The 56,809-nt window shown below is 64.9% G+C and carries 51 protein-coding genes (1 of these 51 cut by a window edge); 23 read left to right on the top strand and 28 right to left on the bottom strand.

The window, feature by feature from the left end; translation table 11 throughout:
• The 11 genes from bchB to CKO23_RS05245 all read left to right on the top strand — a co-directional run.
• Window positions 1-349, top strand: the 3' end of a protein-coding gene (bchB, locus tag CKO23_RS05295) for a ferredoxin:protochlorophyllide reductase (ATP-dependent) subunit B (RefSeq protein WP_200328802.1). The gene continues 1,229 nt to the left of window position 1, outside the view; 349 of the gene's 1,578 nt are visible here — the last part of the coding sequence; the start codon falls outside the window, past its left edge; the stop codon is at window positions 347-349.
• Window positions 324-4,055 carry a magnesium chelatase subunit H gene (locus CKO23_RS05290; protein ID WP_200328800.1) on the top strand — a complete coding sequence of 1,244 codons (3,732 nt, stop codon included), beginning with the start codon at window positions 324-326 and terminating at the stop codon, window positions 4,053-4,055. Before bchB ends, CKO23_RS05290 begins: the two co-directional genes overlap by 26 nt.
• Window positions 4,056-4,078: 23 nt before the next feature.
• Window positions 4,079-4,963, top strand: a complete 885-nt coding sequence (gene bchL, locus CKO23_RS05285) for a ferredoxin:protochlorophyllide reductase (ATP-dependent) iron-sulfur ATP-binding protein (protein WP_200328927.1) — start codon at window positions 4,079-4,081, stop codon at window positions 4,961-4,963.
• Window positions 4,963-5,664 (top strand): magnesium protoporphyrin IX methyltransferase, encoded by a 702-nt coding sequence (gene bchM, locus CKO23_RS05280; RefSeq protein ID WP_200328798.1) that lies wholly within the window; start codon window positions 4,963-4,965, stop codon window positions 5,662-5,664. Before bchL ends, bchM begins: the two co-directional genes overlap by 1 nt.
• A gap of 341 nt (window positions 5,665-6,005) precedes the next feature.
• Window positions 6,006-6,785, top strand: coding sequence for a photosynthetic reaction center subunit H (gene puhA / locus CKO23_RS05275; RefSeq protein ID WP_200328796.1), 780 nt, complete (start codon window positions 6,006-6,008; stop codon window positions 6,783-6,785).
• On the top strand, window positions 6,782-7,450 hold the full coding sequence (puhB, locus tag CKO23_RS05270; protein ID WP_200328794.1) for a photosynthetic complex putative assembly protein PuhB: 669 nt from the start codon (window positions 6,782-6,784) through the stop codon (window positions 7,448-7,450). Before puhA ends, puhB begins: the two co-directional genes overlap by 4 nt.
• Before the next feature lie 13 nt (window positions 7,451-7,463).
• On the top strand, window positions 7,464-7,922 hold the full coding sequence (gene puhC / locus CKO23_RS05265) for a photosynthetic complex assembly protein PuhC (protein ID WP_200328792.1): 459 nt from the start codon (window positions 7,464-7,466) through the stop codon (window positions 7,920-7,922).
• A gap of 144 nt (window positions 7,923-8,066) precedes the next feature.
• Window positions 8,067-8,984 (top strand): putative photosynthetic complex assembly protein PuhE, encoded by a 918-nt coding sequence (gene puhE / locus CKO23_RS05260; RefSeq protein ID WP_200328790.1) that lies wholly within the window; start codon window positions 8,067-8,069, stop codon window positions 8,982-8,984.
• Between the two features lie 457 nt (window positions 8,985-9,441).
• Window positions 9,442-10,803, top strand: a complete 1,362-nt coding sequence (gene hemN, locus CKO23_RS05255; protein WP_200328788.1) for an oxygen-independent coproporphyrinogen III oxidase — start codon at window positions 9,442-9,444, stop codon at window positions 10,801-10,803.
• Window positions 10,800-11,396: a bacteriochlorophyll 4-vinyl reductase gene (gene bchJ, locus CKO23_RS05250; RefSeq protein ID WP_200328786.1), complete on the top strand. Its 597-nt coding sequence runs from the start codon at window positions 10,800-10,802 to the stop codon at window positions 11,394-11,396. Before hemN ends, bchJ begins: the two co-directional genes overlap by 4 nt.
• A 66-nt stretch (window positions 11,397-11,462) precedes the next feature.
• Window positions 11,463-12,854, top strand: coding sequence for an AMP-binding protein (locus CKO23_RS05245; RefSeq protein ID WP_200328784.1), 1,392 nt, complete (start codon window positions 11,463-11,465; stop codon window positions 12,852-12,854).
• A 140-nt stretch (window positions 12,855-12,994) separates the two neighbouring features.
• On the opposite strand, the gene CKO23_RS05240 is transcribed toward CKO23_RS05245, so the two are convergent.
• The 6 genes from CKO23_RS05240 to CKO23_RS05215 all read right to left on the bottom strand — a co-directional run bounded on the left by CKO23_RS05240 (window position 12,995) and on the right by CKO23_RS05215 (window position 19,316).
• Entirely contained in the window at window positions 12,995-13,789 is a 795-nt protein-coding gene (locus tag CKO23_RS05240) for a DUF4412 domain-containing protein (protein ID WP_200328782.1), read from the bottom strand.
• 88 nt (window positions 13,790-13,877) lie between these two features.
• Entirely contained in the window at window positions 13,878-15,230 is a 1,353-nt protein-coding gene (locus CKO23_RS05235; protein ID WP_200328781.1) for a phenylacetate--CoA ligase family protein, read from the bottom strand.
• A 16-nt stretch (window positions 15,231-15,246) separates the two neighbouring features.
• Complete coding sequence (locus CKO23_RS05230; protein ID WP_200328779.1) at window positions 15,247-15,684, bottom strand: ACT domain-containing protein; 438 nt, start codon at window positions 15,682-15,684, stop codon at window positions 15,247-15,249.
• Between the two features lie 143 nt (window positions 15,685-15,827).
• Entirely contained in the window at window positions 15,828-17,162 is a 1,335-nt protein-coding gene (locus CKO23_RS05225) for a phenylacetate--CoA ligase family protein (RefSeq protein WP_200328777.1), read from the bottom strand.
• A 14-nt stretch (window positions 17,163-17,176) separates the two neighbouring features.
• Complete coding sequence (locus tag CKO23_RS05220; protein WP_200328775.1) at window positions 17,177-17,674, bottom strand: indolepyruvate oxidoreductase subunit beta; 498 nt, start codon at window positions 17,672-17,674, stop codon at window positions 17,177-17,179.
• A gap of 13 nt (window positions 17,675-17,687) precedes the next feature.
• Window positions 17,688-19,316, bottom strand: coding sequence for a thiamine pyrophosphate-dependent enzyme (locus CKO23_RS05215; RefSeq protein WP_200328773.1), 1,629 nt, complete (start codon window positions 19,314-19,316; stop codon window positions 17,688-17,690).
• Window positions 19,317-20,275: 959 nt separating this feature from the next.
• Between CKO23_RS05215 and CKO23_RS05210 the strand changes: the two genes are divergently transcribed.
• A complete protein-coding gene (locus CKO23_RS05210) occupies window positions 20,276-20,752 on the top strand; it encodes a DUF29 domain-containing protein (RefSeq protein ID WP_200328772.1) in 477 nt (158 codons plus the stop codon).
• Window positions 20,753-20,954: 202 nt separating this feature from the next.
• On the opposite strand, the gene CKO23_RS05205 is transcribed toward CKO23_RS05210, so the two are convergent.
• The 16 genes from CKO23_RS05205 to tal all read right to left on the bottom strand — a co-directional run bounded on the left by CKO23_RS05205 (window position 20,955) and on the right by tal (window position 36,249).
• Window positions 20,955-21,365, bottom strand: a complete 411-nt coding sequence (locus tag CKO23_RS05205; RefSeq protein WP_242482234.1) for a response regulator transcription factor — start codon at window positions 21,363-21,365, stop codon at window positions 20,955-20,957.
• 51 nt (window positions 21,366-21,416) lie between these two features.
• Window positions 21,417-23,726: a glycogen debranching protein GlgX gene (gene glgX / locus CKO23_RS05200; RefSeq protein WP_200328770.1), complete on the bottom strand. Its 2,310-nt coding sequence runs from the start codon at window positions 23,724-23,726 to the stop codon at window positions 21,417-21,419.
• Between the two features lie 184 nt (window positions 23,727-23,910).
• Complete coding sequence (locus CKO23_RS05195; RefSeq protein ID WP_200328768.1) at window positions 23,911-24,780, bottom strand: HpcH/HpaI aldolase/citrate lyase family protein; 870 nt, start codon at window positions 24,778-24,780, stop codon at window positions 23,911-23,913.
• Window positions 24,773-25,894 (bottom strand): cysteine protease StiP family protein, encoded by a 1,122-nt coding sequence (locus CKO23_RS05190; protein ID WP_200328766.1) that lies wholly within the window; start codon window positions 25,892-25,894, stop codon window positions 24,773-24,775. Before CKO23_RS05190 ends, CKO23_RS05195 begins: the two co-directional genes overlap by 8 nt.
• 132 nt (window positions 25,895-26,026) lie before the next feature.
• The gene (locus CKO23_RS05185; RefSeq protein WP_200328764.1) at window positions 26,027-26,785 is read right to left on the bottom strand and encodes a haloacid dehalogenase; all 759 of its coding nucleotides are present in this window, start codon (window positions 26,783-26,785) and stop codon (window positions 26,027-26,029) included.
• 1 nt (window position 26,786) lies between these two features.
• A complete protein-coding gene (locus CKO23_RS05180) occupies window positions 26,787-27,242 on the bottom strand; it encodes a tellurite resistance TerB family protein (protein ID WP_200328762.1) in 456 nt (151 codons plus the stop codon).
• 154 nt (window positions 27,243-27,396) lie between these two features.
• Window positions 27,397-28,587: a TerD family protein gene (locus CKO23_RS05175; RefSeq protein WP_200328760.1), complete on the bottom strand. Its 1,191-nt coding sequence runs from the start codon at window positions 28,585-28,587 to the stop codon at window positions 27,397-27,399.
• Window positions 28,588-28,591: 4 nt separating this feature from the next.
• Entirely contained in the window at window positions 28,592-29,170 is a 579-nt protein-coding gene (locus CKO23_RS05170; protein ID WP_200328758.1) for a TerD family protein, read from the bottom strand.
• The gene (locus CKO23_RS05165) at window positions 29,151-30,368 is read right to left on the bottom strand and encodes a phosphoribosyltransferase domain-containing protein (protein ID WP_200328756.1); all 1,218 of its coding nucleotides are present in this window, start codon (window positions 30,366-30,368) and stop codon (window positions 29,151-29,153) included. The genes CKO23_RS05170 and CKO23_RS05165 overlap by 20 nt, the downstream gene beginning before the upstream one ends.
• Complete coding sequence (locus CKO23_RS05160; protein WP_200328754.1) at window positions 30,365-31,411, bottom strand: ATP-grasp domain-containing protein; 1,047 nt, start codon at window positions 31,409-31,411, stop codon at window positions 30,365-30,367. Before CKO23_RS05160 ends, CKO23_RS05165 begins: the two co-directional genes overlap by 4 nt.
• Before the next feature lie 40 nt (window positions 31,412-31,451).
• A complete protein-coding gene (locus tag CKO23_RS05155; protein WP_200328752.1) occupies window positions 31,452-32,042 on the bottom strand; it encodes a TerD family protein in 591 nt (196 codons plus the stop codon).
• 50 nt (window positions 32,043-32,092) lie between these two features.
• On the bottom strand, window positions 32,093-32,776 hold the full coding sequence (locus tag CKO23_RS05150; protein ID WP_200328750.1) for a TIGR00266 family protein: 684 nt from the start codon (window positions 32,774-32,776) through the stop codon (window positions 32,093-32,095).
• A 58-nt stretch (window positions 32,777-32,834) separates the two neighbouring features.
• Entirely contained in the window at window positions 32,835-33,413 is a 579-nt protein-coding gene (locus CKO23_RS05145; protein ID WP_200328748.1) for a TerD family protein, read from the bottom strand.
• An 82-nt stretch (window positions 33,414-33,495) separates the two neighbouring features.
• On the bottom strand, window positions 33,496-33,984 hold the full coding sequence (locus CKO23_RS05140) for a phosphatidylglycerophosphatase A family protein (RefSeq protein ID WP_200328746.1): 489 nt from the start codon (window positions 33,982-33,984) through the stop codon (window positions 33,496-33,498).
• 12 nt (window positions 33,985-33,996) lie between these two features.
• Window positions 33,997-35,046 carry a DUF475 domain-containing protein gene (locus CKO23_RS05135; protein WP_200328744.1) on the bottom strand — a complete coding sequence of 350 codons (1,050 nt, stop codon included), beginning with the start codon at window positions 35,044-35,046 and terminating at the stop codon, window positions 33,997-33,999.
• A 231-nt stretch (window positions 35,047-35,277) separates the two neighbouring features.
• On the bottom strand, window positions 35,278-36,249 hold the full coding sequence (gene tal / locus CKO23_RS05130) for a transaldolase (protein WP_200328742.1): 972 nt from the start codon (window positions 36,247-36,249) through the stop codon (window positions 35,278-35,280).
• A gap of 130 nt (window positions 36,250-36,379) precedes the next feature.
• Between tal and CKO23_RS05125 the strand changes: the two genes are divergently transcribed.
• Window positions 36,380-36,928 carry an HD domain-containing protein gene (locus tag CKO23_RS05125; RefSeq protein WP_200328740.1) on the top strand — a complete coding sequence of 183 codons (549 nt, stop codon included), beginning with the start codon at window positions 36,380-36,382 and terminating at the stop codon, window positions 36,926-36,928.
• 93 nt (window positions 36,929-37,021) lie between these two features.
• On the opposite strand, the gene CKO23_RS05120 is transcribed toward CKO23_RS05125, so the two are convergent.
• Together CKO23_RS05120 and cysG are read right to left on the bottom strand one after the other, a co-directional pair.
• On the bottom strand, window positions 37,022-38,068 hold the full coding sequence (locus CKO23_RS05120) for a radical SAM protein (RefSeq protein ID WP_200328738.1): 1,047 nt from the start codon (window positions 38,066-38,068) through the stop codon (window positions 37,022-37,024).
• Window positions 38,040-39,500: a siroheme synthase CysG gene (cysG, locus tag CKO23_RS05115; protein ID WP_200328736.1), complete on the bottom strand. Its 1,461-nt coding sequence runs from the start codon at window positions 39,498-39,500 to the stop codon at window positions 38,040-38,042. The genes CKO23_RS05120 and cysG overlap by 29 nt, the downstream gene beginning before the upstream one ends.
• Window positions 39,501-39,596: 96 nt before the next feature.
• Here cysG and CKO23_RS05110 point away from each other — a divergent pair, with 96 nt between their 5' ends.
• From CKO23_RS05110 to dsrE2, 3 genes are all read left to right on the top strand, one after another.
• Complete coding sequence (locus CKO23_RS05110; RefSeq protein WP_200328734.1) at window positions 39,597-39,920, top strand: rhd_2599 family sulfurtransferase; 324 nt, start codon at window positions 39,597-39,599, stop codon at window positions 39,918-39,920.
• Window positions 39,921-40,048: 128 nt separating this feature from the next.
• Entirely contained in the window at window positions 40,049-40,279 is a 231-nt protein-coding gene (locus CKO23_RS05105) for a sulfurtransferase TusA family protein (RefSeq protein WP_200328732.1), read from the top strand.
• Window positions 40,280-40,377: 98 nt separating this feature from the next.
• Complete coding sequence (dsrE2, locus tag CKO23_RS05100; RefSeq protein WP_200328731.1) at window positions 40,378-40,857, top strand: sulfur carrier protein DsrE2; 480 nt, start codon at window positions 40,378-40,380, stop codon at window positions 40,855-40,857.
• A gap of 70 nt (window positions 40,858-40,927) precedes the next feature.
• Here the strand turns inward: dsrE2 and CKO23_RS05095 are convergent, their stop codons facing one another.
• A complete protein-coding gene (locus tag CKO23_RS05095) occupies window positions 40,928-41,476 on the bottom strand; it encodes a hypothetical protein (protein ID WP_200328730.1) in 549 nt (182 codons plus the stop codon).
• A 69-nt stretch (window positions 41,477-41,545) separates the two neighbouring features.
• Here CKO23_RS05095 and ilvB point away from each other — a divergent pair, with 69 nt between their 5' ends.
• From ilvB to CKO23_RS05055, 7 genes are all read left to right on the top strand, one after another.
• Window positions 41,546-43,279: a biosynthetic-type acetolactate synthase large subunit gene (gene ilvB, locus CKO23_RS05090; RefSeq protein ID WP_200328729.1), complete on the top strand. Its 1,734-nt coding sequence runs from the start codon at window positions 41,546-41,548 to the stop codon at window positions 43,277-43,279.
• 295 nt (window positions 43,280-43,574) lie between these two features.
• Entirely contained in the window at window positions 43,575-45,059 is a 1,485-nt protein-coding gene (locus CKO23_RS05085) for a sensor histidine kinase (RefSeq protein ID WP_200328728.1), read from the top strand.
• Window positions 45,037-45,528 (top strand): response regulator, encoded by a 492-nt coding sequence (locus CKO23_RS05080; protein WP_200328727.1) that lies wholly within the window; start codon window positions 45,037-45,039, stop codon window positions 45,526-45,528. The genes CKO23_RS05085 and CKO23_RS05080 overlap by 23 nt, the downstream gene beginning before the upstream one ends.
• The gene (locus tag CKO23_RS05070; RefSeq protein WP_242482233.1) at window positions 45,525-50,267 is read left to right on the top strand and encodes a PAS domain S-box protein; all 4,743 of its coding nucleotides are present in this window, start codon (window positions 45,525-45,527) and stop codon (window positions 50,265-50,267) included. The genes CKO23_RS05080 and CKO23_RS05070 overlap by 4 nt, the downstream gene beginning before the upstream one ends.
• 309 nt (window positions 50,268-50,576) lie before the next feature.
• Window positions 50,577-52,751, top strand: a complete 2,175-nt coding sequence (locus CKO23_RS05065) for a malate synthase G (protein WP_200328726.1) — start codon at window positions 50,577-50,579, stop codon at window positions 52,749-52,751.
• 246 nt (window positions 52,752-52,997) lie between these two features.
• Window positions 52,998-53,339, top strand: coding sequence for a TusE/DsrC/DsvC family sulfur relay protein (locus tag CKO23_RS05060; protein ID WP_200328724.1), 342 nt, complete (start codon window positions 52,998-53,000; stop codon window positions 53,337-53,339).
• Between the two features lie 182 nt (window positions 53,340-53,521).
• Entirely contained in the window at window positions 53,522-53,779 is a 258-nt protein-coding gene (locus tag CKO23_RS05055) for a zinc ribbon domain-containing protein (protein WP_200328722.1), read from the top strand.
• Window positions 53,780-53,897: 118 nt separating this feature from the next.
• Here CKO23_RS05055 and CKO23_RS05050 read toward each other — a convergent pair whose 3' ends face one another.
• From CKO23_RS05050 to CKO23_RS05040, 3 genes are all read right to left on the bottom strand, one after another.
• On the bottom strand, window positions 53,898-54,968 hold the full coding sequence (locus CKO23_RS05050; protein ID WP_200328720.1) for an AI-2E family transporter: 1,071 nt from the start codon (window positions 54,966-54,968) through the stop codon (window positions 53,898-53,900).
• Between the two features lie 11 nt (window positions 54,969-54,979).
• Window positions 54,980-55,351 (bottom strand): hypothetical protein, encoded by a 372-nt coding sequence (locus CKO23_RS05045; RefSeq protein WP_242482232.1) that lies wholly within the window; start codon window positions 55,349-55,351, stop codon window positions 54,980-54,982.
• A 182-nt stretch (window positions 55,352-55,533) separates the two neighbouring features.
• On the bottom strand, window positions 55,534-56,445 hold the full coding sequence (locus tag CKO23_RS05040) for a LysR family transcriptional regulator (protein ID WP_200328718.1): 912 nt from the start codon (window positions 56,443-56,445) through the stop codon (window positions 55,534-55,536).
• Between the last annotated feature and the right edge of the window lie 364 nt (window positions 56,446-56,809).

Below are 56,809 nucleotides of genomic sequence, written 5' to 3'. Positions count from 1 at the left end.
GATCTTCGATACATGGGTCCATCCCTTGATGATGGGGCTGGAAGAGCATCTCATCACCATGTTTCGCGAGGACTTCGAGTTCCATGATGCGGCGACGCCGTCGCATCTGGGCTCCAGTGCGACGCCTGGTCGTCAGCAAGAAACCCGGTCAGATCCGACGGAGGGCTCCGACCGGACCGATGAGACCGTCATGGCCTGGGCATCGGACGCCGAGCAGGAACTGAAAAAGATCCCCTTTTTCGTGCGCGGAAAGGCGCGGCGCAACACCGAGCGCTTCGCGGAAGAACGAGGGATCCAGACAATTACTGTGGAGACGCTCTACGATGCCAAAGCGCACTTCGGCCGCTAAAACACCTGCCAAGACCTCGGACGCGACACCAGTTCGCGTCGTCATCGTCAACCTCGATGGGCACCTGGCGGGCACGACCCAGCGCGCACTCCCCTCGGTTCGGCGTGATTTGCCCGGCTTCGAGCTAAATCTGCACGCCGCGACGGAATGGGCCGACGATCCTGCCTCGCTCGAGCGCTGTCTGAAGGACATCGCCGAGGGCGACATCATCATGGTCACCATGCTCGTCATGGAAGACCACTTCAAGCCCATCCTCCCCGCGTTGGCCGCGCGGCGCGACGCCTGCGACGCCATGGTCGTGTGCATGTCCGCGAGCGAGCTGATGAAGATGACCCGCATGGGCGGCTTCGCGATGGACGGTTCGCCGGGCGGCCCCATGGCGCTCCTCAAGCGCTTGCGTGGCAATAAGGAGCGCAAACAGAGCACCGGCGCCCAGCAGATGTCCATGCTGCGTCGCATCCCCAAGCTGCTGCGCTTCATCCCAGGCACGGCGCAGGACGTGCGCGCCTACTTCCTCACCCTCCAATACTGGCTCGCGGGCTCCGACGAGAACCTGGCGAACATGCTGCGCTTCCTGGTCGATCGCTATGCCGACGGTGACCGCCGGCATCTGCGCGGCACCATGAAGGTCGATCCGCCGGTCGAGTATCCCGAGGTGGGCGTCTACCACCCGGACATGAAGGGAAGGATCAGCGAGAAGCTCGCCCACCTGCCGATGCAGAAGCAGGGCAAGGGTCGCGTCGGTCTCCTGCTGATGCGCTCCTACGTCCTGGCTGGCAACTCCGGACATTACGACGGCGTGATCCGGGCGCTGGAGGCGCGCGGGCTTCAGGTGGTTCCCGCCTTCGCGAGCGGCCTGGATGCGCGTCCGGCGATCGAGACGTTCTTCATGCAGGACGGTCAGTCGACCGTGGATGCCGTGGTCTCGCTGACCGGTTTCTCGCTCGTCGGCGGCCCCGCCTATAACGATTCCCACGCGGCCGAGGAGATACTGACGCGCCTCGACGTGCCCTACTTGGCGACGCTTGCCGTCGAGTTCCAGACCTTGGATCAGTGGCAGGAGTCGAATCAGGGCCTGCTCCCGGTCGAGGCGACCATGATGGTGGCGATCCCCGAGCTGGATGGCGCGGCTGGCTCGCTGGTCTACGGCGGCCGCAACGGCGGCGGCCCGGAAGACGGCGCCCGCGACATGCACTCGCACAAAGAGCGCGCCGAGATGTTGGCGTCGCGCACCGCGAAGCTGGTTCGCATGCGTCGCGCCGCGCGTGCCAAGCGCAACGTCGCGATCGTCCTCTTCAACTTTCCGCCCAACGCGGGAAACACGGGTACCGCGGCCTATCTGTCGGTCTTCGCGTCGCTCTACCGCACCCTCGTCGCCATGGATGCGGCCGGTTACAGCGTCGATCTGCCCGAGAGCGTCGACGATCTGCGCGAGCGCATCGTCAACGGCAATGCCTCGCGCTTCGGTGCGCACGCCAACGTCCATACCCGGATCCCGGCGGATGACCATGTCCGCCGCGAGCCTTATCTGGCCGAGATCGAGAAGCAGTGGGGTCCCGCGCCGGGCAAGCAGCAGAGCGACGGCGCCTCGATCTTCGTGCTGGGCGCGCAGTTCGGCAACGTCTTCGTTGGTGTGCAGCCTTCCTTCGGCTACGAGGGCGACCCGATGCGCCTGCTGTTCGAGAAGGGTTTTGCCCCGACGCACGCCTTCTCGGCCTTCTATCGCTACATTCGCGACGATTTTAGCGCCCACGCCGTGCTGCATTTCGGAACCCACGGCGCGCTCGAGTTCATGCCTGGAAAACAGGCTGGTCTGTCCAGCGCCTGCTGGCCCGACCGCCTCATCGGCGATCTGCCGAACATCTATCTCTACGCCTCGAACAACCCCTCGGAAGGCACCATCGCCAAGCGTCGTTCTGCGGCGACCCTGGTCAGCTACATGACCCCGCCGATCGCGCATGCCGGTCTCTACAAGGGCTTGATCGATCTCAAGGGTTCCATGGAGCGCTGGCGTTCGCTTCCGCCGGACGACGTCGAGGAGCGCGGCGCGCTTGCAGAGATCATCCAGGCCCAGGCCGCCGAGCTGGAACTCGTGGATCTGGAGCCGCAGTGGAGCCATGACGTCGATGCGCGGGTGACCAAGCTGAACGAGGATATCCTCGAACTCGAGTACACCCTGATCCCGCACGGTTTGCATGTCGTCGGCGAGGCCCCGACCGACGAGGAGCGGGTCGATCTGCTGATGGCCGTTGCCGAGTCGACCAAGGACATCCGTCCGGACCAGGCGGCCCTTGAGGCGCTGGTCGCGGGCAAGTCGCCGGAGAAGGCGCTCAAGGCCGGCAAGATGAAGGCTACCGAGGCACATGTCACACTGTTCCGCGAGCTGGCCGAGATCGATCGGCTCCTGGTGCAGGACACCGAGATTCCGGCGATTCTGCGTGCGCTCGACGGCCGCTTCATCCCGCCGGCACCCGGTGGAGATCTTCTGCGCACGCCCGCGATCCTGCCGACCGGCCGCAATCTGCACGGCTTCGATCCTTTCCGGTTGCCCAGTGTCTTTGCGGTGAAGGACGGCGCTCAGCAGGCGGCGCGCCTCATCGAGCGCCATCTGTCGGAAGGCAACGGCTACCCCGAGACGATCGCCTTGGTGCTCTGGGGCACCGACAACCTCAAGACAGAGGGTGGTCCGATCGGCCAGGCGCTATCGCTCATCGGCGCCAATCCCCGATTCGACAACTATGGTCGCCTCGCGGGTGCGACGCTGATTCCGCTCGAAGAGTTGGGTCGTCCGCGGATCGACGTCGTCATGACGCTCTCGGGCATCTTCCGTGACCTGTTGCCTTTGCAGACCAAGCTGCTCGCTGAAGCCTCCTTCCTCGCCGCCTCGGCGGACGAGCCGATGGAGCAAAACTTCATCCGCAAGCACGCACTCGCCTATCAGGAAGAGCATGGCTGCGATTTGGAGACCGCCTCCTTGCGCGTCTTCAGTAACGGGGACGGCGCCTATGGCGCGAACGTCAATCACCTCATCGACAGCAGCAGCTGGGAGGAGGGCGAGGAGCTGGCTGAGACCTACACCCGTCGCAAGAGCTTCGCCTACGGGCGCTCCGGCAAGCCGGTTCAGCAGGCCGAGCTGCTCAAGAGCATGCTCGGCAAGGTCCAGCTGGCCTACCAAAACCTCGATTCCGTCGAGCTCGGCGTCACCACCGTCGATCACTACTTCGACACCCTCGGCGGTATCGCCAAGGCCGTCGGGCAGTACAAGGGGGACGAAGTGCCGGTCTATATCGGTGACCAGACGCGCGGCGACGGTGTCGTGCGCACCCTCGCCGAGCAGGTCGCCCTGGAGACCCGCACCCGCATGCTCAATCCCAAATGGTACGAAGGGATGCTGAAGCATGGCTACGAGGGCGTGCGCCAGATCGAGGTGCATGTCACCAACACCATGGGCTGGTCGGCGACGACCGGTCAGGTCGCTCCCTGGGTCTACCAGCAGTTGACCGAGACCTTCGTGCTGGACGAGGAGATGCGCAATCGCCTTGCCCAGCTCAATCCGACGGCCTCGGCCAAGGTCGCGAATCGTCTCATCGAGGCCCATGAGCGTAATTACTGGTCGCCCGACGAGGCGACGCTCGAAGCGCTACGCCGCGCAGGAGAAGAGTTGGAAGATCGGCTTGAAGGCGTCATCGAGGAGGCAGCCGCGTGACCATTCCGGAGTTTCCCGCTGACATGTTCAACAGTTTGCCCAAGCACCCCGACGGTGAGGGGAGTGTTCAGGTCCAGCTCGATCCGGACATCCGCATCGATACGGCCAAGGTCTTCGCCATCTACGGCAAGGGCGGCATCGGCAAGAGCACGACCTCGTCCAATCTGTCCGTCGCCTTCTCGAAGCTGGGCAAGCGTGTGCTGCAGATCGGCTGCGATCCGAAGCACGACTCGACCTTCACCCTGACCAAGTGTCTGGTGCCGACGGTCATCGACATTCTCGAGTCCGTGGATTTCCACGCCGAGGAGTTGCGCCCAAGCGACTACGTCTACGAAGGCTACAACGGCGTCATGTGTGTCGAGGCCGGTGGACCGCCGGCGGGCACCGGCTGCGGTGGCTATGTCGTGGGCCAGACCGTGAAGCTCCTCAAGCAGCATCATCTGCTCGAGGACACCGATGTGGTGGTCTTCGACGTGCTGGGTGATGTGGTCTGCGGCGGCTTCGCGACACCACTGCAGCATGCCGAGCGTGCGCTCATCGTGACGGCGAACGACTTCGACTCCATTTTCGCGATGAATCGGATCGCGGCAGCCATTCTCGCCAAATCGAAGCACTATGGCGTCCGTTTGGGTGGTGTCATCGCCAACCGCAGCGTCAATACCGATGAGATCGACCGCTTCAACGAGGCCGTCGGCCTGAAGCGTCTGGCGCATCTGCCCGATCTGGACATCATCCGTCGCAGCCGCTTGAAGAAGTCGACGCTGTTCGAGATGGAGCCAGGTCCAGGGCTGGAAGAGGCGCAGCAACAGTATCTGCAGCTTGCCGAGCGCCTGTGGGAAGGGGTTGAGCCCTTGGACGCCCAGCCGATGCGGGACCGCGATATTTTCGATTTCCTGGGGTTCGATTGATGCAAGACGCCTCCTATCAAGAACGTCGCGGGGAAATCGAGACCTATTTCGACCGCACCGCCGCAGACGCCTGGAGCAAGCTGACCTCGGATGCCAAGGTCAGTAAGATTCGGGAGACCGTGCGTGCCGGGAGAGACGACATGCGTCGTACACTCCTTGATTGGCTTCCGGCCGATCTCAGCGGCAAACGCTTACTCGACGCGGGCTGCGGAACCGGCGCCTTGGCGGTCGAGGCGGCCCGCCGCGGGGCCGAGGTCGTCGCCATTGATGTGGCCCCCACACTGATCGAGATCGCGCGTGAGCGTGCGCCGACTGATCTAGGTCAAGGTTCCGTGACATTTCAGGCGGGCGACATGCTCGATCCTGCGCACGGACAGTTCGACCATGTGGTCGCGATGGACTCGCTCATTCATTATTGCCCTGCGGACGTCGTGAAGGTGCTGGCGGGGCTCGCGGAGAGGACGAGCGGATCCATCCTCTTCACCTTTGCGCCGAAGACGGTTCCTTTGGCGATCATGCACGCTGTGGGTCGCTTTTTTCCGCGCGGAGATCGTGCCCCGGCCATCGAGCCGGTGAGCATTGGGAAGCTCGGATCCTTGATCGTCGCCGATCCCTGTCTGCGTCGCTGGGCACCAAAGCGGACGCGTCGAATCGCTGTCGGGTTTTATATGTCCCAGGCGCTGGAGTTGTTGCCGGCCTGAGACCTTGCAGTACCGCGCCTAGAGACCATCGTGGCGCGGAGTGTTCGAGCGCTTTTCAGCGCTGTGGAGGCCACGGCTCCGGCTGTGGTGATGGCCCTGAGAGGAGGCAGGTGGTTGCGACGCATCCGCCGTGTGCTTGGCAGGGTTTGTTGACCCGGCATCGCCCGGTTCTGACACCAGCTATGGAGTCGTCTATAGCACTGAGATCGTTTTGTTTTTCGCCACGCTGGTCGCCAATGGCCCCTTCGCGTGAACAGCGAATGGATTCGGTCCACGGCGGTCACCGCGTAACGGTCTAGCTGGCTTACCTGGCTAGCCATTTGTCCTACGGAGGTTACATCATGTCTGCTGCCATCACTGACTATATGGACGTTGCCCAATTGACGATTTGGGCGTTCTGGTTCTTTTTTGCTGGGCTCATCTATTATCTTCGCCAGGAAGATAAGCGAGAGGGTTATCCGCTCGACTCGGACCGCACCGAGATGTCCGGTGGTCGCGTGAAGGTCGTCGGTTTCCCGGTTCTCGCCAAGCCTAAGACCTTCATTCTTCCGCACAACGCGGGTACCCTCCAGGCGCCGCGTCAGGAGGCGATGGCCAAGGTGAACGCGACGCCTTCCGCGCCTTTCCCAGGTGCGCCCTTCGATCCGGTCGGCGATCCGATGCTTTCCGGCTTCGGTCCCGCGGCCTCGCCGGATCGCGCCAAGCATTGCGACCTCACCATCGACGGAGTGCCGAAGATCGTGCCGCTGCGCGTCGCGACCGATTTCAGCATCGCCGAGGGTGAGCCGGATCCGCGCGGCATGACGGTCCTTGGTCTGGACGGTGAAGTCGCCGGTGCCGTGACCGATGTCTGGGTCGATCGCTCGGAGCCTCAGATCCGCTATCTGGAGATGAAGGCCGCATCGGGTGGCAAGCAGACCCTGCTGCCGATCAACTTCTGCCGCTTCAACAAGAAGGCCCGCACCATCAAGGTCGCTGCCATCAAGGCCGCTCACTTCGCGAACGTGCCAGGCTTGGCCAAGCCGGATCAGATCACCCTCTACGAGGAAGACAAGGTCTGTGCCTACTATGCTGGCGGTAAGCTCTACGCCACTGAAGAGCGTGCCGGTCCTTTGTTGTGAAGGAATACGACTTCGAGCCTATCAAGGGCTTGCCAGAGCAGCTTCCTCCTGGTGAGGAACTGCTTTGGCAGGGCGCGCCGCGCTGGGGAGCCCTTGCGCGGCGGGCCTTTCATGTTCGGAAGATCGCGATCTATTTCGTGGTGCTCGAGGTCCTGGCGATCGCTGTGGACTGGTCTGATGGCCTGTCCATGGCGAGCGTCCTTTCAAGCCTTTCATGGATGTTGGTGCTGGCCGGCGTCTCCATCGGTGCCTTAGTCCTACTTGCTTGGGCGATGGCTCGGTCGAGCGTCTACACCATCACGAGCCAACGCCTGGTCATGCGGATTGGGGTTGCGCTTCCCATGATGATGAACCTGCCTTTCAAGCAGATCAGGTCCGCGGATCTCAGGGTCTATGAAGACGGCACCGGGGATATTCCGCTGCTTCTGGCGTCATCGGCCAAGCCTTCTTACATGATCTTCTGGCCGCATGCGCGTCCCTGGCACTTCTCGCCGCCCCAGCCGATGCTGCGCGCGATTCCGGATGCGGCCAAGGTTGCGGCGATTCTCGCTGGGGCGCTCGAGTCCTATGCGAGCGAGGTGGAAGATGAGTCGCAAACGACTGATTTGCCACCGCGTGTCGTGTCGGAGCCCAGGTTGGCCTCCGAGGGCGAGCCACTTTCCTGACGAGGTCTTTCCTGTGAGTGATGCATTTGGTGGACGCCCCTTTCCAAAGGGCGTTCTGATTGCTGTTGCGGCGTTGTTGGGCTTTACCATCATCATGATTTCGGTTGCCCGCCTGACCGGATTCATGATGCCGCAAGCGCCAGTGACGGCCGAGGTTCAGGCGAGGGACATTGCTTTCCTCGAGCAGACCGATGGATCCATGGCGGTCACCGACGTTGCGACGGGCGAAGTGATACAGACCTTGCCGGCGGGTAGTGAAGGCTTCATTCGCGGTGTACTCAGAAGTCTGGCGCGGCAGCGTCGGGGGTATGACGCACCCTTGTCGGAGCCTTTCCGCCTCGCGCTCCGGGAGAGCGGGGACTACACCCTTGAGGATCCCGTGACAGGAATCCTCCTCGACCTGCGCGCCTTCGGTGAAACCAACCAAGCGGCTTTTGCCGAGCTGCTGTCGGTGCCCGCCGCCGCCCGCTAGGCGATCCGCCGCGCGGGCTCTGCGCGGATGCCGCTGTCTATTCGCGACCGAGATCAGACGTCATGTAGACGGAGGATCGCGATCTATTCAACCCTGGATCGCAGATGCTCAGGTTGCTATCTGCTTGGGAGTCGGATCTAGTCCATGTCTGAGTTCGGTTTTCCAATCCTGTACGGCCTCGGGCTATGGTGGTTCAGCACCGGGGTCGTGCTCTATCTCGACAACCTTCCAGGGCGAACCTTTCGCTGGACCCTGCTTGGCGGCACCGTTGTCTTGGCGATCGCGATCTTCGGGTTGGTGGTGAGCAGTGCGTCCATGACCCCGTTTGCCGCCTATGCAGCCTTTTCCTGCGGCGTTGTGATCTGGGGCGTCCTGGAGATGAGCTACTTCACGGGCTTCGTGACTGGGCCGCGCAAGAGCCCCTGTCCGCCAGTCTGCTCGAAATGGAAGCGCTTCGGATTGGCGATCTTGACGAGCCTCTATCATGAACTCGCCATTCTGAGCACAGTGCTCTTCATGGTACTGATCTCCTGGGAGGAGCCGAATCAGGTCGGCACCTGGACCTTCATCATTCTGTGGTTGATGCGCTGGAGCGCGAAGCTCAATCTCTTCCTCGGCGTTCCGAACCTCAATGAGGAGTGGCTTCCGGAGCACTTGCGCTATCTCAAGACCTATATGGCCAAGCGGTCGATGAACTTGCTGTTTCCCGTCTCCGTGACCGCAGCCACGGTGATCGCGGTTCTGATCGTGCTCAAGGCCATGACCCCGGGGGTCGATGGAGCGCAGATCGTGGGTCTGATCTTGCTCGCGACGCTTCTCGCATTAGCCATTCTTGAGCATTGGTTCCTCGTGCTTCCCTTGCCGGACGAGGCTCTCTGGGCTTGGGCGTTGCCTTCGCGAGAGCCGGGATCCTCTAAGAACGACGATGCGCCACCGGATAACCTGGGCAAATCTTCGGTCCGCACCCCTGCGCGCTCATCGGCGGAGAAGACGATGGGCAGACTGCCCTCTGAGCGATGTTCTCTGCAGGGAGTCAGCGCCAGGGCCGTCTCCGGCCTTTGATGGAGCCGCGTGCGACGATCGAGGCCCCGTCAGTCGGCTGTCTGCAGGCTGTACACTTCTCGCGTTTTCGGGGAACTTTCCAGTAAACTCCGAGCGGTTGTGGAGGTTCGTAGCCAGTATCAGTATACTTCTTGGATACCAGCTGTGATGCCAGCGGGTCCACGGTTCGCTAGTGCTTCTTCGAGTCCCCCGGAATCAAGGACGAGGCTGTGTAGCGACGCTCAGAAGCGCCTCCCCGCCATGCCTTATCCTGACCTGGCTCTGGCAGCGTACGATGATCCTCTGGCTGTTGGTCGGGATGCCAGAGCCCGCAGCCTCGGGCAAGCCCTTCTGGGAGACCGATGATAAGAAGAGAGGCGACTGTCCCCGAATCGCACCGGTGGGCCTCGACAGGGTGGGCGCAACCTTACCGGCGTCCGCAAGATACAGCTTCAATCAGACTAGGCGGGTGACATCTATGGCGCCTCCACTTCCTCCGAGCCTTCCTCTTGAGCTACTCGAGCGGTATGGTCACTCGACCCATGGTTGCGCGATGCCGACAACCGGTCTTGTGGGAGATGAGACCTTCACGGACGCACAGTATGTTGCCGTGTTGGAATGCCTCGCGAAGCGTGTCGAGGATCCCCTTGCAGTCTACGTCCATGTTCCTTTCTGCCACGTCCGTTGTCTCTATTGCGCCTGCACGACCACGGTCACCCATAGTATCGAGAAGGTCGATCAGTACCTCGACGCACTCGATCACGAAATGGAGTTGGTGACGGAGCGGATCGGTCGTGGTCGCCAGATCCAACAGCTCCATGTCGGTGGCGGAACGCCCAATCATCTCAACGAGCCGCAGTTGGCGCGGCTGATGGAGATCGTCGAGCGTCACTTCGTTCTGGCGCCCAACGCCTGTACCTCCATCGAGTGCAATCCACGCCGAGCGTCCGTCGGTCAGCTCGAGCTGCTGTATGGGCTGGGGTTCCGGCGTATCAGCTTCGGCGTCCAGGACCTCAACAACGATGTGCAGCGCGCGATCGGGCGGGTGCAGTCGCTCAATATGGTCAGGGACGTTTTTCTGACCGCGCGTGCAACTGGATTCGAGAGCATCAACCTCGACCTGGTCTACGGCCTGCCCTTCCAGACCCCGTCTAGCTTCCAGGCGACGCTCGATCAAGTGCTCGATCTCGGGCCAGACCGTGTCGCCTGCTTTAGCTATGCCCACGACCCATCCAGCCGGCCGCACCAGCACGCCATCGATACCGCCCACCTGCCGTCCGCCAGCGAAAAGCTTGCCTTGTTCCATAGCGCCGTCCGCGTCTTCACCGAGGCAGGGTATCGCTGGGTCGGGCTGGATGTCTTCGTGCGCGAGGATGACGAACTCTTCGGCGCCCAAGCGAAGGGGCAGCTCTATCGCAATGCCATCGGCTATACCCCCATGCCGGCGAACCAGGTGCTCGCCTTTGGGCCGAGCGGCATCGGCGAAGTCGGCGATGCGCTGGTGCAGAACGACCCGGACCTGCGGCAGTGGCAAAGACGTCTCAACAACGGTGAGTTTCCGATTGCCTGGGGACGCCGTATGACGGCGACGGATCGCAAACGCCGGGAGGCCATTCTTTACCTCATGTGCAATCTGCAGTTACCGGCCAGCTCGGCCGCCGATCTCGATAAGGAGTACGACCGTTTGTGTAAAGAAGCCGAGCATGGTCTCGTCGAAGTCTCGGACGACGGCATTCGTGTGACCCCGCAGGGTCGCTATCTCTTGCGCGGCCTGTGCGGCGGCCCGGACACTCTGGTCGATTGGGGAAGCAGCCAGTGGCGCTTTCGAGTGTCGACGTGAGTCAGGCAGCGAACGCGGGGCGCGTCGGCCCCAACGCCATCATTCGTGTCGCCGAGGCCTTGCGGGCGAGTCGCGGCGAGGACGTCGTGGAGACCGTATTCGAGGCCGCCGGCCTGAAAGGCTATCTCGATCAGCTGCCGACGGAGATGGTCGACGAGCAAGAGGTGATCGCGCTGCAAGCAGCCTTGCGAGATCAGCTTGGGGTCGCCGAGGCCCGTCCGATCGCTCGCGATGCCGGACGGCGCACAGGCGATTATTTGCTCGCCAACCGTATCCCGCGTCCGGCGCAGTTCATCCTCAAACGTCTCCCGTCCAAGTTGGCGAGCAAGACCCTGCTCAAGGCGATTCGGGGCAATGCCTGGACCTTCGTCGGCACCGGCGTCTTCGACGCGGATCCGAGCTATCCGCCGAAGATCACCATTCAGGACTCACTGCTCTGCCGTGGCGCATCCGCCGACCAGCCGCTCTGCGACTTCTATGTCGGGACCTTCGAGCGGCTCTTCCGCGAGCTTGTCAACGCCAAGACCGTCGTGACAGAGGTCGCCTGTCACGCCACTGGTGCCCCAAGCTGTGTCTTCGAGGTTCGCTGGTAAGTCAGCGGGTTTCCCGTCACGGCTGAGGTCGTGACGGGAAGCCTACGCCGCCTTTGTCGCCGTCTCATGATCGTCAGTCCTGCGTTCGCCGACGCCCCTTGGTGCGACGGTCCTAACAACGCTGTCCTCTACCAGGGGAGACGGCTCGACTACCGCACACTCAAGGCGCGCGTCCAAGATCGGGTATTCGTGCTTGGCGCTCTTGGTCTCTTACCGGGCCAGGTCGTCATGGTGCCGGATGCGCCGGCGTTGGAACTGCTCCTCATGCAGCACAGTCTTGCGCGTTTCGGCGCGATCCTCTTTCCGTTTCGGGCGGACCTCGCCCGCATGGAGGTCGAGGAGCTTGCGCGCCTGACTGGCGCGGAGTGGCGATGGCTCCCGGAGTCTGGGCATTTGCGGGGCATCAGCGACGTCCCCCAGAGCGCGGCGCGGTGCGGCGACGCGAGAATCAGTCTCTTGATCAAGACGAGCGGAAGCACTGGCACGCCGAAGGTGGTGATGCTGACCGCGGACAACCTCCTGGCCTCTGCCCAAGCGACGAATGCCAGACTCGGGCTGGGGGCGGGGGATCTGTGGCTCGCCTGTTTGCGGCAAAGTCACATCGGCGGCGTCTCGATCGGATACCGGTGCGCACTGGCCGGAGCGGCGGTGCGGCTGTATGACGGATTCGATGCGCAGGCCGTGGGTCGAGGGCTCTGCGACTCGCCGGTGACCCATGTCTCGCTGGTTCCACCGATGCTCGCCCGATTACTGGAGCTTGGCGTCTCCCCGCCGCCACGGTTGCGGGTGCTGCTGGTCGGTGGACAGGCGCTCAGCGAGACGCTGGCGCGGCGCGCCGTCGAGCGCGGTTGGCCGCTGCACCTCACCTATGGGATGACGGAGACGGCCTCGCAGATCGCGACCACGACGACGCTGACGGGGCAGGGGATGGATACCGCCCTCGCTGGGCGCCTGCTCGAGGGCGTCGAGGTCGACGCGCGGCCGTGCGAGACTGGCGCCTCCATGCGCTTGAAGGTTAAGGGTCGAACGCTGATGGCCGGCTATGCGAATCCCGCGCGTCGTCCAGGTTTGGGTCTTCAACGCGGATGCTTCGAGACGCCAGACATCGCCTGCGTGTCCGCGGATGGGCAGCTACGCATCCTGGGTCGCGCCGACGACGTCTTAGTGGTGGGCGGGATCAATGTCTCGCTGCGGCGCGTCGAGCAGTTGCTTACGGGGGTGCCTGGAGTGCGTGACTGCGTCGTCCTCGGTCTCGACGACGACGTCTGGGGCCATCGACTGGCGGCCGTCTTCAGCGGGGAGATCGACGCGTCGGGCCTGGAACAGTGGTGCCGGCGTCACTTGCAGAGCGCGGAGCGTCCGCGGGTCTTTCGACGTTTGCGCGAGCTGCCGCTGCTCGATTCTGGTAAGCATGATCGCCAGCGGATCCGGGCGGAGCTGGTGCTCAGCGGCCCCTAGCGGGCGAGCCCAGGCTGAGGCGGCGGATGCCCGCGGGCAGCGTGGTCTGGATGCTCATTGCGTGAAAGCGAGGCTAGTCGGCGTGCGGGATCGGCGATGCCTTGTTCAGCAATCGCCGATCTCCGAGGGTCCTATCGGACTCAGTGGCCCGGTGCTGGCGGATGTTCGCCCGCCCCGCCAGGCATGCCCATTTCCTTCTGTGCGTATCCCTCGGGAATCTCGAAGAAATCCGCCGCCATGGGCTCTTTGCGGATGACCTTCACCTCGCTCTCGGTCTCCATGTTCGCGCCCATCATCTGCATCTTGGCCTTGGTCAAGATGGGGTAGCCCTTGACCTTGTCCATTTCCTCGCGCTGCGCCTTGGCCGCGGGAGAATCGCCCAAGAGGCCGGCCGGGCCGGACATGCTCATGAGATCCGTGTAGCGCTGCAGGTCGATGTCGACGTCCTCGGTGGCCCAGATCTCCTGCTCGATCTCCATCATGCCGGTCTTGTGAACCAGGTACTTCCGGCAGTTCCAGTCATTGATCTTCTGCGTCTCGTCGGTCTTCTCGACGCTGACTTTGTTCTGTTCCAGCATGGCGCGCATCTGATCCATGCCCGGTTGCGACATCCCTTCCATCATGCTCTTCGCATTGATCTGGTAGTACTCCTTGGCCGCGTCATTGAGGAAGGTCATGGTCCCGGTGGCCGGGTCGAGGATCATGTCCGACCCCTGGGGGTCCGAACTCACGACCTTCATCTTGTCGTGGGCGACATAGGTCTTACTGATGTCCTCGCGCGGTGTCTCGCCCGTCAAGCCCTTGCTGCGATTGATGGTCTCGATGTAAAGCCCGTCGTCGCTGGCGAGAGCGGCCGTAAGGCTCGACGCGACGATCAGGGCGGCGGTCAGCCCCAGGCTGAGGCTGAGCTTGGAGCCAGGCAGGCGATTTCTCATTCTTGTTTCCTTAGTAGTTGGTCAAAGGTTCAGTGGGAAGGGATCGCCATGCGTGAGGCGATTGATGGCTTTGGACCCAGGTATCGGCTCAGGATTCCTGTTCGGACACTCCGCGTTTGTCCAGAACCCGTTTGGCCTTGCCGACGAAGCGCTCGATGCTGCGCGGCTCCACCAGGTCGACATGGGCGCGAATGCCGGCGACGGCCTGGATCTCGCGGCTGATGCGCTCGCACAGCGTCTGCATGCGGTCCATGCGGTCGGAGAAGATCTCGGGGTGGATCTCGACCTTGACGTGGACCTCGTCCAGCGTCGCCGGGCGGCTCACCTCGATCAGATAGTGCGGCGTGGTGCCCTCGACGCGCAGGAGTGCCTCCTCGATCTGCGACGGGAAGACGTTCACGCCGCGGATGATCAGCATGTCGTCCGTTCGCCCGGTGACGCGGCTCATGCGCATGGTGGTGCGACCGCAGGCGCAGGGTTCGCGGTAGAGCCGGGCGATGTCGCGGGTACGGTAGCGCACCATGGGCATTGCCTCGCGGGTCAGCGTGGTGATGACCAGCTCCCCTGGCTCGCCCTCCGGCACCGGCTCGAGGCTCTCTGGGTCCAGGCACTCGACCAGGAAATGGTCCTCCTGGATATGCATCCCGGCGCGCGCCGGGCACTCCCCGCTCACGCCGGGGCCGATGACCTCGGACAGCCCGTAGTTGTTGAAGGCGGCGATATCCAGCGCGTCCTCGATCTCGCGGCGCATGTCCTCGGTCCAGGGCTCGCCGCCGAAGTGGCCGATGCGGATGGGCAGGGCGCGTGGGTCGATACCCAGCTCACGTGCGCCGTCGGCGATGGTCAGCGCGTAGCTTGGGGTGCAGATCAGCACCTCTGGGGCGAGGTCGCGCATGATCTCGATCTGGCGTCGGGTGTTGCCCGCGGCGGCCGGAATGACGGTCGTGCCCACGCGCTCCAGGCCATAGTGCAGGCCGAAGCCGCCGGTGAAGAGGCCATAGCCGAAGGCGACCTGAGCGGTGTGCTCTGGCTTCACGCCGCCGGCCACCAGGAAACGGGCGCAGAGCGTGGACCAAGTTTCGAGATCCTTGGCCGTATAGGCGACGAAGGTGGGTTTGCCGGTGGTCCCGGATGAGCCGTGGATGCGTGCCAGGGACTTGCGCGGGACGGCCAGCAGTCCGAGCGGATGCTGGCGGCGCATGTCGGCCTTGGTCGTGAACGGCAGCTTGCGGACGTCCGCGAGCGAGCGAATGTTCTGCGGTCCGATGTCCCGGTGGTTGAGCTGGTCGCGATAGAACGGCACGCGCGAGATGCGCACGACCAGGTCGCGCAGGCGTTCCAGCTGGAGCCTTTCCAGCTCAGCGCGCGGGAGGGTTTCCGCCGGCTCGTCCCAGATGGGGTATTGGTCCGGCCGCTCGAGGTTTCCGATGAATGCCGACATGCCCTGGGATTCCTGTCTAGGGCACGAAGCTCATCAGCTCGTCGCCATCGACCACGTGCAGGCCGTTGTCGAGCAGAACCTGAATGGCGCGATCCGGATCCTCGAAGCGGAAGATGAGGATCGCCTTGTCGCCACGGCGCAACGAGAAGGCGTACATGTACTCGATGTTGAGATTGGCGGCCTCCAGGATCTTGAGCGCCTCGGCCAGGCCGCCGGGTCGGTCGAGCAGATCGACGGCGACCACCTCGGTGAGGTTCACCACCCAGCCGGCATCCTCGAGGACCTGCTTGGCCTTGTCCCACTCGCGGACGATGAGCCGCAGAATTCCGAACTGGGCGGTATCGGCCAGTGACAGGGTCAGAATATTGATGCCCTCCGCCGCGATCGCCTCCAGGGGCGCGCCCAAGCGTCCCGGCCGGTTTTCGAGGAACAGAGAGAGCTGCTGCAGTTTCATAGTCTAGAGTCCTCGTAAAAGAGCATTCGAATCACAGAGGCGCAAGGAGCGCAGGCGTTCAACCCACGCCAGGAATCCCCAAGCGGCTGCCGAGGTCGGCAGCTGCCAACTGCCAACTGCCAACTGCCAACTGCCAACTGCCCTCAGTCATTCCGCCGATCGATCACTCGCTTCGCCTTGCCCTCGCTGCGCGCGATGCTGCGCGGCTCGACGAGTCGCAGCTCCACCCGAATGCCAAGGATATGCTCGATCGCCTGCGCGAGCCGCGCGCGGACCTCCTCCAGCGCCTTGATCTTGTCGCTGAAGACCTCGGGTGTGACCTCGACCTCGACCGCCATGCGGTCCAGGCCCTGATCGCGCGTGAGGATGATCTGATAGTGCGGCAGGGTCCCTTCGACCTGCAGCAGCGCCGCCTCCACCTGGGATGGAAAGACGTTGACGCCGCGGATGATGAACATGTCGTCCGAGCGTCGGCCGATGCGTCGCATGCGTCGCAGTGTGCGTCCGCAGGCGCAGGGCTCGGTGATGAGCGAGGTGATGTCGCGGGTCCGGTAGCGGATCATGGGCATCGCCTTCTTGCTCAGCGTCGTCAGCACCAGTTCGCCCTCCTGCCCGTCCGGCAGGGCCTCGCCCGTCTCCGGGTCGATGATCTCGGGATAGAAATGGTCCTCGAAGATGTGCAGGCCCTCTTGGGTCGAGCACTCGCTGGCGACGCCGGGGCCGATGATCTCGGACAGCCCATAGATGTCGTAGGCCTTGATGCCGGCCTCGGCCTCGATGTGCCGGCGCATCCCGTCGGTCCAGGGTTCAGCGCCGAAGATGCCGACACGCAGGGGCAGGTTGCGCAGGTCGACGTCCAACTCGCGCGCGCGCTCGATCATGTGGGTGAAGTAGCTCGGGGTGCAGCAGAGCGCGGTGACGCTGAAGTCCCGGATGAGCATGATCTGTCGGTCGGTGTTGCCGCCGGAGATCGGGATGACCGTCGCCCCGAGCGTCTCGCCGCCATAGTGTGCGCCAAGCCCGCCGGTGAAGAGCCCATAGCCGAAGGCGTTCTGCAGGATGTCGCCGCGGTGGAGTCCGCAGGAGGCCAGCGTCCGCGCCATGACCTCGGCCCAGACGTCCACGTCCTCGCGTGTGTAGGCGACCACGATCGGCTTGCCCGTGGTGCCGGAGGAGGCGTGCAGCCGCACGACGTCTGCCATCGGACTGGCGAAGAGGCCAAAGGGGTAGGTGTCGCGCAGATCCGTCTTCACCGTGAACGGCAGCTGCTGGATGTCCTCAAGCGACTGGATCGAGTCCGGCGTCAGACCGCGCTCCTCCATGCGGTCGCGGAACAGCTCCACATTCTGATAGGCGCGCGCCACGACCGCCCGCAACCGCCTCAGCTGGACCTCTTGGAGTGCACGCCCGGGGAGAAAGTCGGGTGCGCTGGCGGGGTGGAACCCGCCCTCGGCGTCGTTCCAGAGCTCAGTCAGCATGGGATGTCCTCGTTCTACTGGTCGGCAGCCTTGCGCTCGATCGCGGCGGAGCGTCCGAGCGCGAATGCCTGTTCGTTGATGGTGTGGAGCTTTTCAGCGAGGTTGGCGTACATGGCCGCGAGCCACTGCTCCTCGGGGATGTCCAGGACCGTCGAAACCGCCCCCAGAAGCGCGACATTGAGGCTCTTCTTGTTCTTGAGGGCCGCGGCGTTCAGGACATCCGGCCCGATCAGCACGCCGCCCGGCTTCAGGGTCGGTCGGTTGATCTCGATCTGGGTCTCTTCCAGCACCAGCAGCACGTCCGCCTCACCCGGCGGTACCATCGGGCTCAGCACCCGGTCGCCGAAGCGCACGTCGCTGCTGACCGATCCGCCCCGCTGGCTCATGCCGTGCAGCTCACTCTTCTTGACGTCGAACCCGGCGCGGAAGGCCGCATCGGCCAGGATATCGGATGCCTTGAGGACACCCTGACCGCCGAGTCCGGCAATCACTACGTTTTTCACCTTGGTCATGCGTTCAGCTCTGTCAGTCCGCCGTTTCCGCCGGGCAGTGCGTTTCAGACGCCTGCTCCGCGGCCGCTTTTTCGTAGAAACGAATCTTGGGCGCCGCCAGCACGCACGGCTGCCGGGTCACCACCAGCGAGGTTTCAGGTTTGGCGAGGAGGCCTGCGATCAAGTCCTGAAGGGACTGCTCCTTGTCTTGCGCGCTCACCACATGGACGTTCTGGACCCCCATGGCCTCGGCGAGTGCCTCGAAGCTGATCTTGCCCGTCGGCGAGTGGTCGAGCAGCCGTCCGGTGCCCGGATGCTCCTGCTGTCCGGTCATGGCCGTGGTGCCGTTGTCCAGGATCAGCACCAGATGCCCGGTCGCGGGCGGGTTGTAGACCATCTCGGCGAGGCCGGTGATCCCCGAGTGGACGAAGGTGGAATCGCCAATGACGCTGACCACGCGGCGCGCCTGGTCTTCGGGCAGGACGTGACGCATGCCCAGGCCGACGCCGATGCTCGCGCCCATGCAGACGCAGGTGTCCATCGCCGAGAAGGGCGGCAGCACGCCAAGTGTGTAGCAGCCGATGTCGCCGGCCACGATGCAGTCGAGATCCTTGAGCACCTGAAAGACACTGCGGTGCGAGCAGCCTTGGCAAAGCTCCGGCGGCTTGCCCTTCGGTGGGACGGGCTCCGGGCTGACGTCGCCGGCGAGAATGCGTCGCACCCGAGCGACGTTCAGCTCGCCGAAGCGGTACATCTCGGGCTTGCCCTCGGCCGGGAGGCCGGCGGCACGCAGGGTGTCGAGCAGCACCGGGTCGCCCTCCTCGATGACCACCAGTCGCTCGACGCCCTCGGCGAAGGCGCGGATGCGCTCCATGGGCAATGGATAGGTCAGTCCGATGGTCAGCTGGCGCGCCTCGGGTGCTGCCTCGCGGGCATGCACGGCGGCGATACCCGTCGCGACGATCCCCAGCGCCGGACTGCCCTCGTCGAGCCGGATCGGACCCTCTGCCGCGTTCCAGGCCGCGATCTCCGCGATCTTCTGGCGCAAACGGTGGTGGGCCGGCTTGGCATAGGCCGGGATCATGACCCTGGACGGGATGTTGCGCTGAAACGCAGGCTCTGGCGTCTCTGCCGCCGCGCCCCGCGGGTGCACGATCGTCTTTGAGTGGCAGACGCGGGTCGTCAGGCGCAGGATCACCGGGATCTTCCAGCGCTCCGAAATCTCGAAGCCCAGCCAGGTGAAGTCGTAGGCCTGCTGGGAGTCGATCGGCTCCAGCATCGGCAGGGCCGCGGCCTGCGCGTAGTGGCGGTTGTCCTGCTCGTTCTGGCTGGATGCCATGCCGGGATCGTCCGCCGAGACGATGATGAGTCCGCCCTCGATGTCCGTGTAGGCCGCCGTGAACAGCGGGTCGGCCGCGACATTGAGCCCGACGTGCTTCATGGTGACCAGGGTGCGGGCGCCGGCAAAGGCGGTGCCCATGCCAACCTCCAGGGCCACCTTCTCGTTGGGCGACCACTGTGCCCGGCCGCCGAGCTGGTCGAAGGTTTCGAGGATTTCCGTGGAAGGCGTGCCCGGGTATCCCGTCCCGAGTCTCACGCCCGCGTGAAGTGCCGCGAGGGCGACGGCGTCGTCGCCGCTCAGTAGAAGTCGTTCGGAAGTCATGCGTTGCTGGTGATCTCGCTCTCGGGATAAGACCGCCGCATTATCCGCCGTAGGGCTGGATAGCAGCAACCTGCGTCGGTCAATCATTGGCATTGGGGCGGGCTTTGGCTTGCGCCGGCCGGTTTCATGCGAGAGGGCAGCCGTCGAGCGCGCGGACCTGTGTCTTTCCGCGAGGGGGTGTCGGTCGTTGGTTGCCTGGGGTTGATCCGGCGGAGGTCAGCGGCGAAGTTCGCGACGGGTGCCTTGCGGTAAGGTCGGCGATCATTGGGTCAGGCGTTGCGCGCTCGGCAGCGCCGTCTGGCGTCTGTTGGTTGGGGACACCAACCGCGGGAATCTGTGCATGTCGGTCTCGAGCCGGACCGAAGACGCGAGAGCGCGCGAAGAGGGGCCGAAGAGGGAGTTTGAGATTTGTTTGAGATAAGCGAGGCGGGTCGCTGGAGAATGGATAGGTAAGCGCCAGTCAGGCTTCCCAAACTCGCAGGAGCGAAGGCGCCAGCTCAAGCGCAGCGTGCTCACTGAGCAACACCATCCAGCAGATTGCTGAGCAACACCATCCAGCAGATTGGGGGCAGGTCTCGCCTTGCGCATCCTTACTCCCCGTTCTTTGCGATTCCGAACCAAGCAAGTGGAAGATTAAGGAAACGACGCCACCCCAGATGCCCGCCACCGCTAGACAGCCCTGTCCCCAAGACTAGGGACAGCGCAAGCGCGGGTCTGTGCTGAATTCGCAGTGATCGCGGTAAGACGCTTCTGTCCTGGAGACAAAGGACACCGAAGATACCGATCGATGCTCGCCGGTCCGAAGCTCGGCAGCACGTCCTCGCGCAAGGCTTGCCACGGTCTCCCGAACTGAATCGGCATGCCGTGGTAGAGCGCATCAGGGGAACCTCAGTCTTGACTGGTCACCAATACCCCAACATATTGGCAAGCGAGCCTCTTACAGGGACACATCCATCGTCATGGCACAACATCAGCATCGGCTAGATCGCGAAGGCATCGGCAACTACGACCAGGATTTGATCGCCTGGGCCATGAAGAACGCCGCTTTGCTTCGTGCGGGCCGGCTTGATGAGATTGACGCGGCACACATCGCCGAGGAGTTGGAGGATTTGGGCAAGAGCGAGCGCCGCGCTCTGGGGAGCCATCTGCGAAATCTGGTCATGCACCTGCTCAAATGGCAGTTCCAACCCGAGCGCCGAAGCGGCAGTTGGCGCTCCTCGATCGACAATGCACGCGCCGAGGTCGCTGAAATCATCGAGGACAGCCCGAGTTTGAGGCCCATTGCGAAGGAGCGGTTGGAAAGCGACTACGCGCTGGCGCGCAAGAACGCGATTTCGGAGACCGGGTTACCCCCTGACGTCTTTCCGACGCGCTGCCCCTACGAGATCGATCAGGTGCTGTCGGACGCGTTTTGGCCAGGCCCGAACGACATCTGATTCCCTCGCCGCGGGTCTTGCCGAACACCGATCCCGCTGGTCCCGCCGGGTAGCACTCGTGGCCGGGGGAGACGATCTCGCGGACTCAGTCCGGCGCCAGCCCGACGACGCCAGTCGGGCGGTGCGGCATGCGCTCGCGTCAAGCGCGCGGAATGTAGGTTCCAGCGGCGAGAACGACCGCAGCCAGCGTCGCAAGGAACTGCTACGCGAGCGCTTCCTTGCAAAGCATCCTCGTTGACAGGGCTCGGGCGATCTCCTTGCTGTGCAGCCCTTGAGATAAGAGACGAACCACCTCCCGCTCCCTGGGCGAGAGCATGACGAGCGGGTGTCCATTGCGCCGGAATGGACGCAGCTTCGCGCCCGGCATGGCGGGATCCAAGACGGCGACGTCAGGCTTGCAGGCAGTGATCACCTGCAACGCGTCCTCCCCGTCACCAACCTCACCGACCAGCTCGATGTCCGGCTCGCTGCGAAGCAGCGCTGCCAACCCCTGCCGGACGAGGGCATGGTCATCGGCGAGAACGACTCGCAGGCTCATGGTGTCGCCATTGTCCTTGGCGACGGCGCGCGGGTCGCGCGGGTTGCTCTGCGTGAGCCGCACTCCGGTTGGCATGAACGCCCGCATGGCCCGGATCGGCCCTGACAGTCCCAGGCAGGACGCTGATCAGAACCCCGTGCCGTCCTCATTTCCGGCTTGGGACAGCAGGTCGAGGTCCGAGTCGGTGCCGCTCTCCTTCTTGCGTTTCGCCTCCGTCTCCCGCTGCATCATCTCCGCGAGCAACTGCAAGGTGCGCCACGATTTTCGATCCGGCTTGAGCGCGAACAACAGGAGCGAACGCTCCATGACCTCGTAGGCGTCTCCCGTCCGGAAGGCCGGCGGCTCCTTGCGGTCCGGCGCGGCGGTGTCGATCAGGCACAGCCAGGTCTTGCCGCCGACCACCTCGGGCAGCTTGAAGGGCAGGGTTTCGTGATGGGCGTTGAGGATCAGGAGCAGGGTGGCGTCCGCCCCCGGTTTCTTGATGCCGGAGGCCTGGGCGCGGCCGTCGAGCAGCGCGCCGAGACAGCGCCCGTGGACCTCGCCCCATTGCTCCGGCGTCATCTCGGTCGCCTGCGGGGTCAGCCAGGTCACGTCCTTGACGTCCAGCTCGGGGTCATATTCGCCAGTCAGGAAGCGGTTGCGGTGCAGGACTGGATAAGACTGACGGATACTGATCAGCTCCCGGGTGAACTCCGCCAGCAGCTTGCCGTCCGCGTCGATGCGCGGCCAGTCGATCCAGCCCGTCGCGTTGTCCTGACAGTAGGCGTTGTTGTTGCCATGCTGGGTGCGGCCGAACTCATCGCCCGCGAGGATCATCGGGGTTCCGAGCGAGAACAGCAGGGTCGCCAGAAGATTGCGCTTCTGGCGCTCGCGCAGTGCCTGGATCGCCGGATCGTCGGTCGGTCCCTCGGCGCCGTGGTTCCAGCTCAGGTTGTGCGAGTGCCCGTCGCGGTTGTCCTCGCCGTTGGCCTCGTTGTGCTTGTCGTTGTAGGAGACCAGATCGTTGAGCGTGAAGCCGTCGTGCGCGGTGATCAGGTTCACCGAGACCCAGGGTCGTCGCCCGCGCCGATGGAAGAGATCGCCCGAGGCGCTCAACCGCGAGGCCAGCTCCGGCAACTTGCCTTCGTCGCCCTTCCAGAAGGCGCGCACGGTGTCGCGGTAGCGATCGTTCCACTCCGCCCAGCCGGGCGGGAAGTTGCCGAGCTGGTAGCCGCCCGGACCGATGTCCCAAGGCTCCGCGATGAGCTTGGTGTCGGCGAGCACCGGATCCTGCCGCACCGCGTCGAAGAAACCGCTGCTCGGATCGAAGCCGTGCAGCTCGCGCCCGAGGATGGTCGCCAGATCGAAGCGGAAGCCGTCCACGCGCATCTCCGTCGACCAATAGCGCAGGCTGTCCAGCACCAACTGCAGGACGCGTGGATGGGTGAGGTTGAAGGTATTCCCGGTGCCCGTGTCGTTGATGTAGAGGCGTGGGTCGTCCGGCATGAGGCGGTAGTAGGAGGCGTTATCGATCCCCTTGAAGGAGAGCGTCGGTCCCTGCTCGTTGCCCTCGGCGGTGTGGTTGTAGACCACGTCCAGGATCACTTCGAGCCCCGCGTCGTGCAGGCGCGCGACCATTTCCTTGAATTCGTTGACGAAGGGGCTGGCGAGATAGCGCGGATCCGGGGCGAAGAAACCGATGGTGTTGTAGCCCCAGTAGTTGCGCCGGCCCTGCACGTTCAGAAAGTGCTCGTCGATGAAGGCGTGCACCGGCAGCAGCTCCACCGAGGTGACGCCGAGCCCTTTGATGTAGGAGACCACTTCATGCTGCGCCATGCCCGCGAAGGTGCCGCGGTTTGCCGGCGGGACCAGCGGGTGCAGCATGGTGTGGCCGCGCACATGGGTCTCGTAGAGGATGGTGCGCTCCCAGGGGATCTTGGGCGCGCGCTCCTTGCCCCAGGTAAAGGCTGGATCGATAACGCGGCACTTGGGCATGGCGCGCGCGCTGTCGCGGCGGTCGAAGGACAGGTCCTCCTTCGTCGAGCCGTGTCGGTAGCCGAACAGCGTGTCGGACCAGACCAGATTGCCGACCAGCGCCTTGGCGTAAGGGTCCAGGAGCAGCTTGTGCGGATTGAAGCGGTGCCCGGCGCTGGGCTCATAGGGACCATGGACGCGGTAGCCGTAGACGGTTCCCGGGCGGGCGTCCGGCAGATAGCCGTGCCAGACCTCGTCGGTGTACTCGGGCAGCTCGATGCGTTCCAGCTCGCGCCGGCCCTGGATGTCGAAGAGGCACAGCTCGACCTTGGTCGCGTTGGCGGAGAAGAGCGCGAAGTTCACGCCCCGGCCGTCCCAGGTCGCGCCCAGCGGGTTCGGTGCTCCCTCCTGGACGCGCGACTTGCGTCGGAAGGCGGCGGTGGTCAACCGTCTCTGCGTGTTTGAAAGGGTCGTCAGGTCCATGAGGCGCGTCTCGTTGTGCTCCGGGGGAGTCTCTGGTTGGGTCGCCGTGGCGATAGGGGCGCAGGGTCATGCGTACTTCGATTGTCTCCCGCAGCCGGCTTTGGGTGGGCGTTCGAGCAGATCCGGGTCAATCCAGCGCATCCAGGCTCAAACCTGATTCAACCCCAACCGACTGCGCCAAGACTCACGAATCGATCACGGTCCGCTCGAGGATGCTGCGTGCCCAGCTGTGGTGTGTCGCGACCTCGCACATGGAGCCGTTGAGCTTGAAGACCGCTTGGTCCTCCGTGAGGATTCGCTGCGCGGCTTCCAGCTCCGCATCGGGGATCCGCAGGCCCGCTTCGATGATCGCGATCTGGGTCGGGTGGATCGCGGTCTTGCCGCAGAGACCGTGCGCGATGTCTTCGTTCAACTCGTCGCGCAGGATCTCGGGGCAGTCGATGTGCTCGAAGACCGGCGCGGTGAGCTGGAAGCCGAAGGGCTTGAAGACGGTGACGAGGTTGGCGATGGTGTGGCCCAAGGGGGTGCGGTAGACGGTTCTGTCACGCGGGCGGCGGATGCCGAGGAGCGCGAGCAGATCGTTCCCGCCGATGCGCAGGGCGAGGATCTGCTCCTGATACCCTTCATCCAGCAGATGGTTGCGCAGCCTGATCATCTGGGCCGGCTCGAAGACGTCGCGGGTTTCGAGCGTGGGCATGCACAGGAACTTGGATCCGCGCAGCGGTTTCATGTAGGCGTCGACGTTGCTGATGTCGAGCTTGGGCAGGACGAAGCCGTCCAGCTTCTCGGCGCCGGGCAGCGCGGTCAGCCAGGCGAGGATCTCGGGATTGCGCACGCGCACGAATCGCAAGGCCGCGGAGTCCTTGTCCATGCGAGCCAGGCAGGCGCGCAGATTGTCCAGTCCGGCGCCGAGGGCCTTGGCGGCGACGGCGTCCTCGGTGCAGAAGATGACGGAGCGCAGCTCCGGCCACTTGGTGCCGTTGGCGATGGGCAGCACGTCCTTGTGGGTGACGGGGACGTACAAGGATGCGCCGAGTCGGTAGGCGTTAAGCATCGGGTAACCCCCTGATGAGCGAGATGGCTTGATAGGGCAGGGTCGGATCGACCTCGCAGCGCACGGCCTTCTCGTGGGCAAGCTGTAAGAGATGTGCGACTTCCGGTAGGCGCGGATCCCGGATCAGGAGCCGTTCGGGCACGCGCCGCAGCAGCACCCGGGTGGCCTCGCCGATCCCGGGCTTGATGAGGTTCACATCCGTGATGCCGAAGCGGTCTTGGATGGCGGCGATCAGCCGGGTCGAGCGCTCGCGTGCCTGGCTCGGGTCGACAGCCGTCGCCTTGGGCGAGTAACCCGCCTGGATGCGGGCTCTGGCATCGTCGAGCAGGGTGTCGACGAACCAGGTGGACAGATCCTTGGGCGCGAATTCCTCGTAGAGCACGCAGCCGTGGAAGTCGTCGGGGCCGATCTGCTCGTTGAGCACGGAGCGGCTGATGAGGCCGGACATGGTGGCGTTGAGGATGCTGGACGGGATGAGGTAGTCCGCGTCGCTGGGTGCGATGCCGACGCCCGCGAGGTCCGCCAGGGTGAAGAGGTTCGCGTCCAGACGGATGTTGTGGCCGCGCTCGAAGTCCTCGACCGCGGCACTCAGCTCGCGGGCGATGACGCCCTTGCCGGTCCAGCCGTCGACGAAGACGAGCCCCGCCGGATCTCTGCCTGCGTCGTCGAGGATGAAACGAATGGCGTTCTGGTCGATGCCGCGGTCGCGAATGATGGAGATCGAGTAATGCAGCGTCTCGCGATCGAAGAGCTCGACAAGGATGTGCTTGAGGATGACGCCGATCGGCGTGCCCGCGCGGGCGAGCGAGACCAGGGTGATCTCGTCCGGCCGGCGCGCGGCGATGATGGCGGCGAGATCGAGCAGACCCTCCGCCATGCGCGTGCGGCTCATGGCGAAGGCGTGCTGGAAGACCTCCATGTACTTGGGGGAGGGCAGGGATTCGCGGCTCAGCATCTCGCTGTAGTGGCGCTGCCCGCTCTGGATGAGCCGCTCCTTTTCGGCGACGCTGGTCGGCTTGACGGTGATCGGCTTCAGCAGGAAGCGAACGTCCCTGGGGCGATAGCTGCCGGAGAAGTGGGGTGCGGCTTCGGTCGCTCGGCATGGCTTGGACATCAGGCCAGATCCCTCCACGTCGTCTCTGTTATGCCCATTCGGGTTCCTTGCTGCCCGCTCGGGGCTTGGGGCCTGGCTTGGTTTGGCCTCGTGCCTCGGCCTCGTCGCGCCGGGGCGGCGCTCCCGCGCGGCTCAGAGCAGGGGCTTGCCGAGGGTTTGCGCGAACAGCTGTGAGCCCCTTGGGGTCAGGGCGTAGTCGCACTCGGCCATGAAGGCCCCGTCGATCAGACTGTCTCCGACCCCGAAGGTTATCAGCTCGCCCCACTCCTGGCGCAGCCGCTCGCTCAGGTAGCGCACGGCGTGCTCCTTGCCGAGCGTGCGCGGCAGGACGGCCAGGTTGTTGCCGTTGCGATGGAGCCGAAAGCGCTCGCCGCGCGCTTCCGTCAAGGGCTGGAGCAGCTCGCGCTGCAGGTGGTCCAGGTCCGCCTCCTGGCCGTCGGTGTACTTTGCGACCAGGTAGAAGGGCAGATCGAAGTCCCCCACGATGCGCATACGTATCGCCAGTGCTTCGCGTTCGATCATGTCTTCGGCGGCCCCTCGCAAGAGGTTCAGCTCGTCGATGGTGCCCTCCGAGACCTTCCGCATCCGCTCCAGCCAGGGCTGGTCCGGCTGCCCGTCCGGCGTCAGGATGATCCCGCCATAAGCGACGATGCTCCAGCTCCGAAAGGGCAGATCGACCCGGCGCAGGGAGTCCAGATCCCGCGCCGTGGTCGGGATCAGGGTCGCGTTGCCCTCCAGGAGCCGCCACAGGGCCTGCTGTTTCGCCGTCATGAAGGAATGCGAGGTCCCGTCGCGCAGATAGGCGACGGGCTGCAATCCATCCGTGCTCGGGCACTTGCGGTGGCTCTGGAAGAGGGTGTCGTCCAGATCCAGGAAGACCAGCGCCCGCACGCTAGCCCAGCTCGAAGTCCGCCGGGCTGAGTCCCAGCTCCATGGCGATCTTGCGCGCGACCCGCTTCTCGTCCTCGTCGAAGTTGCCGTCCGCGCCGGCGATGGCGATGGTCAGGCGCATGATCAGGCGGGCCGCGGCGTCGTTGCTCTTCATCTTGCGGATGGCGTCGTAGGCCTTGGCCTCGCCCAGGTCCTTGTCGAACTCGATCTGGGTCATGGCGTTCTGGAAGGCGTCGATCAGCTCCTTGCTGGAGAAGACGGAGAGCGCCTCGTAGTTCTCGATGAAGCGCATCATCTTCTGCTTCTCGTCGGAGGAGACGTTGCCGTCGGCCATGGAGATGAGCACGGAGCCGCTGATGGCGGCGTTGAGGAAGTCCTTGTTCTTGAACTTGAGGGCCTCGTTCTTCAGCTCGGACGCCTTGCTCTTCAGGTTGTCGAGGAAATTCTGGAAGCTCATGGTGGTGACCTCTTGGGTTTCAGTGGTGATGGGATCGGGTGTCTTGCTCGCGGCAAGGATAGGCGCCTCGTTGGGCCTCGTGCCTCGGCCTAATCTTGGGCGCTGACGCCTCCTCGGGCTCTAAAAGCGGATGGGTTCGATGTGGTCCTCTGGCCTATTTCCTGCCGCGGACCCACTCCAGCCCCCAGTGATAGGCCCTGTCGACATCTGGGTGTGCGCGATAGTAATCAACGAGCTTGGTGATGCGTACCGAGCCGCCGTCGTTCTCCAGCAGGGCGATGGCGCACATCGGCAGGCTGTTGTTCTGCGAGTCGAGCCGCACCTCGATCTCCGGCTGATCCGGTGTCTTGAGGTTGATCAGCGCGTTGGCCTCCGCCCAGTTGGGCGTGCCCTCGTAGATGAAGGCGAAGACCAGCACGCGTTTGATCTCGTCCCAATGCTTGCCGTTGATGCGCAGGTTCTCGCCCTCGCTCCGGGTGCCGGTGCGATCGTCCGCGTCCAGCATGATGTAGGGCGGGCCGAAGAAGTTGCCGAAGGTGTTTCCAAGCGCCTGCACGACGCTCTTGGTGCCATCCCGCAGCTCGAACAGACAGCCGAGATCCAGATCGATGGCGTTGGATTGGGTGCCTCCGAAGAAGCCCTTTTTCACCGCCCCGGCACGCATCGTCCAGTTGAGATTGATGAGGATCTCGCCGTGGCCGCCGCCGCTCTTCTTGTCCAGAGAGACGCTATTGCCGCGCTTCTCCAGGGTGATCTTGCTGAGATTGACCGGCGGCGCCGGCGGTTTGGGTGGCGCGGACTTGGGTGGCTCGGGTGCGGCTTCGGCGACGGTTCCGCCAAAGTGCTTGACCAGCGCATCCAGGCCGCCGTTGAAGCCCTGGCCGAGTGCGCAGGTCCGCCAGATCCCGTCCTTGCGGTAGATCTCCAGCAACATGAGCGCGCGCTCGCTCGCGAAGTCCGCGCCCGTGAAGGCGAAGCGCGCGACCTCGCCGCTCGCGCCCATGAATCGAATATGCCCCCGGCTGATCTGCGACATGGTGCCCGCGCCATCCAGGGCCGCTGTGATGGTCAGGCGTTCGATGGTGGCCGGCAGCTTGCCGAGATCGATCGCAAAGCCCGTCGTGTCGCCCGGAGGCGTCTCCAGCCGGACGCCGCCGCAGGGGGTGGTCGGCTGGTTGAAGAAGGTCATGTAGCGCTCGTCGGAGAGCTTGCCCTGGGCGTCCAGGCCGAAACAGGCGAAGTCGATCACCAGGCCCGGCGCCTCGGCCGCGACGCCGAGGATGAGAGACTGGCCGCCGGGCACCAGGTCGGCAATCTTGGCGCGCTGTCCGCGTGTGAGGTTCATGGGATCAGCCGACGTTGACGCCATGCTGCAGCGCGAGCGCGTGCAGACCGCCCGCGTAGCCCTGGCCGACGGCCTTGAACTTCCAGTCGCCGCTGTGGCGATAGATCTCGCCGAAGATCATGGCGGTCTCGGTCGAGTAGTCCTCCGAGAGATCGAAGCGGACCACCTCCTGGTTGTTGTCACGGTTGACGATGCGCACGAAGGCGTTGCTGACCTGACCGAAGTTCTGCTTGCGCGCCTCGGCGTCATGGATGGTGACGACGATGACCAGGCGCTGGATCTCAGCCGGCACCTTGGAGAGCGTCACCTTGACCGACTCGTCATCGCCCTCGCCCTCGCCGGTGAGGTTGTCGCCCGTGTGCTCGACCGAGCCCTCGGGCGAGGTCTTCTGGTTGTAGAAGATGAAATAGGTGTCGCCCGGAACCTTGCCGTCCTCTTTCACCATGAAGAGGCTGGCGTCGAGGTCGAAGTCCTGGCCGTCGGTCGCGCGCGCGTCCCAGCCCAGGCCGATCAGGACATTTTCGAGGTTCGGGGCCTCCTTGCTCAGATTGACGTTGCCGCCTTTACCCAGGTTGATGGCCATTGGCTCCTCCGATCAGTGCGCTTGGGGTTTGAAGTGGCTGCTGCCGCGGCGCATGCGGCAGCGCCGCGTATCTGTAGGTTCGGCACTTGGGGCCGAGCATGTACACCAGTTCGTGCAGGGCGTCGACCGGGGTTTCGTGACAGACGATGATCCGATCCGGCCCGGCGGGGTCGACGTTGTAAAGATAGTTGGGAATCCCCTCGGCGTAATTGTCCCCAAAGATGAGTCGGCGTCCAACATCCGCGCCCACCAGGATGGGCGAGCGCGTGGTCGACTGCACGACGACGTCGAATCCCCTTGCCTCCAGGCCGAGTCCGACGCGGAAGGCGACATGCATGAATTCGCCGGTCCCCAGCACGAGCATCCGCGCGCCGGGCGGCAGGCCCTCGGCGAGCCGGTCGAGTTCCCTGGCCGGTATCGGCGTGTGCCCGGCGATGCCGAAGCGTCCCAGGTCGTCGGCGATCTGGCCGGGACGGCGCGCGTTGTCGCCGACTGCGCTGGGTGCCGCCTCGGCGTCCGGCCAGTCCGCGGTCTCGAAGGTGAAGTCGGCGTGGAGCGCGGCGACGCAGTCCACGGGCAGCCCCAGCCGCGCGGAGAAGCGCTGTGCGCTGCTCGCCCCGCTGAAGTTGGTGATGGCGACGAAGTGCACGCGCTCCAGGTGTGGGTTGCTGGCGCGGTAGGCCGCGACCAGATTGCACAGGGTCGAGCCCGTGCTGATCTCGTCGTCGATCACGACCAGCTCGCGTGCCTGGCTGAAGAGCGTCCGGTGGGCGGGCTGGATCGGCTCATAGAGATACTGATCCGGGGCGTGACAGTGCGCCTCCTCGAATTCGAGGTAGGGGCGTCCCGCGACGCGGTAGCGGGTGGAGTGCAGAAAGAGGGCTTCGGCTTCGGGGTGTCGGTCGAGCGTCGCCTCGAAGACGCCCTGGCCGAGGCCCGTGGCCGTCTCCGCCATGGCGATGAAGGCCCAGGGGCCGGGTCCGAGGTCCAGTTGGCCGGCCAGGTGCTCATGTACCTGGCGCATGAGCGAGGGGCGGGCTGGCCAGTGCTTGCCGAGCACCTTGCTCAGAAAGAGGAAGCCGCGCTTGCGGTTGTTGCGGGCCGCGAAGCCGCACAGGGTCTCCAGCGGAAAGGCCGCCTCGCGCACCTGGACCGAGAGCCTGCCCGTGGCGAGATCGATCTGCACGCGCCTGCTCACGCGAAGTCCTCGCCATGCTGGTACTCGCCATGCTGGTAGTGGAGCAGCTCCAGGACGCGCGTGCCTGCCCGCGCCGCAGTCGTCTCCAGCGCGTCGAAGCCCTGCGTCCAGCCCTTGAGCGCCAGGTAGGGGAGGTTGACGCCGGCTGCGCCCGTATAGCCGATGCCCCCCGAGAATCGGGCGTTGATCTCCAGCAGTCGGAGACCGTCGCGGCCCTCGCGGAATTGGACATTGAAGAGGCCGCGGAGGCCGAACGCCTCGGTCATCTCCTGGACGGCCTGCTCGATGGCGGGGACGGAGACGATCAGTTGACCATAGACGCTGGCGGTCGGCTTCTGGCGCTGGACAAGCGCGAGCACACGGCGTCCGTCGGCGACGCAATCGACGCTGTACTCCAGCCCGCCCAGGTGCTCCATCAGCAGCATGGGCTGGAAGCGGTCGGCCGCCGAGAGCGCGGCCTGGAGCCCCGCCAGATGGACCGAGTGCATGGCATTCTGCAACAACAGTTCTAGGGCGCCGCGGTGCTCGTCGATCATCCTGAATCCGGCTCCATTGATGCCAACGCTCGGCTTGATGCAGAGCACGTCGTGGTCCAAGCGCAGCTGGGCGTAGCAGGCGTCGAAGTCCGCCGCGGTGGCGAAGGTCAGCGACTGCGGTGGCGGGATCGAAAAGCGCCGCGCCTCGGCATAGAAGCGCGCCTTATCCTCAAGCAGTGCCAGCGTCTCGGGAGTGGCGACCGCCAGCACCCTGACGCCCAGCTCGGCGAAACGCTCACGCTCGGCGACGATCGCCTGGGCCGCTTGGCCGGGCCAGAGCGCGTCGATGCCGCGCTCGCGGCAGAAGTCCAGGCAGAACTGGACATATTCCGCTTCACTGAGCCCGCTGGGCTCGATGGCGTGCTCGTGCGCGCTCAGAAAACCGGGAAAGCTGGGTCGCGGATGCGAGCAGACCAGCTGGTACTCGCCGGTCTGATCGCCTTGGCGGACGAGGTCCAAGACGGCGCGGACACTGGAAAAGGCTCGATTGAGCCAGACGCGCGTCATGGTGTGCCGTCTTGGATGCTGTGCCGTCTTGGATGTGTGCTCAGAGATGTGGCGCGATTTGCCCAAGCAGCTGCTCGGCGGTGCGGCCCTGTCCGGTCTCGCCGATGGCGTGCATCTTCCACTCGCCGTTGTGGCGGTAGACCTTGGCCATGATCATGGCGTTGTGGGAGCCTTGGGCGCCAAGGTCGTAGCGGGCGATCTCGCTCTTGTTGGCGCCGTTGACGATGCGGCAGAAGGCGTTCTCGACCTGGGAGAAGTCCTGTCCGGTGAAGTTGTTCACCGTGAAGACGAGGCTCTTGATGGTGGCCGGGACGGCGGTCAGGTCGACGATGATCTGCTCGTCGTCGCCTTCGCCCTCGCCGGTGAGGTTGTCGCCCGTATGCTGGATGCTGCCATCCCGGCTGCGCAGCTGGCGGAACCAGACGGTATCCACCAGGGTGCCGCCGTCGTCGAACATGAGGCAGGAGGCGTCGAGGTCGATGCTGCCGCCTCCGCCACCGAAGAGTCCGCCCAGCATGCCGCCCTTGCTCTTGGCCGCATCCCAGCCCAGACCCATGACGATCTGGCTCAGGCCGCCACCGGCCTCTTTCTCCAGCGAGATCTTCTGGCCTTTCTGTAGATTGATACCCATGTCCTGGACCTCTCAGTGTGGTGTCTTATCGTCGAGTCGCGTGTGATGCGTCATTGGCCGTGGGCGCGCAGCACCGCGCGGTTGCGCGAGCAGATCACGACCTTGCCTCTCCCCCGGAAGCGGATGACCAGGCCCTCGCCAGAGGTGACCGAGTTGACGACGTTCCCAAAGAAGCCACCCCCGGTTTGGGGCATGCCGACCTCGAATTGCAGGTTGGACGACCAGGCAACGGCATGGCTGTTGTCGATGACGGTCTCGCGATCTGGGGTGACGTCGAGGGTGAAGATGGAGCCGAAGCCGGAGACGGCGAGTTTGCCCTGCCCGCTCGCCTCCATGATGACGAAGCCGCCGGTGCCGCCGAAGAGGCCGCCGCCCAGGGTGTTCATGCGCGCACGCACCTCGACCCCGGACTCGGCCGCCAGGAAGCTGCCGTCGGACAGGGTGTAGCGCTCGTTCGGGGTGACGTCCAGCAGCTCGATGGCCCCCGGCAGGGCGGGCGAGAGCAGGCAGTCGCCGTCTCCGGTGACGGCCTCGATCTCCTGCTGGAAGAGCGATTCGTCCGTGGCCAGCCGGCGCATGAGGGCACGCCCCAAGCCGCCACGCAGCTGGCCCTTGACCTGCAGCGGCGCCTCCATCATGACCATGGCGCCGGACTCGCAGAAGATCTTCTCTTTCTGCCGCAGGCTGACGTGCAGGAAGGGGTCGATCTCCCCGGTGATGGTGAAACTGGGCATGTCGGCTCCTCGCGGTCGGGCGAGCCGCGGCGGCGGGCTGCCGCCGCGGCTCGCGGGATCACCCGATATTGACGCCGTGATCGGTCGCCAGCGCCTTGAGACCACCCGCGAAGCCCTGGCCGACGGCCTTGAACTTCCACTCGGCGCCGCTGCGGTAGACCTCGCCGAAGACCATCGCGGTCTCGGTGGAATAGTCCTCCGAGAGATCGAAGCGCGCGATCTCGGTGTTGCTGTCCTTGTTCACGACGCGCATGAAGGCGTTGCGCACCATGCCGAAGTTCTGCTTGCGCGCCTCGGCCTCGTGGATGGTGACGGCGAAGACGATACGCTGGATCTGGGCGTCGACGGTCGGCAGATTGATGCTCACGGTCTCGTCGTCACCCTCGCCAGCGCCGGTGAGGTTGTCGCCGGAGTGCACCACGGCGCCATCGGGCGAGGTCTTCTGGTTGTAGAAGACGAAGTGCGCGTCGGACAGCACCTTGCCGGTCTCGCCGACCAGGAAGACACTGGCGTCGAGGTCGAAGTCGGCGCCGTCGGTGGAGCGGGCGTCCCATCCGAGGCCGACCAGGGCGTTGACCAGGCCGGGATCCGTCTTGGTCAAGCTGACGTTTCCGCCTTTTTGTAGACTGATAGCCATTGGGTCGTCTCCTTATCTCAGTGAGTGGAATGCTTGGTTGTCAAAAGGGTCGGATCGGCGGCGGAGCGGATGACCCGCTTGCTCAGATCCAGAGGTGAGCCAGCACGATCACCACAATGGCGTAGCCGGCTGCCAGCAGGTCGTCGAACATGACGCCGAATCCGTTCTTCCAATGTCGGTCGAAATAGCGGATGGGCCAGGGCTTGAGGATGTCGAAGAAACGGAAGGCCGCGAAGGCGGCGATCCACCAGCCCAGGCCAGCCGGGGTGAAGCAGAGCACCAGCGCCATGGCGACGATCTCGTCCCAGACGATCCCGCCGTGATCCACCTCGCCCACCGCCTGCCCCGCCAGGTCGCACAGCTTGACGCCAACGACGAAGGCGAGCAGCAGCGCGCCCAGCACGCCTGGCAGCGGAAGTACGGCCGCCAGGGCGAAATACAAGGGAAAGCCGACCAGCGTCCCCACGGTGCCCGGGGCCTTGGGGCTCAACCCCGTTCCCAGACCGAAGGCCAGGAAATGGGCGGGGTTGCTGGAGATGAGGCGCCAGTCCGGCTTGATTGATTCGCTCATGGCTGAACCCGGCTAAGCTGTTTCGCCGGCCTCATCGCGATGCTGGCGCTTGTAGCGAATCGACGAGATGACCGCCAGGACGATGAAGGCGACACCGATGAGGCCGGTGACCACCTCCGGGGTGTGCACGAAGATGTTCGCGAGCATGATGCCTGCCAGTGCGCCGATCGCCCAGTGCGCGCCGTGCTCCAGGAAGATGTATTCGTCCAGCGTGCCCTTGTTCACCAGGTAGACGGTCAGCGAGCGCACGAACATGGCGCCGATGGCCAGGCCCAGCATGATGATGACGACGTCACGGGTGATGGCGAAGGCGCCGATGACCCCGTCGAAGGAGAAGGAGGCGTCCAGCACCTCCAGATAGAGAAACCCCGCGATGCCGGACCGCTTGGCGGTCTTGACGGCCGCCTCGCCGGCCTCTTCGTTCTCGAAGAGGCTATCCAGGCTGCTGACGGCGACATAGAGGATGACGCCTCCAATGCCTGCGGTGAGCATCGTGGCGCGCTGCTCTGGCGTCAGCTCCACCAGCGCTTGCAGGAGAAAGAGGATGACCAGGGCCACCATGACCTGGATCGAGTCCAGCTTGCCCAGACGGGCCAGACGCTCCTCGGCGGCGCCCAGCCAGTGCACCTCCTTGGTGTTGTCCAGCATGAAATAGAGGAACACCAGGAGCAGGAACATGCCACCGAAGGCCGAGATGCCGATATGGCTCTCTTCCAGGTACTTGGCGTACTGCTCGGGCTGCTGGAGGGCCATGGCGGTGACCTCGCCCATGCCTTGCCCGGAGGCGACCGCGACGATCACGATGGGGAAGAGCAGCCGCATGCCGAAGACGGCGATCAGGATACCCACCGTCAGGAAGATCTGCTGCCACTTCTCGTCCATGTCCTTGAGCACGGAGGCGTTGACCACCGCGTTGTCGAACGAGAGGCTGACCTCCATAACGCCGAGGATCAGCACCAGGAACACGGCGGACCAAGCCCCTAGCGGTGACTGGATGCCCCAGTAGAAGGCTGCCAGCACGCAGGCAATGGTCACGATGATGGAATAGCGAAAGGCTCTCATTGACCCCTCTGGAAATCGTTGAAGGGTGCGGCTCACCGCCCGCCGGCCGTTGGTTGCGGCCGGGGCGGGTCCACACGCTGCTGTGTCTGTTGATCGGAATGTGTCTGTTGACCGGGCCGCATAGGGTACTCCGGGCGAGCGGCGCTCGCCAGCCTCCTTCCAGCAAACGTGATGCCGATCTCAAGGCTGAGCGGGGCGGCCTGCGCAGCCTGGCCGTTGAAGGCTCCGCGGCTAGCAGTTCTGGCAGACCTCATGCGCGAACTGCTCCAGCTTGCGGGTATCCGCGGCGAACAGCCGGATGCCCTCGGCGAGCTTCTCGGTGGCCATGGCCTCCTCGTTGACCGCCCAGCGGAAGCTCGGCTCGTCGAAGCTGACTTTGGGGATCTCCATGGTCTGCGCCTTGTCGGGGTCGAGCTTGCGGGGCACGTCACCCTCCGTGGAGGCCAGCTCCCCGAGCAGCGAGGGTGAGATGGTCAGGTAGTCGCAGCCGGCCAGTTCCAGGATCTCCTCGAGATTACGGAAGCTCGCGCCCATGACCACGGTGTCATAGCCGTGGCGCTTGTAGTAGTTGAAGATCCGCGTGACGGACTGGACGCCCGGGTCCTCGTCGGCCGGGTAGCCGGCGATGTTCTCGGCGTTCTTGTACCAATCCAGGATGCGGCCGACGAAGGGCGAGATCAGGGTAGCACCCGCATCGGCCGCCGCGACCGCCTGCGGGAAGCTGAACAGGAGTGTCAGATTGCAATGAATGCCCTGCCGCTCCAGGGCCTCGGCGGCGCGGATGCCTTCCCAGGTCGATGCGATCTTGAACAGGACTCGGCTGCGGGGATCGACGCCCGCGTCCTCATAGAGCTTGACCAGGCCCTCGGCGCGCTGCCGTGTCGCGGCGCTATCGAAGGAGAGTCGCGCGTCGATCTCGGTGGACACCCGTCCGGGGACGATCTTCAAGATCTCCGCGCCGAAATTGATCGCCAGCTTGTCCATGGTCCAGCGCGCTTGAGCCAGGCTGTCGGATCCGCCTTGCTCCTTGCCGAAGAGCACGGCATCCTCGACCAACTCCCGGTACTGAGGCATCTGCGCCGCCTTGTAGATCAGGGATGGATTGGTCGTGGCATCCTGCGGCTGGTAGTCCGCGATGGCTTGGAAATCGCCCGTGTCCGCGACCACGGTCGTCATGCTCTTGAGCTGGGCCAGCTTGGTCATGCTTGGGCACCTCCGGATTGGCGTCGACAAACGGATTGTCCGCCGACCTTAGCTCAGGAAGATGACGGTTTCGACGGGGTTAACAACGACCCCTCTGCAACTTTTCACGCGACGATAAAAGGGGGTAGTCATGGAACGAATCGGTTTCGAGCTGGTGGTCGACGCGCTCGGCTTCGCGGCGCTCAAGCACCGGGATCAGCGGCGCAAGGACCGCGAGGCGTCCCCCTACATCAATCATCCCATCGCGCTCATGCGCGTGCTGTCCCTGGAGGCGGGGATCGTGGATCCGCTGGTCATGGCCGGAGCACTCCTGCATGACACGGTCGAGGACACCGAGACCACTCCCGAGGAGTTGGAGGCGCGCTTCGGGTCGGAGCTTCGGGCGCTCGTGATGGAAGTGACCGACGACAGGTCGCTCCCCAAGGCGGAGCGCAAGCGCCAGCAGGTCCTGCGTGCCGGCGGCGCCAGCGAGGGCGCGCGCCTGGTGAAGCTGGCGGACAAGATCTGCAACTTGCGTGATATGGCCGAGAGCCCGCCGCACAGCTGGGACTTGGAACGGCGCCGAGCCTACTTCGATTGGGCGGCAGAGGTCATCGGCCAGCTGCGTGGCACCCATGCGGTTCTGGAGGCGCTGTTCGACCAAGCCTATGCGCGCAAGCCTCGTGAAGACCAGGATTGAGCCCGGCGGCCCAATCGATCGAGACTGTGTTGGGCCGCAGCCTGCTGCCTGCGCGCTGTGATGCGCGCTCGGACTTGGACTTGGACTCGGTGCTCAGGGTGCGCGTCCTATGACCCGTCGCAGCACGCGCCCCAGTGCGCCATCGCCAAACGATCTGCCTGGCTGGGCCGACACGGGTGCGAGCGCGTCCGGCTCATGCAATCCCGAGTCCTCCGGCTGAGCCGGCAACCGCTTGCCCGGTGGCTCACCGAGGCGCGCCAGGAGGGCGCCGGTTAGTGCCGCGCGATCCGCGTCCGTTGCCGGGCGTCGCGGGAAGGTGCAGGAGGCGCACATCGGATGGGTGAAGCGCGTCAGCAGCAGCTCTTCTTTGCTGGTGTCGAGATAGTCCCCGATGTCGAGGAAGTCGAAACTAGGATTGCCGCAGCAGAGCGTCACCTGCCCGTTGGCGCCGATGGCGATGGTGTCCGCGATCAGTGGGCAGATATCGCCCGGCTGTTCGTATGGTCGAGCGGCTGTAAATCCGCGCAAGCGTTCGCGGTAGGCGTCGGCCACCTTCAGCGCGCTCGCCGGACGCGCCGGATCTCCATTGGCCTGGAGCGCCTGGAACTGGAAGCCGAGGGTGTCGGCGTAGTCGCGCAGCCGGGCCTCCTCGTCGGCGTTGTAGTCGAACTTGAGGAAGCGCAGCACCACGCTTGTGTGAATGTTCCCGTGGCGCTTGAGTGCGCTGATCCGTTCCAGATTCGCCTTGACCAGCCTCAGATCGCCGCCGCGATGATTGATCGCGTGCACCTCTTGGTCGAATCCGGAGATGGAGACGATCATGCTGTCGAGTCCGGCCGCGAGCACCTGTTCGATGAGGTGTTCGCGGCCAGCGAAGGAGAGCGTGGTGGAGATGTCGCAGCAGAGTCCGCTGCGCTTGACGATGGCGACGTAGTCCGCGACCTTGGCGTTGAGGAAGGGCTCCGCCCAGTTATAGAGCCCGATGACGTCGTAGCCCTCGGACTTGGCCTTGGCGACGGTGCGCTCGAAATAGTCGAGCGGCATCTTGACCGCCGTATTGGGCATGACCCGGGTGCCACGGACGCAGGTCTGGCACTTGAGGTGGCAGGCGTCAATCAGATCGACATAGCAGATCGGCATTGGCTGGCGCCTCCACGATCGGGGATGTGGCACGGAGCGTCGGATGATCCGGTGGACGGTACCAGCTCAGCCGATCGCGCAGCTGCACGACCTCGCCGACGATGACCAGGGTTGGTGGCTCGGGCGGATCCTGGGCGACGATCTCCACGATGGTGCTCAGGGTTCCGGTGTAGACCTTTTGAAGGTGCGTCGTGCCCTGCTGCACCAGGGCGATCGGCATGGTCGGGGCGACGCCATGCGCCATGAGCCGCTCGACGATGATGGGCAGGCCAACCAGGCCCATGTAGAAGACGATGGTCTGATTCGGCTGTGCCAGTGCTGGCCAGTTCAGATTGATGGTGCCGTCCTTGAGGTGCCCTGTCACGAAGGTGACCGATTGGGCATAGTCGCGATGCGTCAGCGGGATGCCGGCGTAGGCCGCGCAGCCGGAGGCGGCGGTGACGCCCGGGATGACCTGGAAGGGCACGCCCTCGGCCGCCAGGGTGTCGATCTCCTCGCCGCCGCGTCCGAAGATGAAGGGATCGCCGCCCTTGAGCCGCAGCACCCGGTGTCCGTCCTTGGCCAGGTCGGCGAGGAGTCGGTTGATCTCCTCCTGGCGCATGGCGTGGTGGTTGCGCTGCTTGCCGACATAGATGCGCTCGGCGTCGCGCCGCGTCATCTGCAGGATCGGCTCGGCGACCAGGCGGTCATAGACGACCACGTCGGCCTGCTGCATGAGGCGCAGCGCCCTGAAGGTCAGGAGGTCCGGGTCGCCCGGTCCGGCGCCGACCAGGTAGACCTCTCCCATGTCTTGGTGTTGTGCATCCGGCGCCAGCTCCTGCTCGATGACGGCCTCCGCCTCCTCGAACTGCCCCGCGAAGATCCGCTCGGCCACGGCGCCCTGCAGCACCCGGTCCCAGAAGCGTCTGCGCTCGCGGTGGTCGGTGAAGCGTGTCTTGACGCGCTCACGGTACTTCCCGCTCAGCTCGGCCAGTCGCCCGTAGCCCGCCGGGATCAGCGACTCCAGCCGGGTGCGCAGCAAGCGGGCGAGGACGGGCGAGGACCGGCCGGTGGAGACGGCGACGGTGACCGGCGAGCGGTCGACGATCGAGGGCAGGATGAAGGTGCAGGCGTCCGGGTCGTCGACGACATTGACCGGGATCCCCTGCTCGCTGGCGAGCAGCGCGATCTCGCGGTTGACCGCACGCTCGTCGGTCGCGGCGATGACCAGCGTGTTGCCTGCAATGTCGCCGGGCTCGAAGGCGCGCGCGAGGTGCGTCAGCGCGCCGGCCTCGATCCGCCGGGTGAGGGCGTCGCAGACCTCGGGCGCGATCACCGTCAGTGCGGCGCCCGTGCGGACCAGGTTGCCGACCTTGCGTGCCGCGGTGGCGCCACCGCCGACCACGAGGCAGGGCCGACCCCGCATATCGAGAAAGATGGGGAGGAGTTGCATGATGCCCTCGATCGTGCTCGGCCAGTACCATCATTGAGCTGGCCTACAAAAGTCCTTAATATACTTAAATACTTAGTTTTAGGGTAGGACGACAGCGTGGTCAACGAGATCGATTCGGAATCCTTGAGCAAGCGCCTTCAGGAGGGCGAGAGCCTGCTGCTGGTGGATATTCGCACACCGGCGGAGATCGCCCAGGGCATGATCCCGGATTCCCTGCAGCTGCCCATGCATCTGATCCCGATTCGGATGAGCGAGCTGCCCAAGGACAAGGATGTCGTACTCTACTGCCGCAGCGGCGCGCGCTCCTATCAGGCCTGCGCCTACATGATGCAGCAGGGCTATGGACGCGTGCTCAACCTGCGCGGTGGGATCATCGCCTGGGCGCGGCACGGCTACCCGATCGAGGCGCCCAGCGCCTGATTTTCGGGCGTTTCTTCCGGCAAGAGGCGCGTTTCGAGCCTGCTTGCCTTTTCAACTGGATTCGCCTATAACCGCGAATTCTTGTGTCTACTGATATTCTAAAACAGACCCCTGACTGGAGGTATTCAATGGCAGATTTCGATCAAGAGCTGGATGCGAGCGGCCTCAACTGTCCCCTGCCGATCCTGCGCGCGAAGAAGACCCTGAACGCCATGGCGAGCGGCCAGATCCTGCATATCATCGCGACGGATCCTGGCTCGGTCAAAGACTTCGACGCCTTCGCCAAGCAGACCGGCAATGAGCTGATGGAGTCGAAGGAAGAAGGCGGGAAATTCCAGTTTCTGATCAAGAAGTCCTGATCGCCTAGCGTCCTTGTCTGACGGATTCCCTCGTTCAACAGATCGCTCATTCAACACAAGATAACCTGCGAGCCCGCGCGGCACGCGAGGAGGACTCGATGGAGCAGAAGAAGCTGGCGATCATCGCCACGAAGGGCTCGCTGGACTGGGCCTACCCACCATTCATCCTGGCATCCACGGCCGCGGCACTGGGATACGAGACGCAGATCTTCTTCACCTTCTACGGCCTGCAGCTGCTGAAGAAGAAACTTGCGCTCGAGGTGACTCCCCTGGGCAATCCGGGCATGCCGATGCCGATGGGCATGGACAAGTGGTTCCCCATCCTCGGAATGACTCTGCCTGGCATGCAGGGCATGATGACCTCGATGATGAAGAAGAAGATGCAGAGCAAGGGCGTCGCGAGCGTCGACGAGTTGCGTGAGCTGTGCCAGGAGGCCGAAGTCAAGCTGATCGCCTGTCAGATGACGGTCGACTTATTCGACATGAACACGTCGGACTTCATCGACGGCGTGGAATACGCCGGAGCCGCGGCCTTCTTCGAGTTCGCCGGCGAGAGCGACATCTGTCTCTACATCTGATCGCGAGTCCGACGTCAGCGAGACCGAACGCCGCCCCCTGGGCGGCGTTTGTCGTTGGGCCGCGGCGCTCTCAGCGTCTCCAGCCGGGCTGTGCCGGATAGGGCGGATAGGCCCCGCCATAGGGATGCGGCTGGACCGGGTAGCCCTGGGGATAGGGTGGGTACCAGTAGCCAGGTCGTGGTGCCGGCTGCACTGGGGTGCTGGCGGAAGGCGCGGGCGGGGCCGAAACAGGCTCGGTCGTCGTGATCTCGGCCGAGCTGGCCGTCTCATGAGGCTGCGCCGATACGGCAGCCGCGCCCCTGGGCTCGCTGGACGCGGCCGCTGGCTGCGCCGGCTCGGTCTTCGGTTGCGCAGGGGCGGGGGCTGATGCCGGCGCCGCCTCCGCGACGCCTGGCTTGGTCTGCGCCGGGCTGGCCGCGAGATTGAGCCTGCCGACTGGCATCAGACGCAGGCTGATGCTGTCCGCGCCCGAGGCCGCCGTGTCGTCCTCCTGTTTGCTGGGGCGCCGCTCGGCGACGAGGTTGAGTGAGCCGGCGACCACGGCGAGCGCAACCAGCCATGGCAAGGCGTGCCCCTTGTCGATCAGGGCGAAAGGCGCAAAGTGTCCTGCAGTTTTCATAGCATTCTCCTGTTCGGGCTATCATCACAGGCTCGACCCAGTGTCAGTGTTAAATCAATCACAAATGTCATGACAATCCCGACTCGAACCGGCGCGGCGCTGCTGCTCGACGTGCTCAACGACCTTGGTATCGAATGCATCTTTGGCCACACGGGTGGGGCGGTCATCCCCATTCACGTTGAGATCAACAAGCGTCTGCGTCGCGGCGCAAAGGTGCCTCACTTCGTCCTCTGCCGCCAGGAGGGTGGCGCGGGGCACGCGGCCGAAGGCTACGCCCGGGCCAGCGGGCGCGTGGGTGTCGCGCTCGCGACCTCCGGGCCTGGCGCGACCAATCTGGCGACGCCCATCGCGGATGCCTACAAGGATTCGCTGCCGACGCTCTTCATCACGGGCCAGGTGCCGAGCGGCGCGATCGGGTCCGATGCCTTCCAGGAGGTGGACACCGTTGGGATGACGCGCCCCATCTCCAAGCACAATTTCCTGATCAAGGACGTGCGTGACCTGGAGTGGGTGGTGCGGGATGCCTATGCGCTGGCCACGCATGGCCGTCCTGGTCCGGTGGTCGTGGATATCTGCAAGGATGTCCAGCTCGCCTCCCTGGAGGCGGGCAACCCGCCCCGCCGACGCCATCGGGAGTCCGTGCCCTTCGATGTCGAGCGGGCGGACGCCATCCTGGACGCCTTGACGGGCGCGCGGCGACCCGTGATCAAGGCGGGCGGCGGCGTCATCCACGCCAATGCGTCCCTGGCGCTGCAGCGCCTCGCCGAGCGCTTCCAGGTCCCTGTCACGACGACTTTCAACGCGCTCGGCGCCTTGCCCTTCGAGGCGCCCTACAACCTGGGCATGCCCGGCATGCACGGGACCATCCCGGCGAACTATGCCCTGCGCGACGCCGATTTCATCCTCTCCCTGGGGGGGCGCTTCGATGACCGGGTCGCGGTGCGCGGCTTTGCCGATGGCAAGCGCATCGCGCATGTCGATATCGATCCCTCCGAGATCGACAAGACCATCTCGACCCATCTGCACCTCATCGCTGGCCTGGACGAGTTCCTGGCGCACGCGCTCGCCTCCGGCCGCTCGGCCAGGCACGCGGATTGGTTGGCCCAGGTGCGGGAGTGGCGCACTCAGATGCCCAAACCCTACGAGGCGTCCGACTACATCAAGCCCCAGGCCGCCATCGAGATCATCTCCGAGCTGACGCGCGGCGAGGCGACCCTGGTGACGGGAGTGGGCCAGCACCAGATGTGGGCTGCCCAATACTACCGATTCCGTCGCCCGCGCCAGTGGATCAGCTCCGGCGGGCTGGGCACCATGGGCTTCGGTCTGCCGGCGGCCATCGGCGCCTGGTTCGCGCAGCCCGCCTGGCCCGTGGTGCTGATCGACGGCGACGGCAGCTTCCAGATGAACATCCAGGAGCTGGGCACGGTGGTGGCCAACCGGGTGCCGCTCAAGATGTTCGTGCTCAACAACAGCTTCCTCGGCATGGTGCGCCAGTGGGAGGACATGATGGACGAGGGTCATCACTACGAGACCTGCCTGGCGCGCACCGCCGATTGCGATCCCGAGTGCATGGAGCTGGATCAGACCTGCCGGCGGCAGATCCCCAACCTCACGGGTCTCAAGTACGTCTATCCGCGTCTCAAGACGATGCGGATCAAGGCGCCTGCGGAGCTGCGCGACGGGATCGCCGCCGCCCTCGCGGAGCCCGGCCCGGTGCTGGTGGATGTCTGGATCGACAAGGCGGAGAACGTCATCCCCATGGTGCGTCCGGGGCACGGCCTGGATCAGATGATCGAGTCCTAGGCGCCTCTCCGTTGGGCGAGCGGTCGTGACCGAGCGCCACGGGCGGCACTGGCCGCCCGCCGGCCGGTCTTGTGTGTCGCACCCGCAAGGCCCCGGCTCATTTTCTCTCCACTTTTTGCCCCACTGGCCGATACTGTGCTTGAGGAGCGTCGTGCGTTCTCGCCGCGCGGTGTCTGCCTGTCTGCCCTCCTGGTTCCTCGCGGTGCGTGCCGCGCCATTCGCCCCGCGACGGCAGAGAGCCGGGGGCCGCGGCTCCTCGGATGTCGGCGTCCCTATCGTCAAATCGGTGATCGCCATGGACATCAAAGCCAAGCTGAAGCTGATCGGGCTGCTGCCGCTGATCATGGCGGTCCTCTTTGGCCTGACCTTCTACCGTGGTCAGGACCGTCTGGACGTGCTGCGCGACAGCACCCTGCTGGCGGCGGAGATGCTCGACGAACTGCGCCAGCTCGAGGTGCTGAGCCGGCATATCGTCGAGACCCGCGCGAATGGCGGTCGGCGCGCCGGCTACCAGTTGCTCGAGGACCTGGATAGCCAGATGCTGGCCCTCCAGTCCGCGGCGCGCGAGCCCAACCTCGTCGGGATGCTGGACGAGATGGCCGGTCGGCTCCTCCTGACCCGCATCCACTTCATGAACCTCGACGGGTTGTCGGTGCCGGCTCTCGGTCAGCTCGAGCCGCCGCCCTCGTGGGAGGTGGCGGAGCGTCTGCGCCGGTCCATCGCCGTCCTGCAGCCGATGGCGCGGCGCCTCTTTCGCGACAGCGATGCCGCGGCGCTGGCCTACGGCCGGCAGCTCTGGATGGTCGAATTCTGGTTGCTCGCGGCCACGGCGCTGCTGGTGATGCTGCTCACCTACCCGACCCTTCGTCGGGTCGCGACCGCCATCCAGTCGCTCAGCCGCGAGACCCGCCACGTGGGGGAGGGCGGGCATCCGCGCGATCTGGTGTTGAGCGGCGAGGACGAATTCGCGCAACTGGCGCGGGACTTCAATCACATGGCCCATCGCCTGGCGGACGCGGAGCAGGCCCGCGAGCGCCGTGCCCGTGACTTGGAAGAGGCGGTCAAGGATCTGGAGAACTTCAGCTACTCCGTGTCGCACGACCTGCGTGCGCCCTTGCGGGCCATCGACGGCTTCATCGGCATCTTGGAGGAGGATTACGCAGCCTCATTGGATGATGAGGGGCGCCGGCTGTTTGGGGTCGTCAGCGCCAATGCGAAGAAGATGGAGCAGTTGATCGATGACATCCTCGCCCTGTCGCGTGCCGGACGCCTGGAGCTGGACCGGATCGACTTCGACATGGGGCGGCTGGTCGAGGAGGTCTGGGAGGATCTGTCCGCGCAGCGCGCTGGTCGCGCGGTCCGCTTCCTCTGCCCGCGTCTGCCGAACGTCGCCTGTGACCCCAGGGCGATTCGCCAGGTTTGGCAGAACCTCTTGGCCAACGCCATCAAGTTTACGCGCGGGCAAGATCCGGCCATGATCGAGGTCCGCGCGGAGCGTCGTCCAGGTATGGTGTGCTATCGCCTGAGCGACAACGGCGCCGGCTTCGACCCCGCCTACAGCAACAAACTCTTCGGACTCTTTCTGCGCCTGCATGGCATCGACGAATTCGAGGGCACGGGTGTCGGGCTGGCGATCGTCAAGCGTTTCATCGACAAGCATCAGGGGCGGGTCGAGGCGACGGGCGCCACCGGGGCTGGCGCGACCTTCAGTTTCTGTCTGCCCACGGGGCCGCCCAAGGGTTCGGAGGAGGAGTTCCATGGTGAGCAACGACTCGTTTAGCAACGATTCGGTGAACAACGATTCGGTGGTTGACATCCTGCTGGTGGAGGACAACCCCAACGACGCGGAACTCGCGATCCGCGCCCTGAAGAAGAACAACCTTGCGAATCACTTGGAGTGGGTCAGGGACGGCGCGGCCGCCCTGGATTTTCTCTTTCACCGCGGCGCCCGCGCCAACTCGCACAACCGCCTGCCGCGGGTGGTGCTGCTCGACCTGCGTCTGCCCAAGCTGGACGGCATCGAAGTCCTCACCGCCATTCGCGCCAACCCCGAAACCCGTGAGCTGCCGGTGGTCGTCCTCACCTCCTCGCAGGAGGAGCAGGACCTGGTTGCGACCTACCAGCTCGGTGTCAACAGCTTCGTCACCAAACCGGTCGGCTTCGACGCCTTCGCCCGGACCGTCGCCGAGCTGGGCCTCTACTGGGTTCTGGTCAATCGTGTTCCGCCCGACAGCAGGCGCGATCAATGACCGAGCCGCTGCGCCTCCTGTTGCTGGAAGACAATCCGCTCGACGCCGAACTCACCGAGCACGTCCTGCGCAAGGCTGGCCTGTCGTTTACCAGCCAAAGGGTCCAGGACAGGGAGGCCTTTCTCGCGGCGCTGGAGGCATTCCGCCCCGACCTCGTCCTGGCCGACTATCAGCTACCCCGGTTCGACGGTCGGCAGGCCCTTCGGCTGGTGCGCGAGCGCGACAGGCTGTTGCCCTTCATCTTCGTGACGGGCGCGCTCGGCGACGAGAGTGCCGTCGAGCTGCTGCGTGCCGGGGCGGACGATTACATCCTCAAGGACAGCCTGGTTCGTCTGTGCTCGGCGATCGGCCAGGCCCTCGGGGCGCGTCGTCGGCAGGCGGCGCTAGAGGCCGCGGAGCGCGCACTGAAGGAGAGCGAGAGTCGTTTCCGCGCCCTGGTCGAGACCACGCTCGACTGGATCTGGGAGGTCGATGCCGAGGGACGTTACACCTATGTGAGCCCCGTCTCCCTTGGCTTGCTGGGCTATGCGCCCGAGGAGATGCTGGGCCGCACCCCCTGGGCGTTCATGGCGCCCGAGGAGGGCGAGCGTGTCGAGCAGGCGTTCAAGGCCATCTTGGCCGAGCGAGCACCCTTTGCCATGCTCGAGAATCGCTGTCTGCGCAAGGACGGCGATGCGCTGATGCTCGAGACCTCGGGCACGCCCATCTTTGCCGCCGATGGCGCTCTGCGGGGCTATCGGGGCATCGACCGCGACGTGACCCAGCGCAGGCGCAACGCGGCGGCGCTCCTGCTGCAGACCCGCCGCGCGAGCGCCTTGCTCGAGCTGCCGCGGGCCGCCGAGCGCATGGGCGAGGCCGAGCTGATGCAGTGCGGCCTGGAGCTGGCGGAGGACCTGACCGAGAGCCGCATTGCGTTCATCCACTTCGTCAACGACGACCAGGAGACCATCGAGCTGGTGACCTGGTCGCGACGGACCCTCGACAGCGATTGCCACGCGGCCCACGACAGGCACTATCCCGTCAGTCAGGCGGGGATCTGGGCGGATGCCCTGCGCCGGGGCGAGCCGGTGGTCTTCAACGACTATCCAGCGACACCGCACAAGGCGGGTCTGCCGGAGGGGCACGCGGCGCTCGATCGCCTCATCAGCGTCCCGGTGATCGACGGCGACCTGGTGCGCATGCTGGCCAGCGTCGGCAACAAAGCGGCGGACTACGATGAGACGGACGTCGAGACCCTGCAGCTCATCGCCAACGAGATCTGGCGCATCGTGCGTCAGCGGCGGGCCGACCGGGCGCTGCGCGAGAGTGAGTGTCGCTTCCACGCGCTCTTCGAGAACATGCGCGGCGGCGTCTGTATCCTCGACGCACTGGACGACGGCGAGGATTTTCGCTTTCGCGATGTCAATCTGGCCGTGGAGCGGATCGAGAGCATCCCGCGCGCGGAGATCCGGGGTCGCCGACTCACGGAGGTCTTCCCCGGCGTCGCCGACTTCGGACTGATCGAGGTGCTGAGGCGCGTTTGGCGCACCGGCGTGCCCGAGCACTTCGCGCCGACCTTCTACAGCGACGCCTCACGCGCCGGCTGGCGCGAGAATTTCGTCTATCGCCTGCCGGATGGCGAGCTGGTGACCGTCTACGAGGACGTGACCGAGCGCAAGGAGCTGGAGCTGGCGCTGGAGGAGAGCCGGGAGCGGCTCTCGCTGGCCCTGGATGGTTCCGATCTCGGCATGTGGGATTGGCAGGTGCCGAACGGCTCCGTGCAAGTCAACGCGCGCTGGGCGGAGATGCTCGGCTACTGCCTGGAGGAGCTCCAGCCGGTCACTTACGCGACCTGGGAGCGGCTCTGTCATCCGCGGGACCTGGTGCTGGCGAAGCAGGCGCTGGAGCGGCATTTCGCTGGCGAGACGCCCTATTACGAGATCGAGATGCGGCTGAGGCACAAGGACGGGGGCTACGTCTGGGTGCTGGACCGTGGTCGCGTCGTCGAGCGGGATGCGTATGGGCACCCGCTGCGCGCGACAGGGACCCACCTCGACGTCTCTGTGCGCAAGCGCTCCGAGGAGCAGCTGCGCCAGCTCTCCCTGGCGGTGGACCAGAGTCCGGCGAGCATCGTCATCACCGACCTGGAGGGCTGCATCCAGTACGTCAATCCCGCCTTTACCCAGGTCTCCGGCTACAGCCGCGAGGAGGCGGTTGGCCAGAATCCGCGACTCCTCAGCTCGGGGCGCACGCCGGCCGCGGTGCATGCGCAGCTGTGGGAGACGCTCGCGCGGGGCGAGGTCTGGCGGGGCGAGTTCTGCAACCGCCGCAAGGATGGCGGCGAATACGTCGAACTCGCCATCATCTCCCCGGTGCGCCAGCCGGACGGTCAGGTGACGCACTATCTGGCCGTGAAGGAGGACATCACCGAGAAGAAGCGGGTCGAGCAGGAGCTGGAGCACTATCGCCTCAATCTGGAGGAACTGGTCGAGACCCGTACCGCCGAGCTGCGCCTCGCCGAGGAGCGCAGCCGTCTCATCCTGGAGTCGAGCGCGGATGGGCTCTTCGGCGAGGACACCGGGGGCCGCGCGACCTTCATCAACCCCGCCGCCTGCGCCATGCTGGGCTATGCGCCGGAGCAGGTGCTGGGTCGCTCGATGCACGAACTCATCCATCACAGCCGCGCGGACGGCTCGGCCTTCGTGCGCTCCGAGTGTCCCATCCACCATGCACTGGGCGATCATCGCGCCTTTCGCCAGGACGAGGATGTCTTCTGGCGCGCCGACGGCACGGCCTTCCCCGTGACCTACTCGTCGCACCCCATGTACAGGGATGGGCAGGTCGTCGGATCGGTGGTCAGCTTCTTCGATATCTCCGCTAAGAAGCAGGCGGAGGCGGCCCGCGAGGCGGCACTGGTCGAGGCCGAGCGGCTGGCGCGACTCAAGAGCGAGTTCCTGGCGAACATGAGCCATGAGATCCGCACGCCACTGAATGCGGTGCTGGGGTTCGCGCAGGCCGGAGAGCGGCATAGCCAAGGCCGCAAGGGGCGGGACTTCTTCAAACGCATCCTCGAGTCGGGGCAGTTGTTGCTCGGGATCGTCGATGACATCCTGGATTTCTCCAAGATCGAGGCAGGCAAGCTGGCGATCGACGCGGGCGAGGTCGATCTGCGCGGGCTCATCGAACGGACCACGGACCTGTTCGCGACCCGCATCGAAGAGCAGGGGCTCGGCTTTTGCGTGGAGGAGTCCCCGGATCTGCCGGCCAGCTTCCGCGGCGACGATCTCAGGCTGGCGCAGGTGCTCGGCAACCTCCTGTCCAATGCCATCAAGTTCACCGCGCGGGGCGAGGTCAGACTCCTGGCCGGGCGACAGGACGAGACCCTCGTCTTCAGCGTGCTGGATACCGGGATCGGTATGAGCGAGGCGCAGATCGCGAACCTCTTCAGTCCCTTCGAGCAGGCGGACGGCTCCATCACGCGCCGCTTTGGCGGCACCGGGCTGGGGTTGGCGATCAGCAAGCGGCTCGCCGAGATGATGGGCGGCGACCTCCAGGTGCGGAGCCAGCTCGGCAAGGGAACCCGCTTCGACCTGCGAGTTCCGCTCATCGACCCGCGGGGCGTCATCGGCCCCCACCGCATCGCTCCCCGGACGACGGTTCTCGCGCAGACGCGCCAGCGTCTGCGCGGGCTGGTCATCCTGGTCGCCGAGGACAATCCGGCGAACCGCCTGGTGCTGGAGGAACTGCTCGACGACGAGGGCTGTGCGCTGGTTCAGGTCGAGAACGGGCTGGAGGCCGTCGAGCGGGTGCGGAACGACGCTCCCGGCGCTTTCGATCTGGTGCTCATGGACATCCAGATGCCGGTGATGGACGGGCTGGAGGCCACCGGGCGCATTCGCGAACTCGCCCCCGCGCTGCCGGTGATCGGTCTGACCGCCCACGCCATGCGGTCCGAGCGGGAGCGGTGCCTGGCGGCTGGGATGCTGGACCATGTCGCCAAGCCGGTCGATCTGGAGATCCTGATTGCGACCATCCTCAAACGGGTCGCGCGCCAGCCCCAGCCCCAGCCCCAACGCGAGGCTGACAGCCTGGTTCGCCCAGGGGTGGACAGGAGCTCGGCCGAGGCTGTGGATGAGGCTTTCACCACGGGTGCCGAGGGGGTGGATGCCTGGGTCGACTGGCCGCTGCTGGAGTCGCGCTATGCGCACAATCCCAGCTTCCTGCCCAGATTGCTCGGGGCCGTTTTGGACTCCGGCGCGGGCCAAGCGGCGGCCCTGCGGCAGGCGGCGGATCGCGAGAATTTCGATCAGGTGGCCTTCATCGCGCATCGGCTCAAGGGGACGGCCGGCAACCTCTTCGCCTCTGGTCTCTCGCTCCTGGCGGTCCGTGCCGAGACGGAAGCGCGCGAGCGGCGCATTGGCATCGCGCGCATCGCCGGCACGCTGGCCGACGCACTGGATGCCACCATGAGCGAGATCCGCGCCTCGCGCTGGATTGCCGTGGCGGCTCCGGCGGGCGAGGCGGCATGGCCGGAGCAGGCGGCGGATGGGGTCTCGCTGTCCGAGGCCGTGGATCGGCTCCAGGCCTTGCTCGAGATGGACGATACGGCGGCCAACGATGCCTATGAGCGCGACCAGGGCGTGCTGCTCCAGTCCTTTGGGGCGGATGCCGAGCGCTTGGGCGCGGAGATCAAGGGATTCGAGTATCAGGCGGCGCTGGAGACGCTGAGGGCCTTGATGGTGGTGCGCATGCGGACCTAGGCGTCTGTCGGACGTGGGGTGAATCGGCTGTGCGGCAAGGTCTCGCGGTCAGCGCCCCCTGTCTCGGCGTTGCACTCGAAAAGCCATGCGGTCGTGTGGTCTTTCGCGCGCGCTGTTATTACAATCCTATGCTTTAGGTAAATCAATCGACTTGGTGTTGCGCCTGCGAAAGCACGGCCCGATGCTATCCACTCTTCCTTGGATCGGGTCGCGGGGTGGCCTTGTCTCCCTGTTCCCCGGCCTAGACTCTTCCTGCCCATCAGCCTTTGCGTGACCCTCCATGTTCGGGGGTAACGGAGGTCGACACCTATGACTGAATACCTGGATGTGGGCGGCCTCAAGGTCGCCAAGCCTTTGCACGACCTCGTCAAGGACGAGGTGGTGCCGGGGACGGGAATCGACGCGGATGTCCTTTGGCATGCCTTCGCCGGGATCCTTCGCGATCTGGCGCCGCGCAACCGTGAACTGCTCGCCAAACGGGATCAGCTCCAGCGCCAGATCGACACCTGGCATCGCGAGCACCGCGGGCAACCGCTGGACCTGAGCGCCTATCGCGCCTTTCTCTCGGAGATCGGGTACCTGGTCCCCGAGGGGCCGGATTTCTTGGTGAGCACGGCCAATACGGATCCGGAGATCGCGGAGATCGCGGGCCCCCAGTTGGTGGTCCCGGTCAGTAATGCCCGCTATGCGCTCAACGCCGCGAACGCGCGGTGGGGCAGCCTCTACGATGCGCTCTATGGGACCGATGCCATTGCCGAGGATGAGGGTCTGGAGCGCGGTGCCGAGCTGAATCCTGCCCGCGCCGCGGCCGTCATCGCGCGCGCGGCGGCCTTTCTGGACGAGGCGGTGCCGCTCAATCGGGGCTCTCAGGCCGATGCCTGCGGCTACAAGTTGGAGAACGGCAAGCTGGTGGTGCTGCTGCCGGACAACAGCGAAACCATGCTCAAGGATGCGACCCAGTTCGTCGGTTTTCGCGGCAACCCGGACCAGCTCAGCGCCGTCCTGCTCGTCAACAACGGTCTGCACATCGAGCTACGGATCGACCGCGAACACCCCGTCGGCAAGGCGAGCGCGGCGGGTGTTGCCGACATCCTGCTGGAGTCCGCCGTGACCAGCATCCAGGACTGCGAGGACTCGGTCGCCGCCGTGGATACCGAGGACAAGGTCGGTGTCTATCGCAACTGGCTCGGACTCATGAAGGGCGATCTCACCGCCAGCTTCAGCAAGGGCGGGCGCATGACGGAACGCGCCTTGGCCGCCGACCGGACTTACAGCCGCATCGGTGTCGGCTCCCTGACGCTGCCCGGGCGCTCGCTCATGCTGGTGCGCAACGTGGGCCACCTCATGACCACGGATGCCGTGCTCGACAGCGAGGGCAAGGAGGTGCCCGAGGGCATGCTCGACGCCCTGATCACCGTGCTCTGCGCCCTGCATGACATCCATCCCGAGCATGGCGCCAAGCGCAACTCACGCTCCGGCAGCGTCTACATCGTCAAGCCCAAGATGCACGGACCTGAAGAGGTGCAGCTCGCGGTCGATCTCTTCTCGCGGATCGAGGATGCCCTGGGGCTGGCGCCCAACACGCTCAAGATCGGCATCATGGACGAAGAGCGCCGCACCACGCTCAATCTCAAGGAGTGCATCCGGGTCGCGCGCGAGCGTGTCATCTTCATCAATACCGGCTTCCTGGACCGCACGGGTGACGAGATCCATACCGACATGGAAGCGGGTCCGGTGCTGCGCAAGGGCGACATGAAGAAGGCCCCCTGGCTGATCGCCTATGAGGACTGGAACGTGGATACCGGTCTGGCCTGCGGCCTGCGCGGTCATGCGCAGATCGGCAAGGGGATGTGGACCATGCCGGACGAGATGGCCGCCATGCTCGCCGCCAAGTCCGCCCACCCCAAGGCCGGCGCCAATTGCGCCTGGGTGCCCTCGCCGACGGCCGCCACCCTGCACGCCATGCACTATCACCAGGTGCGGGTCGACGAGGTCCAGGCGGAGCTGGTCAAGGGTGACCGGCGGACGACGCTGGATGAGCTCTTGCAGATCCCACTGGATCCCGCGTGCGCCTGGACACCCGAGGAGCTCCAGGAGGAGCTGGACAACAACTGTCAGGGCATCCTTGGCTACGTGGTGCGCTGGATCGACCAGGGCATCGGCTGCTCAAAGGTGCCGGACATTGCGAACGTCGGCCTCATGGAGGACCGCGCGACCTTGCGGATCTCCAGTCAGCACGTGGCCAACTGGCTGCATCACGGCATCGTCTCCGAAGCGCAGGTGATGGAGACGCTCAAGCGGATGGCGACGGTGGTGGACGAGCAGAACGCCGGCGACGCCCTCTATCGCCCGATGGCGCCTGACTATGAGGGCATCGCCTTCCAGGCCGCCTGCGAGCTCATCTTCAAGGGCGGCGAGGTGCCGAACGGCTACACCGAGCCCACCCTCCACGCCATGCGCAGGCGTTTCAAGGCCGCTCGGTAACGGAGCGCACCTGGTCTTTTTCGCCGGCTCTCAGGCGTCCGGCGCGCCTGACCGCCGGCATTGCCGACGCCGGCGATGCAGCTTGCATCTTTGTGAATTCGAGCCATGCTTGAACCGGTCCGGTTGACAATTGTCAATCGAATCGATAGCCGTCAGGCGTGTCCTGGCAATAAGAAGGATCCAGGCCACGGGAAAGGCGCCAACCACCAAGCTGACTCGACCCACCTCAAGGTGGTGGAGGCAATGATGTCAACCGCTCAGATCGCGGGCCGCGACCTGCGGCTCAACAAGCAGGGACTCCTCGTCGACTTCGACGCCTGGGACCGCGAGGTCGCCCAGGCCATGGCCGAGGACGAAGGGCTCGACCTTTCGGAGTGCCACTGGAGGGTGCTCGACTTCCTGCGCAGCTACTACGACACCCACGAGATGCCCCCCTCGCCCAGGGTCATCATCAAGGCCATCGGCAGCCAGCTCTCCGAGCATGTGCCGTGCACGCGCAAGCACCTGGAATCCCTCTTTCCAAACGGCGGGTGCAAACAGGCCTGCCGGCTCGCCGGGCTTCCCAGATACTATTGCCACTCCTGCTGATCGGTCCATGCCGAGGCCGCTCGCGACGGGCGGCCCTGCCGCTCTCCGTTCTCCTCCGCCGCACCTGCGACCAAGCCGCGAATGCGTCATAACCGCGCGTCCTGCTGGGCTTTGCGCGCGACTCTGGCTCGCCTATAATCGTGCGCATTAGCGTTTATCGATATTCGACGGAGATCAGAAACATGCCAACCTACGACTATCGCTGCGAGACCAATGATCGCGTGATCGAGGTGTCTCATCGCATGAGCGAGAAACTCGCCAATTGGGGCGAGCTGTGCGAGCGCGCCCACATCGAGCTGGGCGACACGCCCGCCGACGCCCCCGTGCATCGTTTGGCGACGGGCGGGAACGTCATCACGAGTTCGAGCCTCGGCAGCGGCAATGCGCCCGCCTGCGCGACCGGCTCCTGCTGCGCCGGCGGCATGTGCGGACTCAACTGACCGCGCCGCACCGTCCGCCGCCGCTGGCGGCTCGCACGACAAAGCGCCCCGCGAGACCCAGTGTCTCGCGGGGCGTTCTCGTTTAGGTCTCGGGTCTCGGCGGCTTCGCCCGCGGGACTCAGTCCGCGACGGGTGGCGGCTCGATGACGCGCTTGGGCCAGGCGGTGAGGATGGCCTGTACCAGGGTGGCCAGCGGGATGGCGAAGAAGACACCCCAGAAGCCCCAGAGTCCCCCGAAGACGAGAATGGCCACGATGATCGCGACCGGGTGCAGATTGACGACCTCGGAGAAGATGAGGGGGACCAGTACGTTGCCGTCCAGCGCCTGGATGATGGCGTAGGCGAAGGTGAGCCAGACGAACTGCGAGGACCAACCCCATTGGAACCAGGCCACCAGCAGGAGCGGGACGGTCACGAGGGCGGCGCCGATGTAGGGGATGATCACGGAGAGTCCGACCAGCAGGGACAGCAGCATGGAGTACTTGAGCCCGAAGGCGGAGAAGGTCGCATAGCTCACGCCCCAGACGATGAGAATCTCCCAGGCCTTGCCGCGCACATAGTTCGAGATTTGCCGATCGACATCCCTCCAGACGTTGCCGGCGATGCCGTGGTGTTTGGAGAGATGTCTGCGGAACCAGCCGAGGATGAGATCCTTGTCCTTCATGAAGAAGAACACGAGGATGGGCATGAGGATCAGGTAGACCATGATGGTGATGACGCCGACCACGCTCGCCAGCGACCAGGACAGCACCTGTTGCCCGAAGGAGACCGTCTCGGAGCGCAGGGAGACGATCACCTGATCGAGCTGCTCGCGGGTCACGATGTCCGGATAGGTCTCGGGCAGATCCGTCAGCACCCGCGTCCCCTCCGAGACCATGTTGGGCAGCTGTTGCACCAAGTCGGTGATCTGGCGCGACAGCAGCGGCATGACGCCGACCAGCACCAAGGCGACGAAGAGCAGGAAGAGCACATAGACCAGCAGGACGCTGGTCAGCCTGGCAACGCCGCGCATCTCGAGCTGACCGACCAATCCCTCCAGCAGATAGGCGATGACGATGCTGGCGAGCACGGGCGCGAGCATGTCGCCCATGGTGAGGACCACGGCGAAGACGGCGAGCAACAAGACCGCGAGAAAGACGACCTGGGGGTCGGAGAGATTCCGCTGGAACCAGCTTGCAACGATGTTCATGACGAAGACGACTAACCTTCCGAGGCGTGCCTGTTCCGATAATCCGAATAGTGGCGGGCGAAGACTGATTCCAGCTCGTCGATAACCTCGGGCGCGCGCCGGCCCTGCAGCACATGCGCGGACATCAGGGCCGAGGTCTCGTTGAGCAGGGCATCGCGATCGAGCATGTCGTAGGTCTTGGAGAGCCGCTTGATTGCGCCGACCACGCTCTCTTTCTCGGGGCGCGGCTCGGGCTTCGGCTCACGCGGCTCCACGGGCGGAGGCGTCTGCTGGACGCCTGGTGTCTGAGCGTTTTGTGTCTTAGCGCGTTGGATCAAGAAGTCCGCGAAGGCGAGCAGGGTCTCGCGATCCGCGCCGGACAGTCCGCGGAAACGCTTGACCAATTGTCGCTCGTCCGCCGATCCGGGAAGTGGTCTCAGCACATGACCTGCCTGGTTGGAGGATGCATTGCTCCTGTGGATGACCCGGACCTCTGGCGAGGCGCGGGTCCGACGAAGCGCGATCATACTCCGAGCCGTGTCGACAGTCTGCGTCATAGGGCGCATTTTGGCGCCCGCGCTCGCCCTCAGGCCGCCTCTTCGTTCTGGGTGCGGCAATAGGCGCGCGCGAACTCCAGGAGTTCCTCCATCACCCGTAGGCGGAACTTCTGCTTCTGATGCACGAAGGAAAAGGGGCGCTTGAGTGGTGGATCCAGCTGAAGGGCGACCAGGGTGCCTAGCTTCAGCTCTTTCTGGATGGTGGTCTGGGAAACCACCGAAACCCCCATGCCAGCCTCGACGGCGCCCTTGATCGCCTCCGGACTGCCGAGCTCCATGGCGATCTTGAGCGCGCTGCCGCCGGCGGGTCGCAGGTGTAGATAGTCGCCAATGACCTCGCGCGTGCCGGAGCCTTCCTCGCGGCAGATGAAGGGGTATTCCAGCAGGCGGTTCACCGGAATCTCGCCGAGCCCGGCCAGCGGGTGCCGGGGGGGGACGATGGCGACGAGCTGATCCTGCTTGCAGATCTCCACCACCAGGTTTTTGTTGGCGACGGGCGCCTCCACCACGCCGAGATCGATGGCATTGCTCTCCACCATGGCGACAATGCCCTCGGTGTTCGAGACCTTGAGGTGGATGGTGACGTCCGGAAAGCGCTCTTTGAAGTCGCCGAGCAGGGTCGGCAGCATGTATTCCGCGATGGTGGTGCTGGCGCCGATGGTGAGGGCGCCGCTGATCTCGCCAGTGATCTCCCGCACCCCATTCTCCATCTCCGCATAGAGCTCGAAGATGCGCTCCGCTGATCGGTAAACGATGGCGCCGGCCTCGGTCAGGCTGATGCGGTTGTGGGTGCGATCGAAGAGGCGGGTATTGAAGTGGTCCTCGAGCTGGCGGACCTGGAAGGTGACCGCCGGCTGCGTCATGTGCAGCGTCTCGGCGGCCTTGGTGAAGCTCAGCAGTCGAGCAACGGTGTGGAACACCTGGAGTCGGCGATCGGCCATACAAATGTCGCTCGCGAGTGTATGCCCAAATAGAAATTACTTATATCACAGCCCGCTCGCCTCGTCATGGCGCCTGGGGTATTCACGCCTCGGGGCGCGGGCGCCTTCCGCTACACCGCGTCTGTGACTTTTCACATACATGACAAGAAACCGCAACAAAGTATGGAATTGAAGCACGCCTTCACATAGAGCTCACGTTTCGGAGTTCAAAATCGGCCCTAAAAAGGATCCAATAGGTTGTTTATTAAGGAATAATGTCCTCAAAAATGGTAAAATGTCATGTGCTTGAATCATGACAACCACTCAAGAGGCCACGATGAAGACGCCCACATCCCAGACGGCGCTGCCAAGTCTCACCAGCGGT

This window comes from Thiocystis violacea, from assembly GCF_016583565.1.
In the GTDB taxonomy this organism is placed as follows: Bacteria; Pseudomonadota; Gammaproteobacteria; order Chromatiales; family Chromatiaceae; genus Thiorhodococcus; species Thiorhodococcus violaceus_A.
Note: the sequence above shows the minus strand (reverse complement) of the source record. Positions and strands in the feature narration are given on the sequence as shown.

What these genes read in the sequence shown, in the direction of transcription:
- CKO23_RS05155 (WP_200328752.1), bottom strand. Translation starts at nt 32,042, where the DNA reads ATGGGTATCAATCTACAGAAAGGCCAGAAGATCTCGCTGGAGAAAGAG.
- dsrE2 (WP_200328731.1), top strand. Translation starts at nt 40,378, where the DNA reads ATGGAGCAGAAGAAGCTGGCGATCATCGCCACGAAGGGCTCGCTGGAC.
- CKO23_RS05085 (WP_200328728.1), top strand. Translation starts at nt 43,575, where the DNA reads ATGGACATCAAAGCCAAGCTGAAGCTGATCGGGCTGCTGCCGCTGATC.
- CKO23_RS05060 (WP_200328724.1), top strand. Translation starts at nt 52,998, where the DNA reads ATGTCAACCGCTCAGATCGCGGGCCGCGACCTGCGGCTCAACAAGCAG.
- ilvB (WP_200328729.1), top strand. Translation starts at nt 41,546, where the DNA reads ATGACAATCCCGACTCGAACCGGCGCGGCGCTGCTGCTCGACGTGCTC.
- hemN (WP_200328788.1), top strand. Translation starts at nt 9,442, where the DNA reads ATGGCGCCTCCACTTCCTCCGAGCCTTCCTCTTGAGCTACTCGAGCGG.
- CKO23_RS05120 (WP_200328738.1), bottom strand. Translation starts at nt 38,068, where the DNA reads ATGCCGATCTGCTATGTCGATCTGATTGACGCCTGCCACCTCAAGTGC.
- CKO23_RS05105 (WP_200328732.1), top strand. Translation starts at nt 40,049, where the DNA reads ATGGCAGATTTCGATCAAGAGCTGGATGCGAGCGGCCTCAACTGTCCC.
- CKO23_RS05190 (WP_200328766.1), bottom strand. Translation starts at nt 25,894, where the DNA reads ATGTCCAAGCCATGCCGAGCGACCGAAGCCGCACCCCACTTCTCCGGC.
- tal (WP_200328742.1), bottom strand. Translation starts at nt 36,249, where the DNA reads ATGACCAAGCTGGCCCAGCTCAAGAGCATGACGACCGTGGTCGCGGAC.
- CKO23_RS05135 (WP_200328744.1), bottom strand. Translation starts at nt 35,046, where the DNA reads ATGAGAGCCTTTCGCTATTCCATCATCGTGACCATTGCCTGCGTGCTG.
- CKO23_RS05040 (WP_200328718.1), bottom strand. Translation starts at nt 56,445, where the DNA reads ATGGCCGATCGCCGACTCCAGGTGTTCCACACCGTTGCTCGACTGCTG.
- CKO23_RS05125 (WP_200328740.1), top strand. Translation starts at nt 36,380, where the DNA reads ATGGAACGAATCGGTTTCGAGCTGGTGGTCGACGCGCTCGGCTTCGCG.
- CKO23_RS05050 (WP_200328720.1), bottom strand. Translation starts at nt 54,968, where the DNA reads ATGAACATCGTTGCAAGCTGGTTCCAGCGGAATCTCTCCGACCCCCAG.
- CKO23_RS05220 (WP_200328775.1), bottom strand. Translation starts at nt 17,674, where the DNA reads ATGACCAAGGTGAAAAACGTAGTGATTGCCGGACTCGGCGGTCAGGGT.
- CKO23_RS05195 (WP_200328768.1), bottom strand. Translation starts at nt 24,780, where the DNA reads ATGCTTAACGCCTACCGACTCGGCGCATCCTTGTACGTCCCCGTCACC.
- CKO23_RS05240 (WP_200328782.1), bottom strand. Translation starts at nt 13,789, where the DNA reads ATGAGAAATCGCCTGCCTGGCTCCAAGCTCAGCCTCAGCCTGGGGCTG.
- puhA (WP_200328796.1), top strand. Translation starts at nt 6,006, where the DNA reads ATGTCTGCTGCCATCACTGACTATATGGACGTTGCCCAATTGACGATT.
- CKO23_RS05145 (WP_200328748.1), bottom strand. Translation starts at nt 33,413, where the DNA reads ATGGCTATCAGTCTACAAAAAGGCGGAAACGTCAGCTTGACCAAGACG.
- CKO23_RS05055 (WP_200328722.1), top strand. Translation starts at nt 53,522, where the DNA reads ATGCCAACCTACGACTATCGCTGCGAGACCAATGATCGCGTGATCGAG.
- CKO23_RS05095 (WP_200328730.1), bottom strand. Translation starts at nt 41,476, where the DNA reads ATGAAAACTGCAGGACACTTTGCGCCTTTCGCCCTGATCGACAAGGGG.
- CKO23_RS05235 (WP_200328781.1), bottom strand. Translation starts at nt 15,230, where the DNA reads ATGTCGGCATTCATCGGAAACCTCGAGCGGCCGGACCAATACCCCATC.
- CKO23_RS05150 (WP_200328750.1), bottom strand. Translation starts at nt 32,776, where the DNA reads ATGCCCAGTTTCACCATCACCGGGGAGATCGACCCCTTCCTGCACGTC.
- CKO23_RS05065 (WP_200328726.1), top strand. Translation starts at nt 50,577, where the DNA reads ATGACTGAATACCTGGATGTGGGCGGCCTCAAGGTCGCCAAGCCTTTG.
- CKO23_RS05205 (WP_242482234.1), bottom strand. Translation starts at nt 21,365, where the DNA reads ATGCCAACCGGAGTGCGGCTCACGCAGAGCAACCCGCGCGACCCGCGC.
- puhE (WP_200328790.1), top strand. Translation starts at nt 8,067, where the DNA reads ATGTCTGAGTTCGGTTTTCCAATCCTGTACGGCCTCGGGCTATGGTGG.
- CKO23_RS05175 (WP_200328760.1), bottom strand. Translation starts at nt 28,587, where the DNA reads ATGAACCTCACACGCGGACAGCGCGCCAAGATTGCCGACCTGGTGCCC.
- CKO23_RS05290 (WP_200328800.1), top strand. Translation starts at nt 324, where the DNA reads ATGCCAAAGCGCACTTCGGCCGCTAAAACACCTGCCAAGACCTCGGAC.
- CKO23_RS05170 (WP_200328758.1), bottom strand. Translation starts at nt 29,170, where the DNA reads ATGGCCATCAACCTGGGTAAAGGCGGCAACGTCAATCTGAGCAAGGAG.
- CKO23_RS05245 (WP_200328784.1), top strand. Translation starts at nt 11,463, where the DNA reads ATGATCGTCAGTCCTGCGTTCGCCGACGCCCCTTGGTGCGACGGTCCT.
- CKO23_RS05215 (WP_200328773.1), bottom strand. Translation starts at nt 19,316, where the DNA reads ATGACTTCCGAACGACTTCTACTGAGCGGCGACGACGCCGTCGCCCTC.
- CKO23_RS05210 (WP_200328772.1), top strand. Translation starts at nt 20,276, where the DNA reads ATGGCACAACATCAGCATCGGCTAGATCGCGAAGGCATCGGCAACTAC.
- CKO23_RS05080 (WP_200328727.1), top strand. Translation starts at nt 45,037, where the DNA reads ATGGTGAGCAACGACTCGTTTAGCAACGATTCGGTGAACAACGATTCG.
- glgX (WP_200328770.1), bottom strand. Translation starts at nt 23,726, where the DNA reads ATGGACCTGACGACCCTTTCAAACACGCAGAGACGGTTGACCACCGCC.
- CKO23_RS05070 (WP_242482233.1), top strand. Translation starts at nt 45,525, where the DNA reads ATGACCGAGCCGCTGCGCCTCCTGTTGCTGGAAGACAATCCGCTCGAC.
- CKO23_RS05230 (WP_200328779.1), bottom strand. Translation starts at nt 15,684, where the DNA reads ATGAAACTGCAGCAGCTCTCTCTGTTCCTCGAAAACCGGCCGGGACGC.
- CKO23_RS05140 (WP_200328746.1), bottom strand. Translation starts at nt 33,984, where the DNA reads ATGAGCGAATCAATCAAGCCGGACTGGCGCCTCATCTCCAGCAACCCC.
- CKO23_RS05180 (WP_200328762.1), bottom strand. Translation starts at nt 27,242, where the DNA reads ATGAGCTTCCAGAATTTCCTCGACAACCTGAAGAGCAAGGCGTCCGAG.
- bchL (WP_200328927.1), top strand. Translation starts at nt 4,079, where the DNA reads ATGTTCAACAGTTTGCCCAAGCACCCCGACGGTGAGGGGAGTGTTCAG.
- cysG (WP_200328736.1), bottom strand. Translation starts at nt 39,500, where the DNA reads ATGCAACTCCTCCCCATCTTTCTCGATATGCGGGGTCGGCCCTGCCTC.
- CKO23_RS05225 (WP_200328777.1), bottom strand. Translation starts at nt 17,162, where the DNA reads ATGCTGACTGAGCTCTGGAACGACGCCGAGGGCGGGTTCCACCCCGCC.
- bchM (WP_200328798.1), top strand. Translation starts at nt 4,963, where the DNA reads ATGCAAGACGCCTCCTATCAAGAACGTCGCGGGGAAATCGAGACCTAT.
- CKO23_RS05160 (WP_200328754.1), bottom strand. Translation starts at nt 31,411, where the DNA reads ATGACGCGCGTCTGGCTCAATCGAGCCTTTTCCAGTGTCCGCGCCGTC.